Source organism: Paenibacillus sp. AGC31, assembly GCF_057334655.1.
On the sequence record NZ_JBHFJH010000030.1, the window covers coordinates 173,014 to 230,684 of the forward strand.

Annotated in this window: 42 protein-coding genes and 1 pseudogene (1 of these 43 running past the window's edge); 30 read left to right on the forward strand and 13 right to left on the reverse strand. The window is 43.6% G+C overall.

What is annotated here, in order from left to right; genetic code table 11:
• Nucleotides 1-322 precede the first annotated feature (322 nt).
• Complete coding sequence (locus tag ACE04G_RS18005) at nucleotides 323-538, forward strand: PTS sugar transporter subunit IIB (protein WP_486094570.1); 216 nt, start codon at nucleotides 323-325, stop codon at nucleotides 536-538.
• On the forward strand, nucleotides 436-1,884 hold the full coding sequence (locus tag ACE04G_RS18010) for a 6-phospho-beta-glucosidase (RefSeq protein ID WP_449004678.1): 1,449 nt from the start codon (nucleotides 436-438) through the stop codon (nucleotides 1,882-1,884). The genes ACE04G_RS18005 and ACE04G_RS18010 overlap by 103 nt, the downstream gene beginning before the upstream one ends.
• Nucleotides 1,885-2,072: 188 nt before the next feature.
• Here the strand turns inward: ACE04G_RS18010 and ACE04G_RS18015 are convergent, their stop codons facing one another.
• The gene (locus tag ACE04G_RS18015) at nucleotides 2,073-2,831 is read right to left on the reverse strand and encodes an MBL fold metallo-hydrolase (RefSeq protein WP_449004677.1); all 759 of its coding nucleotides are present in this window, start codon (nucleotides 2,829-2,831) and stop codon (nucleotides 2,073-2,075) included.
• Between the two features lie 333 nt (nucleotides 2,832-3,164).
• On the opposite strand from ACE04G_RS18015, the gene ACE04G_RS18020 reads away from it, so the two are divergent.
• Nucleotides 3,165-4,172 (forward strand): LLM class flavin-dependent oxidoreductase, encoded by a 1,008-nt coding sequence (locus ACE04G_RS18020; protein ID WP_449004676.1) that lies wholly within the window; start codon nucleotides 3,165-3,167, stop codon nucleotides 4,170-4,172.
• 122 nt (nucleotides 4,173-4,294) lie between these two features.
• On the opposite strand, the gene ACE04G_RS18025 is transcribed toward ACE04G_RS18020, so the two are convergent.
• Complete coding sequence (locus ACE04G_RS18025; RefSeq protein WP_339176838.1) at nucleotides 4,295-4,714, reverse strand: Lrp/AsnC family transcriptional regulator; 420 nt, start codon at nucleotides 4,712-4,714, stop codon at nucleotides 4,295-4,297.
• A 141-nt stretch (nucleotides 4,715-4,855) separates the two neighbouring features.
• Between ACE04G_RS18025 and ACE04G_RS18030 the strand changes: the two genes are divergently transcribed.
• Complete coding sequence (locus ACE04G_RS18030; RefSeq protein WP_449004675.1) at nucleotides 4,856-6,049, forward strand: MFS transporter; 1,194 nt, start codon at nucleotides 4,856-4,858, stop codon at nucleotides 6,047-6,049.
• A gap of 198 nt (nucleotides 6,050-6,247) precedes the next feature.
• Here the strand turns inward: ACE04G_RS18030 and ACE04G_RS18035 are convergent, their stop codons facing one another.
• Nucleotides 6,248-6,757 carry a substrate-binding domain-containing protein gene (locus ACE04G_RS18035; RefSeq protein WP_449004674.1) on the reverse strand — a complete coding sequence of 170 codons (510 nt, stop codon included), beginning with the start codon at nucleotides 6,755-6,757 and terminating at the stop codon, nucleotides 6,248-6,250.
• Nucleotides 6,758-6,775: 18 nt separating this feature from the next.
• Between ACE04G_RS18035 and ACE04G_RS18040 the strand changes: the two are divergent.
• Nucleotides 6,776-6,988 (forward strand): annotated as a pseudogene (locus ACE04G_RS18040) (MFS transporter); the annotation flags it as partial.
• Nucleotides 6,989-7,162: 174 nt separating this feature from the next.
• Here the strand turns inward: ACE04G_RS18040 and ACE04G_RS18045 are convergent.
• Nucleotides 7,163-8,047 carry an SDR family oxidoreductase gene (locus tag ACE04G_RS18045; RefSeq protein WP_449004673.1) on the reverse strand — a complete coding sequence of 295 codons (885 nt, stop codon included), beginning with the start codon at nucleotides 8,045-8,047 and terminating at the stop codon, nucleotides 7,163-7,165.
• Between the two features lie 144 nt (nucleotides 8,048-8,191).
• Here ACE04G_RS18045 and ACE04G_RS18050 point away from each other — a divergent pair, with 144 nt between their 5' ends.
• Nucleotides 8,192-8,515 carry a winged helix-turn-helix transcriptional regulator gene (locus ACE04G_RS18050; protein WP_339176858.1) on the forward strand — a complete coding sequence of 108 codons (324 nt, stop codon included), beginning with the start codon at nucleotides 8,192-8,194 and terminating at the stop codon, nucleotides 8,513-8,515.
• Between the two features lie 1,106 nt (nucleotides 8,516-9,621).
• Here ACE04G_RS18050 and ACE04G_RS18055 read toward each other — a convergent pair.
• Nucleotides 9,622-10,473 carry an aldo/keto reductase gene (locus ACE04G_RS18055; protein ID WP_145321661.1) on the reverse strand — a complete coding sequence of 284 codons (852 nt, stop codon included), beginning with the start codon at nucleotides 10,471-10,473 and terminating at the stop codon, nucleotides 9,622-9,624.
• A 173-nt stretch (nucleotides 10,474-10,646) separates the two neighbouring features.
• On the opposite strand from ACE04G_RS18055, the gene ACE04G_RS18060 reads away from it, so the two are divergent.
• The 4 genes from ACE04G_RS18060 (at nucleotide 10,647) to ACE04G_RS18075 (ending at nucleotide 15,191) form a co-directional block, all read left to right on the forward strand.
• Nucleotides 10,647-11,096, forward strand: coding sequence for a MerR family transcriptional regulator (locus ACE04G_RS18060; RefSeq protein ID WP_449004672.1), 450 nt, complete (start codon nucleotides 10,647-10,649; stop codon nucleotides 11,094-11,096).
• Between the two features lie 131 nt (nucleotides 11,097-11,227).
• Nucleotides 11,228-11,740, forward strand: coding sequence for an AAA family ATPase (locus ACE04G_RS18065; RefSeq protein ID WP_449004671.1), 513 nt, complete (start codon nucleotides 11,228-11,230; stop codon nucleotides 11,738-11,740).
• A 1,097-nt stretch (nucleotides 11,741-12,837) separates the two neighbouring features.
• Nucleotides 12,838-14,259 (forward strand): stalk domain-containing protein, encoded by a 1,422-nt coding sequence (locus ACE04G_RS18070; protein WP_449004670.1) that lies wholly within the window; start codon nucleotides 12,838-12,840, stop codon nucleotides 14,257-14,259.
• Nucleotides 14,260-14,405: 146 nt separating this feature from the next.
• Entirely contained in the window at nucleotides 14,406-15,191 is a 786-nt protein-coding gene (locus ACE04G_RS18075) for a copper amine oxidase N-terminal domain-containing protein (protein WP_449004669.1), read from the forward strand.
• A 142-nt stretch (nucleotides 15,192-15,333) separates the two neighbouring features.
• Here the strand turns inward: ACE04G_RS18075 and ACE04G_RS18080 are convergent, their stop codons facing one another.
• Complete coding sequence (locus tag ACE04G_RS18080) at nucleotides 15,334-16,290, reverse strand: IS30 family transposase (protein WP_076210700.1); 957 nt, start codon at nucleotides 16,288-16,290, stop codon at nucleotides 15,334-15,336.
• A 156-nt stretch (nucleotides 16,291-16,446) separates the two neighbouring features.
• Between ACE04G_RS18080 and ACE04G_RS18085 the strand changes: the two genes are divergently transcribed.
• The 6 genes from ACE04G_RS18085 to ACE04G_RS18110 all read left to right on the forward strand — a co-directional run bounded on the left by ACE04G_RS18085 (nucleotide 16,447) and on the right by ACE04G_RS18110 (nucleotide 25,297).
• Nucleotides 16,447-17,112, forward strand: coding sequence for a hypothetical protein (locus ACE04G_RS18085; RefSeq protein ID WP_486094563.1), 666 nt, complete (start codon nucleotides 16,447-16,449; stop codon nucleotides 17,110-17,112).
• A gap of 1,125 nt (nucleotides 17,113-18,237) precedes the next feature.
• Nucleotides 18,238-19,164, forward strand: a complete 927-nt coding sequence (locus ACE04G_RS18090; RefSeq protein ID WP_449004667.1) for an AraC family transcriptional regulator — start codon at nucleotides 18,238-18,240, stop codon at nucleotides 19,162-19,164.
• Nucleotides 19,165-19,257: 93 nt separating this feature from the next.
• Entirely contained in the window at nucleotides 19,258-21,165 is a 1,908-nt protein-coding gene (locus ACE04G_RS18095; RefSeq protein WP_449004666.1) for a class I mannose-6-phosphate isomerase, read from the forward strand.
• Nucleotides 21,158-22,153: an ROK family protein gene (locus ACE04G_RS18100; protein ID WP_449004665.1), complete on the forward strand. Its 996-nt coding sequence runs from the start codon at nucleotides 21,158-21,160 to the stop codon at nucleotides 22,151-22,153. Before ACE04G_RS18095 ends, ACE04G_RS18100 begins: the two co-directional genes overlap by 8 nt.
• A 2-nt stretch (nucleotides 22,154-22,155) precedes the next feature.
• Nucleotides 22,156-24,672, forward strand: a complete 2,517-nt coding sequence (locus ACE04G_RS18105) for a glycoside hydrolase family 38 N-terminal domain-containing protein (RefSeq protein WP_486094564.1) — start codon at nucleotides 22,156-22,158, stop codon at nucleotides 24,670-24,672.
• Between the two features lie 241 nt (nucleotides 24,673-24,913).
• Nucleotides 24,914-25,297 (forward strand): nuclear transport factor 2 family protein, encoded by a 384-nt coding sequence (locus ACE04G_RS18110; RefSeq protein WP_449004663.1) that lies wholly within the window; start codon nucleotides 24,914-24,916, stop codon nucleotides 25,295-25,297.
• Nucleotides 25,298-25,689: 392 nt separating this feature from the next.
• Here ACE04G_RS18110 and ACE04G_RS18115 read toward each other — a convergent pair whose 3' ends face one another.
• Both ACE04G_RS18115 and ACE04G_RS18120 read right to left on the reverse strand, forming a co-directional pair.
• Nucleotides 25,690-26,955 carry an IS110 family RNA-guided transposase gene (locus ACE04G_RS18115; RefSeq protein ID WP_449004662.1) on the reverse strand — a complete coding sequence of 422 codons (1,266 nt, stop codon included), beginning with the start codon at nucleotides 26,953-26,955 and terminating at the stop codon, nucleotides 25,690-25,692.
• Nucleotides 26,956-28,804: 1,849 nt separating this feature from the next.
• Nucleotides 28,805-29,869: a GntR family transcriptional regulator gene (locus ACE04G_RS18120; protein ID WP_339176867.1), complete on the reverse strand. Its 1,065-nt coding sequence runs from the start codon at nucleotides 29,867-29,869 to the stop codon at nucleotides 28,805-28,807.
• Nucleotides 29,870-30,131: 262 nt separating this feature from the next.
• Here ACE04G_RS18120 and ACE04G_RS18125 point away from each other — a divergent pair, with 262 nt between their 5' ends.
• The 5 genes from ACE04G_RS18125 (at nucleotide 30,132) to ACE04G_RS18145 (ending at nucleotide 36,914) form a co-directional block, all read left to right on the forward strand.
• The gene (locus tag ACE04G_RS18125) at nucleotides 30,132-31,469 is read left to right on the forward strand and encodes an ABC transporter substrate-binding protein (RefSeq protein ID WP_237175749.1); all 1,338 of its coding nucleotides are present in this window, start codon (nucleotides 30,132-30,134) and stop codon (nucleotides 31,467-31,469) included.
• An 84-nt stretch (nucleotides 31,470-31,553) separates the two neighbouring features.
• Nucleotides 31,554-32,450, forward strand: a complete 897-nt coding sequence (locus ACE04G_RS18130; RefSeq protein ID WP_221821455.1) for a carbohydrate ABC transporter permease — start codon at nucleotides 31,554-31,556, stop codon at nucleotides 32,448-32,450.
• Between the two features lie 31 nt (nucleotides 32,451-32,481).
• The gene (locus ACE04G_RS18135; protein ID WP_449004736.1) at nucleotides 32,482-33,300 is read left to right on the forward strand and encodes a carbohydrate ABC transporter permease; all 819 of its coding nucleotides are present in this window, start codon (nucleotides 32,482-32,484) and stop codon (nucleotides 33,298-33,300) included.
• Nucleotides 33,301-33,328: 28 nt separating this feature from the next.
• Nucleotides 33,329-34,312, forward strand: coding sequence for a glycoside hydrolase family 43 protein (locus ACE04G_RS18140; RefSeq protein WP_237175072.1), 984 nt, complete (start codon nucleotides 33,329-33,331; stop codon nucleotides 34,310-34,312).
• 616 nt (nucleotides 34,313-34,928) lie between these two features.
• A complete protein-coding gene (locus ACE04G_RS18145) occupies nucleotides 34,929-36,914 on the forward strand; it encodes a glycoside hydrolase family 127 protein (protein WP_449004660.1) in 1,986 nt (661 codons plus the stop codon).
• 137 nt (nucleotides 36,915-37,051) lie between these two features.
• Here the strand turns inward: ACE04G_RS18145 and ACE04G_RS18150 are convergent, their stop codons facing one another.
• Nucleotides 37,052-37,945, reverse strand: coding sequence for a helix-turn-helix transcriptional regulator (locus tag ACE04G_RS18150; RefSeq protein ID WP_486094565.1), 894 nt, complete (start codon nucleotides 37,943-37,945; stop codon nucleotides 37,052-37,054).
• A gap of 415 nt (nucleotides 37,946-38,360) precedes the next feature.
• Between ACE04G_RS18150 and ACE04G_RS18155 the strand changes: the two genes are divergently transcribed.
• Nucleotides 38,361-45,677: a DUF5695 domain-containing protein gene (locus tag ACE04G_RS18155; RefSeq protein ID WP_449004658.1), complete on the forward strand. Its 7,317-nt coding sequence runs from the start codon at nucleotides 38,361-38,363 to the stop codon at nucleotides 45,675-45,677.
• A 150-nt stretch (nucleotides 45,678-45,827) separates the two neighbouring features.
• On the opposite strand, the gene ACE04G_RS18160 is transcribed toward ACE04G_RS18155, so the two are convergent.
• Nucleotides 45,828-47,036, reverse strand: a complete 1,209-nt coding sequence (locus ACE04G_RS18160) for a sugar efflux transporter (protein WP_449004657.1) — start codon at nucleotides 47,034-47,036, stop codon at nucleotides 45,828-45,830.
• Nucleotides 47,037-47,838: 802 nt separating this feature from the next.
• On the opposite strand from ACE04G_RS18160, the gene ACE04G_RS18165 reads away from it, so the two are divergent.
• The 7 genes from ACE04G_RS18165 to ACE04G_RS18195 all read left to right on the forward strand — a co-directional run bounded on the left by ACE04G_RS18165 (nucleotide 47,839) and on the right by ACE04G_RS18195 (nucleotide 54,916).
• A complete protein-coding gene (locus ACE04G_RS18165) occupies nucleotides 47,839-48,150 on the forward strand; it encodes an RNA polymerase sigma factor (RefSeq protein WP_486094566.1) in 312 nt (103 codons plus the stop codon).
• Nucleotides 48,151-49,210: 1,060 nt separating this feature from the next.
• Entirely contained in the window at nucleotides 49,211-50,245 is a 1,035-nt protein-coding gene (locus ACE04G_RS18170) for a glycoside hydrolase family 43 protein (RefSeq protein WP_449004935.1), read from the forward strand.
• Nucleotides 50,246-50,494: 249 nt separating this feature from the next.
• Nucleotides 50,495-51,331 (forward strand): alpha/beta fold hydrolase, encoded by an 837-nt coding sequence (locus ACE04G_RS18175; protein WP_449004934.1) that lies wholly within the window; start codon nucleotides 50,495-50,497, stop codon nucleotides 51,329-51,331.
• Nucleotides 51,332-52,353: 1,022 nt separating this feature from the next.
• Nucleotides 52,354-53,031, forward strand: coding sequence for a hypothetical protein (locus ACE04G_RS18180; RefSeq protein ID WP_449004933.1), 678 nt, complete (start codon nucleotides 52,354-52,356; stop codon nucleotides 53,029-53,031).
• A gap of 100 nt (nucleotides 53,032-53,131) precedes the next feature.
• Nucleotides 53,132-53,272, forward strand: coding sequence for a hypothetical protein (locus ACE04G_RS18185; protein WP_449004932.1), 141 nt, complete (start codon nucleotides 53,132-53,134; stop codon nucleotides 53,270-53,272).
• Between the two features lie 211 nt (nucleotides 53,273-53,483).
• Complete coding sequence (locus ACE04G_RS18190) at nucleotides 53,484-54,242, forward strand: formylglycine-generating enzyme family protein (protein ID WP_449004931.1); 759 nt, start codon at nucleotides 53,484-53,486, stop codon at nucleotides 54,240-54,242.
• Nucleotides 54,243-54,379: 137 nt separating this feature from the next.
• Nucleotides 54,380-54,916 (forward strand): AAA family ATPase, encoded by a 537-nt coding sequence (locus tag ACE04G_RS18195; protein WP_449004930.1) that lies wholly within the window; start codon nucleotides 54,380-54,382, stop codon nucleotides 54,914-54,916.
• Nucleotides 54,917-55,219: 303 nt separating this feature from the next.
• Here ACE04G_RS18195 and ACE04G_RS18200 read toward each other — a convergent pair whose 3' ends face one another.
• On the reverse strand, nucleotides 55,220-55,672 hold the full coding sequence (locus ACE04G_RS18200; RefSeq protein WP_307412028.1) for a hypothetical protein: 453 nt from the start codon (nucleotides 55,670-55,672) through the stop codon (nucleotides 55,220-55,222).
• Between the two features lie 582 nt (nucleotides 55,673-56,254).
• Here ACE04G_RS18200 and ACE04G_RS18205 point away from each other — a divergent pair.
• On the forward strand, nucleotides 56,255-56,488 hold the full coding sequence (locus tag ACE04G_RS18205; protein ID WP_449004941.1) for a Type 1 glutamine amidotransferase-like domain-containing protein: 234 nt from the start codon (nucleotides 56,255-56,257) through the stop codon (nucleotides 56,486-56,488).
• A 216-nt stretch (nucleotides 56,489-56,704) separates the two neighbouring features.
• Here ACE04G_RS18205 and ACE04G_RS18210 read toward each other — a convergent pair whose 3' ends face one another.
• Both ACE04G_RS18210 and ACE04G_RS18215 read right to left on the reverse strand, forming a co-directional pair.
• Nucleotides 56,705-57,316, reverse strand: coding sequence for a GNAT family N-acetyltransferase (locus tag ACE04G_RS18210; protein ID WP_307536069.1), 612 nt, complete (start codon nucleotides 57,314-57,316; stop codon nucleotides 56,705-56,707).
• On the reverse strand, nucleotides 57,313-57,671 hold the 3' portion of the coding sequence (locus ACE04G_RS18215) for a TetR/AcrR family transcriptional regulator (RefSeq protein WP_336758296.1). The gene runs 253 nt beyond the window's last position; 359 of the gene's 612 nt are visible here — the last part of the coding sequence; its start codon lies beyond the right edge, outside the window; it ends in the stop codon at nucleotides 57,313-57,315. The genes ACE04G_RS18210 and ACE04G_RS18215 overlap by 4 nt, the downstream gene beginning before the upstream one ends.

Consider the following 57,671-nt stretch of genomic DNA (forward strand, 5'->3'; position numbering starts at 1 on the left):
GAATATTTGGACTAAATTTTCTTTCATATATGAAATGTAAGGATGCTCAGTTGAATACCTCTTTATAAGTCAAGTTCTAGTAAAAAAAACTTGCATTTTTTAAAAAAAGTGTTTTATTATTGTCCGCAAAGAGAGCTTGTACATTAACTGGGTTGTGACTGTTCAATCAGGCAATACCATTTCTGGCCAGAAAAGACGTACTATTTGCTAACTTTTCACAAAATTCGAAGCCTGTTGACCAATTTAAAATTACTAAAATAGCCTTGCAGAATTGAGCATCCTTGTGTAAGTAAACAGAACGCTGAACTTCAGCATGGAAATGATGTTTAGAGTCTATCCACTGGGCAGCCATGTTGACAGTGTTGAAAACGTTAACAGCATGGTTCATTGTATAACACGATTGCGCTTTCAATTTAAAGAAGGAGGTAATTGGATATGTTTAATAAAATCACTACATTTCCGGAGGGTTTTCTGTGGGGTGGTGCTACGGCTGCCAATCAAATTGAAGGGGCTTACTTGGCCGATGGTAAGGGACTAACGACCATCGATCTGATGCCGAAGGGACCTAAGCGTAATGAGGTCTCCATGGGTAATTTAAATTCATTTTTACCAGAGGAAGGCGAAATGTATCCTTCACACGAAGCTATCGATTTTTATCATCGTTATAAAGAGGATATCGCTCTTTTTGCAGAAATGGGCTTCAAATCATATCGGATGTCGATTTCCTGGGCTCGCATCTTTCCAAACGGTGACGATGTAACTCCTAATGAAGCTGGATTGCAATTCTATGATGACGTATTTGATGAACTTCTGAAGTATAATATTGAGCCTGTCGTAACCATTTGTCATTTTGATTTACCTGTGAACTTGGTGAAAACGTATGGAGGCTGGAAAAATCGAATCATAATTGATCTATTTGAAAAATACTCCAGAACATTGTTTGGACGCTATAAGACTAAAGTGAAATACTGGATGACATTTAACGAGATTAATATGTTGTTGCATCTGCCTTATACAGGAGCTGGTATTATTTTTGAAGAAGGAGAGAACAAACAACAAGTTATGTATCAAGCAGCGCATCATGAACTGGTTGCAAGTGCTCTGGCAGTTAAGGCTTGTCATGAAATTATGCCTAACGCCATGATCGGTTGTATGTTGGCAGCTGGAAATGTGTATCCGTATAGTAGTAATCCAGAAGATTACTGGGAAGTGATGGAAATGGAACGAGAGTCCTACCTCTTGATTGATGTACAATCTAAAGGGGAGTATCCGGGATATGCAAAACGCTTTTTCATCGAGAATGGAATTCAACTTCAGTTTGAGCCTGGAGATTTGGAAATTTTGAAGAAATATACAGTGGATTACATTGGTTTTAGCTATTATTCGAGTCGTTGTACCAGTGCTGATCCTGAAATATTAAAGAATTACACAGATGGGAATGTATTTGGTTCTGTAATCAATCCTTATTTAGAAACCTCAGAATGGGGGTGGACAATCGATCCGAAGGGTATGAGGATTACTTGTAACCAGTTGCATGAAAGATACAATAAACCATTATTTATCGTAGAGAACGGACTTGGTGCGCAAGATACTCTTTTGGACAATGATACCGTTGAAGATGATTACCGTATTAAATATTTAGATCTTCACTTTGCAGAGATTGCTGAAGCAATAAAAGACGGGGTTGATATTATAGGATATACAAGTTGGGGACCGATCGATCTTGTCAGTAACGGTACCGGCGAGATGAAAAAACGCTATGGATTCATTTATGTCGACAAAAACAATGACGGCTCTGGCACGCTCCGAAGAATCAGAAAGAAAAGTTTTCATTGGTACAAAGAGATTATCGATACTAATGGAGCAAAGTATTTTCATGAATAATTGATGGATCGATATTGGCATTTGCTTTCTATAACCATTAAAACCAATTAATCATTTCCCTCTAACTTTGAAATGTATAATCAAATTGTATAAGAAAATCACCAATATACTCCGCTTCAAAAGCTGGGGTTTATTGGTGATGTCATGAGTTTAAGTGTTTCGCAACTCATCCATGGCTACGGAACCTTTTAAAAAGCGTACGAGTCTCCGTCTTCGGGTACAAACAGGTTATCTGATATACCTCTTTCATCCACAAACTTTTTCAATTCTTCTCTGGATAGTCCCCAGTGGTTTACAGCTTCCATGTGCACAGAAATAACCTTAGCGTTAGGGGCGGCTTTGCAGACCTCATAAATATCATCTTTCCCCATAACAAGTGAGCCCATTTCAATGAATTGATTGTCTCCGCCATTAACAACAATGACATCCGGTTTGTACGTAGTTAGTACTCTATGAATAGCTTCATACCATACTGTATCGCCAGCTACGTACAAAGTTTTCTCACTGGAATGCTTAAAAACAACTCCGCAAACTAATCCAGCCATTTTCAAGATTTCTCCTCTTCCGTGTTCGCCTGGAGTCTTTATCATCCGGATCCCATTGAATTCAGTGTCTTCTTGAAGTACCTCAACATTAGTGAAACCATCTTTTTGCACAAGATCAGCATCTTCTTGATTTTGAACGAACATTTTAATGTCTTTAGGTATGACTTTCTTGGCTACATCATCATAGTGGTCCAAATGAAGGTGAGTAAGAATAACAGCGTCTAGATTATTTAACAGGCTTTCTGTAGGTACCGGAAGATCGACCAATGGATTGCGGTCTTCTCTTATAGAATTAGGAAATGGAGGATATGCTCCTTTTTCAGCTAAAAATGGATCAACTAAAAATTTGTATCCTGCATATTCAATCACAATTGTTGCATTTCGAATTTGTTGTATCTTCATTGTTTTGTAGCTCCCTTTTCTAGATATTTCTTTTATAGTCTACACACTTAATTCAGACGAATACATAAATTAATTCAAGTGTTTTTGATGTTTTAGTTTATTTATGAAAGCATGTTTGACCGTTAGGTATTCTTCTACGGTGACTATGCAAAATCTATTTTTATATAAAACTTTCATCTTTAAAGCAAAAGCGCGAAATTACTTTATTTTCTCTATGTAACAATGGATGAAGAAAGTATACATTTATTTGGTATGCAATCGAGAGGTCTACATTCAACATAAAAGTTTATTATTCCTCACAATTATGCATAAATAGTACTTTGAGGTGAAATCATGAAAAAGTTTGATATATCTGTCTTGTCCGTTGCTCCATTAAGACAAGGCGAAACAATGAAAGAAGGAATAGAATCCGCAGTATCTTTAGCTAAGGCTGCAGATCGAATGGGTTATAAACGTATTTGGTTTGCAGAACACCATAATCACGATGCATATGCAAGTGCAGCTGTCGTCTCAATTGTACAGCACATATTATCAAACACAGAGGAAATTCGTGTGGGTTCAGGTGGGGTTATGTTACCTAATCACTCACCTCTAGTTGTAGCTGAGCAGTTCGGAACACTTGAAACGTTGTATCCGGGTCGAGTAGATTTAGCATTAGGACGTGCACCTGGCACGGATCAAAAAACTGCTGAAGTGATTCGACGTTCCAACCACAATGGTGTATTTTTCTTCGAACGAGAAGTAAAAGAAGTCTTGCAATATGTAGGAAACGAGAGCGTTCAAGGGGAGATACGTGCTTATCCAGGTATTGGAACCAATGTGCCAATTTTTGTATTAGGTTCATCCATAGGTTCAGCTAAAATCGCGGCAAATCTTGGTTTACCTTATGTATTTGGGGCACAGTTTTCACCTCACGATATGAGGGAAGCACTGGATATTTTTCGTGAGAACTTCAAACCATCTGCCGATCTGCAGGAACCATATGTGATGGCTTGTATCTGTGTGATCGCAGCGGATTCGGTGGAGGAGGCTAAACTAATTTCAGCGAGCCATCTGCAAGTATATATTGATATCTATACAAATAATTTAAGTCAGCTTGTTCCGCCAACTGAAAAATTCCTTCAATCTTTATCCCAAGCTGAATTGGACATTATATATCATCGACTAGGGTATACCATTCTGGGCGATGCGGACACTCTTCGGCGAGATTTAATTAAATTTCAGCAGACATATCAAGTAGATGAACTCTTTGTGATATCAAATATATACGAATCTGAGAAGGAAATTCATTCTTATGAGATTTTAAAAAGCGTTGTTGATGAATTATCCGATCAGAAGTGACTTAAAGAAAGTTAGTTCCGTCTTCTATGAAATGAAAATAATTCCAGGAAAGAAGCGGGTCTTAATGAGTCTCGCTTTTTTCTGGAATTATGACACAAACTTAATATTTAATCATCAAAGCTTCAAATATCCATTTTATTAATAACAGTGGAGAGTTTGTAATTGGCATGTTTATTTAAATCAACTAGAAAATCATTTAAGTATTCATTGGACGGAAACCTGCACTCCAACATATAACATCCCTCACCACTAATCCTATAGTTATTTATTATATAGTTCATTTGTGTCTTTATAAAAGAGAGATAAAATTGATGGTTTGTTTCTTTTGTGAATATTGTAATAAATGCATGTATATAGCAGTTCAATTTAGCTTGATTAACTTTAATGGTATATCCCTCAATGACTCCATTGTCTTCTAATTTTGCTACCCTGGACGCAGTAGCTTGTCCAGTCATATGAATTTTAGTGCCAAGTTCTTTCATCGTAACTCGACTGTTATTGGATAATTCATCTAATATTCGACGATCAGTATTATCTAACATTTGAATTCCTTCCTTTAATGAATTGAGGATCAGATATCTTTAATTTCATTCTATCCCCTATGCAACAAGTATAGTCTGATTCATTACAATACACCACGCACAAATATGTAAGATACTTATAAATAATCAAGGAGAATCATCATGAGCCAGTTAAATACAAGACTGTGGACAAGAGAGTTCATTTCTCTTTCAGCTATAAATTTCTTTATAACTTTAATTTTCTTTTTATTAAATTCGACAATTACGTTGTATGCGATTAATGAGTTTAATGCAACATCCAGCCAAGCAGGGATTATTGCAGGTGTTTTCATTATCGGATCATTAATAGGTCGGTTATTAACAGGGCGACTGGTAAAATCAAAAAAAATATTGATAACTGGACTGCTTATGTTTATTTTAACAACATTACTTTACCTCATTCATTACAATATTTCTTTTCTCATTTTAAGTCGATTGATAAATGGATTCACGGTAGGGATGGCACAGACTGTTGTAGGCACAGTTGTCGTTATGACTCTTCCAGCATCTCGAAAGGGTGAAGGGATTAGTTATTTTGCAATTAGTACGGCATTAGCGACTGGTTTAGGTCCATTTATCGGTATGTATATGAGTCAGAATGCAAGCTTCGATATGATTTATTATTTATGTTTCTTGTTGGGACTTATTAATTTTGTGATTGCAATTTTCATAAAAATCCCTTTGCCTAATAACACTGAAGCGAAAAAAGAAAAGGGTATAAAACTTTCTGACTTTATAGAACTGAAAGTGTTACCCATAGCAATCATTGCATTTCTGATGAGTTTTTGTTTTTCTGGTATAATCTCGTATTTAAATGTCTATGCTTTGGAATTGAACTTAGTAGATTCGGCAAGTTTTTTCTTTATGGTGTATACCGTTTTTGTCCTGATATCGAGACCATTTACTGGACGGGTCGTGGACAAAAAAGGAGCAAACGTAATCATGTATCCCGCTTTTGTCCTTTTCGGGGCAGGTTTACTCCTTTTAGGATCGGTTACCAGTGGCGTTACTTTGTTGGTGGCAGCAGGACTGGTCGCTCTAGGTTTTGGTAACATTTCTTCTATATCTCAAGCGGTATCTATTAGTTTAGCCGAACCCCACCGAGTTGGTTTAGCAACTGCCACTTTCTTTATATTCATAGATTTAGGGAACGGATTTGGACCATCTGTTATCGGTATGATCATTCCATATACAGGATATGATGGTTTGTACGTATTTCTTGGCCTTCTTGTTTTGACAACTCTTGTTTTTTATTATTTCTTATATGGTAGAAGAGAAAGTGCACATCGAAAACAACTTTCTACAACAGAACGATAACAGGTAGATATGCAATAAGAGGATTTAATTTGGCCGTTTCCCATGCTGTATTAAGGGACGGTCGTTTAGTCTCTTTGGAAACGCTTCTGACAATTGAGAATATACCGAGCGCAGAACATCATTCCCAAAATATCCAATATTTCGATATCCTTGTCGACCAGAGTCGACCTAGTGCTGATAGCTCTTTCTTGAAATCACCTACGTTGTATGTCTTTCAATTAAAGTATATTCCAGAGGAATCAAGGTTTTGTCAGCTGAATGAAGCATGTTCTGTAGAATTAAAAATGCATTCTCTGCCTGCTGATCCACAGGATAGTGAATCGTTGTCAGATCCATTAATTTTGCCAGCTCGGTGTTATCAAATCCGATGATCCCAACGTCCCCTGGAATCGAAAATTTAGACCTCCTTAGTTCAGTAATAAATCCGGCTGCAACCTCATCATTAGCACAAAAAACAGCATCGGGTCTGTTTGTTTGTGCAATCCACCATCTTGCAAGTTCTTCTCCGTCTCGCACATAAATCTTATCCTGAAAATTCGGGAAGTCCACCGTCAATTTATATTTGGCAATAAAGTCAGCGTGTGCTCTCATACGCTCTTTTGTGTTAAGTCCGTTAGATATGGGATATACACTAAGGATCTTTCTGTATCCTTTGAGGTATAAGTGTTCGAGTCCAATCCCATATGCTTCGTATTGATCCATAAACACAGAGGGGATATTACCTTCTTATTTAAAACTGCTGGTAAACAGCAAGGTTTTGTAGCAGGTATGAACTCTACTTACACGAGCTTGGGGAATTTTTTTGGCCCAGCATTGGGTGGTATTCTATTTGACATTAATATTCACTACCCTTACCTTTTTGCAGGAATAGTTCTGATCATTGGTTTAGGACTTACAGTATTATGGAAAGGAAAATCTAATCAAGCCTCACTACGATAAGAAGTGTTTTTAAGGGGAGAAACGCCAAGTGGAAGAGACGTGAAATATAGCCTTGAGACAACATAAAGTAGGGTGGCTGATAAAATAATCTCTCAGGGAATGTACTGCAGCACATTCCCTGAGAGATTAAAGTGTTATTGAAACGAATTCTGAGCGATGTTACTGAAAGTATTCTTAAGAACCAAAAATTGTTTTTATATGCGGTTGTTGCAACCAATCCTTCAGCGAGGTCAATTGGATATCAGGGACAACCACACGATCTTTCACGTCATAATAGTTCAGGTAATCAATATTAGCTCCGATCCAACGATAGAAGCCTCCAATACCAGCTGCTTGGTCCGCCCCCATTACTGGTGTGAGCGCTGCTTCAAAATCATCATAGTTCAAGAAATTGAATTTTATATCTTGTCCCAACGCTTGTGTAAAACGCTCACCGAGTTCTGCACCAGTAAGTGCTTCCGAACCTGGAGCTAACAGCACTTGACCTGCCAGCTCAGGATGGGTTAACGCATAATAATGATATTGCGCTGCGTCTTCGGAGCTGATCCAAGGGATCGGTTTATCTGCTGGCACAGGGTAAAAGAGCATCCCATTATTGATCAGACCCGGAATCAAGAAGTTCTCCATATAGAGTGTGGGTTTTACCAAAATAGTTGGAATACCGCTTTGTTGTACGTACTCGATCAATTCTCGTTTAACATCCAACGTTTTGGTGTCGGTTGGTTGTTCTGGTAAAAAGCCATTCGAATTCACAACGATCAGTTTCACGTGCGCTTGTCGAGCTGCTTCAACGGCATTCGTAATTTGTTGCTTCATTAATGCTGTGTCATACTCGATTGGCATATTCAAGAAGACTTTATTAACACCATTATTAACTTCATTCAGCGATTCAGGTACAGACAGATCTCCAACAAATGCCTCTATACCTTGTTCTTTTAAAGTCGCTACGTTTTTGTCATGACGTGTAATGGTGCGAACAGCTACCCCTTGGGAAGTTAACAATCTTGCTACGGCTCCACCTTGTACCCCTGACGCTCCATAGACTAATATCGTTTCCATATATACAACAGCTCCTTATAGTTACATTCATTTGTTCAGTATTGAACTAAATGTTATATTTATAATAACTAACTCACAAACTTTATGTAAGTACGCACATTCGGGATATCAGGTATCTCCCGTGATACTTTTGGAGGTAAACTTATGGAGATCGAACCACTGGAAAATTGCAGTCCTTGTCCGGTTGAATTTGCAGTCAATACAATCGGTGGCAAGTGGAAAATTCTAATTTTGTACCATTTATTGAATAAAGATATTATACGGTTTAACGAACTACAAAAATCACTCTCCACGGTGACGCATCGTACACTTACGCGTCAATTGCGTGAGCTTGAAGAAGATGGGCTAGTGAGCCGCGTTGCTTATGCTGAAATGCCTCCTCGTGTCGAATACTCACTAACAGATAAAGGACATAGTCTCACCCCGATTCTATTGCAATTGCAAAACTGGGGTCTACAACATATGTAAGCACCTTGAACACAAGAAAACACCGTTAAAGTCGCTGTAATAGCCAATTTTCCTATTATAAGGAGTCGGTATTATTCATGCTCATATCTGAATTAAACTGATATTTAAAAGATGCCCCCAATGATTGAATACATCATTGGGGGCATCTTTTATTTAAATCATGTATAAAGATAGCTTTTTTACCTCTCGAATAGTTCAGCTGAGGCATTCAGCAATTATAAATCTTAGGATAAGCTTATTTAAAATACTTTGAGAAAGAAGACTTCCTCGTAGATGAAACGATTAGTAGCAGACCAGCCATTCATAGTTAAAGTGTAAACTAGGGATAATAATGCTTTAAGAAAAAAAAGATCTAATAAGGGGACAAAACTGATGAAGGGTCGATTTAAATTTACAGTCTTTATTTTAATAATGCTGGTAATTGTAAGTGGTTGTCAAAATACTTCAAAACAACAAGTTCGACCATGCTAATTTAAGAGGAATTCTTAAAGAAGCTAGTATCCTATGCGTATCTTAACACTCAATCCATTGAAGAGATAAGACAGAATACGATTTTGATGGGAAAAATCACAGGCAATGAGCAGCTTTTTATATTCCAGAATTTTAACTAATGGCCAGAAAAAAAGGTTTCCAAATGTCGAGGGACAAAAACATATTACCGATTAGGCATTAAAACTGAACGGTTCTTTTCCTCGTTAATTCATTAAGCTAACGGGCAGGTTAGTTTAAGGACAAAAGGGAACAGCATACCTCATATAGAATAACCTTATCTCTTAAAGGGAGGAGTATCAAATAACTTTCCACCACAGTTACGATTTAGGATTTGTCGTCATGAATGTAGTAAAAAAATAAACCCAAAGTTGTTAAACTAACGGGAAACGATAGCTCATACAACAAACAAAGCAGCTGACCAACCGGCTGCTTTTATTCAACTAACGGGCAGGATACTTCGGGAGATCTTGGTGCTTCTGAGATTTCGTTACACTACTAGCTGCAGTTTTGCTATTTTTAGAATTTGCAATTCAAGTAAAAAAAGGACAGGGGTGACCTGTCCTTTCTTAATAGATGAGTGTAAAATCCTGATGAGTTTACGGTTCGATCAAGGTTTACAGATCTACTTTCAAGGTGCCCAGCATCTTGGCGAATTTCGGATCGTGGTAGGATAAGAAAAGACTTTCCCGTGTATCGAGGGTGGCAATCTGTTGCATATCGTCTGCGCTCAACTCAAAATCGAAAATGTCGAAGTTTTCGACGATCCGCTCTTTTCTCACCGATTTTGGAATAACAACGACTTCACGCTGAACAAGCCAGCGCAGCACGACCTGAGCGACGGACTGGTTGTGTTTTTCTGCTATCGAGGCCAGCACTTCGTTACCGAACATGTTGCCCTTTCCTTCAGCGAACGGCGCCCACGACTGGTGCTGCACTCCCTGCTCTTTCATAAAAGCGGTACTCTCGATCTGCTGGTAGAACGGATGCGTTTCAACCTGGTTGACTGCAGGTACGATTTCGTTATGCACGATGAGGTCCATCAGACGGTCGGGCAGGAAGTTGCTGACACCGATCGCCTTGATCTTGCCTTCACGGTATAGGTCTTCCATCGCACGCCAAGCGCCATAGTAATCGCCGAATGGCTGGTGTATAAGGTATAGATCGAGATATTCGAGCTGTAACTTCTTCAAGGATTTGGCAAACGCCAGCTTGGCACTCTCGTATCCTGCATCTTGAACCCAGAGCTTGGTCGTGATGAACAGCTCCTCACGCGGTACGCCACTGCGCTTGATCGCTCGTCCGACCGCTTCCTCGTTCAGATAACCGGCGGCGGTGTCGATCAGGCGGTAACCGGCCATCAGCGCTTCATATACCGCGTTCTCGCATTCTTCAGCATCGGGAACCTGGTAGACTCCGAAGCCGATAATCGGCATTTTCACTCCGTTGTTCAATGTTACGTTTTGCATTTTAACTCCTCCTAGTATTTAAATGTATGATAGCAAACGGCGCGTATCCCGGGAATCGGGCACTGCAGCGGTAATTCCACTTACGGCTGAATTGCATTACAATAAGCTTAGAACCTTCGTGCTACACGAAGTCAAGTCGTCTTCACAACTTTATTTTCCAAGGAGGAATTGACATGTATACGGTCAAAAAAGCCGCCCAGATAACGGGACTCACCCAGCACGCCGTGCGTTTTTACACGGATAAAGGCCTGGTGCCTAGCGTACAGCGCAATCAAAATAACATTCGGATGTTCAACGACGAATCAATCAACTGGCTGCATGGCGTGAAATGCCTCAAGCAATCCGGGATGCCGATTGAATTCATTAAAAAGTATATCGATCTCTGTCTCGAAGGGGATTCGACCATTCCGCAACGCTTCGCACTTATGATGGAGCATAAAGAAGCGGCGCTCGTTCAGCTTGAAGAAGCCAAACAGCACGTTGCCCATTTAGAACAAAAAACCGACCTATATCAGGCCATTCTGGAGCACCGCACTCCAGACACGACCAATCCCGGTAACTGGGACAAAATTCAGCATATGCATGCTGACGTATTTTACTCGCCCTCTGTTCGGAAGGCGTGAGACATATTTTGAGCACATCAACCGTTTTGGGGAAAATCTTCGGTTTAAAACTCTTGATTGGCTTGCAATGAACTAGATTCACATCAATCTAGATTGAACTAACGGGAGACTATAGTTTAGAGGGGCTTGGTATGAAAAACATTTTTCTGATTGGCGGTACAATGGGCGAAGGAAAAACAACAACTTGCCAAATTATGAAGGATAAATTGAGCAACAGCGTATTTCTTGATGGGGACTGGTGCTGGGACATGCGTCCATTTCAAGTGACCGAGGAAACCAAAGAGATGGTTATGCAAAATATATGCTTCCTTTTGAATAATTTTATCAAGTGTACCGTTTATGAAAATATTGTCTTTTGCTGGGTAATGCATCAGCAAGCTATTGTTGATGAGATTATTACACGTCTTGATACACAAGGTTGCAAAGTGCATCTCATATCCTTGGTATGCAGTATAGAGGCATTGAAAGAACGGCTGACTAAAGATGTAGATGTCGGAAATCGTACGGAAGATATATTATTAAGAAGCCTAGAGCGCATTCCTCTATACGAACAACTGAATACAACTAAAGTGGATGTCTCGAACATCACCGCCGAGCAAGCAGCAGACTTTATTATTCAGCGGTTCTCAATACCAACTAATTGAATGTGTAGTCTGGTTTCGCATGGAACAAATCTATAAGATAAGAATGCTGAATTGCACTGAACCGGTCTGGAGAACAGGTTGAGAAGTTAGAGTTACCGTTTGAATGTACAATTAAACAAGGTAAGTAGCATAGAAAACGTACTGATTCAATATAAAGAAGAAGCATAGTTTGATGGTATTACAATTGTAAATTATTACTCAGGGTATTCCACTAACGGGAAACGTTAGTTGAGTAATAGCAAGGAGCAGTTTGCCGTTGGTAGCTGCTCCTTTTTTAATTAAGATAACTGGCGGTTAATGGAGCAGTTAGATAGAATAGTTGGTATTAAAAGCTTTGGAAAATGGTTTTAGATCGGAGATGAGGTTGATCTGTGACACTATTTTATTATATTGTGCAAGCCATGAGCTTCCTTATGTTACGAATGTGAACCCTGCCGCTAAGGATCAACTCAATATGCAAATACTACTGGAAAAATACCCAAAGGGCGATAAACTTATGGAGGTCTACAATACGGAAGAGGATGTGTCGAGGGGCATGAACATGGTCCCTTTGAAGTCGCTATTTTAGCGGCTTTTTTATTTTATCGGTACAAGTTCTTGTCCCAAGCCAAGGACAAGAACTTGTACCGATTGCCGGAATGGACAAGAACATAGTCCGATTACCGATGAATATTTAAGTGTGGGCAATGGGTCTCTTTTGAGTGACACACCCCATTTGAAATGAATAAAACAAGCTAGTCAAAAATAGGGTAAATACAATCTGATTTGACGAGAGAGCTGCAAGGAAGGGGACTAATCCATAATATGAGACAAATTTAAACACCTTCAAGAAAATAAAAACATGTTGTAAGAAATGGAAACAATAGCGATTTTTTATTCTGCTTCCGTCAAGGTAGAAGCATTTAGATTTTAGACATTCTCGTTGGTTTCGCTCCATCTAACATTATGTGGTTGAACTGTACCTCGGAAGCTGACTGAACAAGAAGAATGTAATTTCAAAGAACTTTTGGCATAATGGAAAAATTTGGACAGCAACATTTAATCGGTTATAAGCGTAATTACCATTAGACACCAGTAGAAGAGGGGATAGGAACAAAATGAATAAGGTTTTATCAGGGCTATTATTAGTTTTGGTGATTTTGGTCAGCTTACCAGGAAAGGCTTATATGGAGCAGGCTCCCCTGGAAGTAAGTTTTCAGGACGAGCAGTTGGAGCAAGCCATAAAGCAGATTTTAAAAAAAGATGAAAGTGCGGCCATTATGCAAAAAGATATGGAATCATTAACCTTGGTTGATCTTTCAAATCGAGGAATTAAAAGCATTGAAGGCTTGCAATATGCTTCAAATTTGACACATCTGGACCTGTCCAGAAATGAGATTAAAGATATTACGCCACTTAAGCCATTGACTAAGATTCGCGAACTTGATATTAAGAGCAATCAGATCGCTTCAATTCAGGGTTTGTCTGCCATGGCGGATATGGAAATGTTGATCGTAAACCGGAACAAAATTTCGTCAATTGATGTAATCAAGCAGCTTGGGCGACTGCATACATTGGAAGCGAACGATAATCAAATCTCGAACATTACCGCATTATCGTCGGCCACAGAATTAACATGGCTAGAAATGAACGAGAACCTGATTGCAAATATTCAGCCCTTGAGCGGATTAACCAAGCTAAAGAATTTAAAGCTAGCGAGCAACCAAATTTCGGACCTGAGTCCACTAAAGCCGCTATCCAAAAGTTTAATGAGCCTTGATATCGGAAGCAATCAAATCTCGGATCTCAGTGAGCTTGAAGGGATGACACTCATGACATCTCTTTCCGCGGAAAACAATCAAATCAAGAAACTAGATCCACTGAAAAAAATGTCTAACCTGTCATCTTTGAATCTAAACTCTAATTTAGTTTACAATCTTGAGCCTTTGAAGTCCCTAAGCGAACTCCATTATTTATATCTAGCGGATAACCGTGTATGGAATTTGGATCCCATTCGAAATCATACGTTCGATACTCATTATGACACAGGAGCGCTAAGATACGCATTGCAATTAAGCGGTAACTATTTGGATTTAAGAAATACGACCAAAACGTATCAACTTCTCAATAAGCTCGATGGAGAAGGATCCCTCTATTCCCAACTGAAAGCCCAGCGATTAGTAATAGGGAGTAAAACTGCTTACGTTGGAGAGAGTTCCTTTAAGTTAAGCGAAGCTCCGCTTATTGCATCGAGCCGTACTTATGTCCCCATTCGATTTGTATCCGAGCGATTGGGTGCGAAGGTAGGCTGGAACCAAAGCAAACAAGAGGTAACGATCAGCAAAGACAACACGACGATCCGTTGGAAAGTGAATGAGAAGAAAGCAAACGTGAATGGAAAAACCGTATTATTTGATGCAGCTTTACTGTTGAAGAAGAATAGTTCGTTTGTACCCGTACGCTTAGTGTCCGAGTTGCTAGGAACCCCCATAGAATACATGGCGAACCCCAAAACTGTAATCATATTTGAGCAAAAATAGCTTCATTACGTACTGCTTGATCCCTCCGGCATCATTTGCTGGAGGGTTTTGTGTTATAGACTTTAGTGTGAAGCGATCCGATTTACACCATTATCCATTTAGATTAAGCTAGGGCTGCATTATTAGAACCGTGGGAGGAGTCATCTATGAAAAAAACAATACTCGCAATAATACTTTCTTTAGTATGTACCTTACTAATCGGTAATCCAGCGATAAGCTTCGCCGATAATTTTTCGAATACGGTTGACAATGGGAAAATTGAAGATGGACGAATGCTGATTCCATTGCGTGCTGTTTCAGAGAGATTCAATTCAGAAGTAACTTGGAACCAGGCAAAAAAAAGCATTACGATTATTCGTGGCAAACGAGAGCTGTCGCTGCGTGTTAATTCTCGCACAGCTTTATTAAATAACGCCGCTTTCATCCTTGATGTGCCAGCAAAAATCGATAATGGAACAACTTATGTCCCCGCACGTGTTTTTGCTGAAACCTTTGGCGGAACAGCGCTGTGGTCCGAACAAGAACGAAAAGCAACCATTACGATCGGTCTGCAACAGGTCTTTATCCATACAGAGCCGCTCAAGCCATGGAGAATGAATCAAGACAGAATAAACATACTTAATGAAAAGATAAATGAAGCCACCGATCTCTCAGGTTATTCGCAAATTCGAACACATTTCAGACCTTATTTTACGGACTCATTTATAAATAAGATCATACACAGTAATGGCATTAAAAATAATGCTCTACTAACAACAAAGGCTGATATTATCTACAGCAGTACCACGGCGGCTAGAATGCACCAATCATCTTACTTTGAAAGCGGTCCTATCAATCTCGAGCTCGTTGATCGTTTTGTATTCTATAAATTCGTTGATAACCTATGGAAGGTAGACGATGTAAATGTAGGCAGACAAATTATTGAGCCATAATACGGACGAGGGCAAGAGTTTGTAAGAGAATTTAGATATCTTTGGATGATAACTTCATAGGGAGTTTTAGAACAGCCGATCCACATCGATCGGCTGTTATTATTCAGCTAACGGGCAGGATAGTTTAATGAATGACAGATTGTCAAACCAAGTGCGACAGTTCCTCTGTGAAAGATTCGTGAGCGGTTCTCCAGCCCAAGCATTTTCGGGGTCTGTGGTTAATCAGATCCAGTGAGTGGCCGAGATCTTCATCCTCTACTTGAGCGAAGTCGGTGCCCTTGGGATGAAACTCCCGCAGTAGTCCATTCCCATTTTCGTTGGAACCGCGTTGCCAGGAAGAATACGGGTCAGCAAAATAGACGTGAAAGCCATGTGTGTCTTCCAGGTTTGCATAGCAAGCAAATTCCTTGCCTCTGTCAGCCGTGGCTGTAAGGAAGGTGCCTTTAGGGTACTGGGAGATGGCTACACCAAGCGCAATTTCCATGGACAAAGCGGTACGATCCGGCATGAGAATGGCGGTATACAGCCGGGTTTTGCGTTCAATGAGCGTGGCTACGCATCCTTTACTTTTCCCACGACCTGATACGACGGTATCCAGTTCCCAGTGCCCAAACGTTTCTCGGGAACGAACCTCATTGGGGCGATCCGAAATGGATCTGCCGATAGCGAATTTACCGCGAGTTTCTGTGGGTTTCTGACGCTTCCCTTTGTGTCGAAGGACCTGTAACACGCCTCGAACTAGACGTCCGGCATAGAGCCAACGATAGATGGTTTTAAAGGAGACCGACGGCAGACCTTGGATGCGGAAACGTTCTGTGATCTGTTCCGGAGACCACGTTGCCTGCAGTTTTTCCTCCAAGGAAATAGCTAAGACTTCGGACCATTTACCAGGTGAGACAGAAGCCTTACGACGCTCCTCATACGCGCTCTGAGCCTGTTCTGCCTGATAGGCTTGCGATGAAGTAGCACGATTCAATTCACGACAAATCGTCGAAGGATGTCTTCCTAATTCTTTTGCGATGCCTCTTGAACTTTGACCTTGCCGATGGAGGATTTCTAGCTTGCTGCGCTCGATTATGCTAAGATGTCTGTAGCTCATGGTGGATTCTCCTTGTGTGAATGGTTGTTGTGGTGACTTCATTCTACACGAATCCGGCCATGGGCCATTTTTTATTTATTTCCAGCGGGTGTCGCACTTCATATTACAATCTGTCGAATGAAATTAAAAATAAATACTGAAATGGATGAGAAAACGTTGAAGAAAATCCCATTAACAATACTATTGTTCAGCTTAGTGTTAGTCGTTTTGGGTTGCTCTAGTGATAAACAAATCGCCTCAAGTCTTTCTGATGAAAGAATAGCAGAATTTCGCAAACAATACCCACTTTCTCAAGGAAATCCTAGTCTAGCACAAACCGTAGACGTTCCTTTCGATCAAATTCTCGAATTGTCAGATTCAGTAATTATTGCTGAAGTTATTAAGCAAAATCCTAATTTTAAATCTACCTTAACTGCTGAACCAGGGACTCCAGAAGGTGATGCTGCGGAGAAAGACAAAGCCCGAGGTATAGAGCCTTATAAGCCAACATTTGTTTCGTATGAAGTCAAAGTGGAGGAAGTGATCGTGGGAGCAGATGTGGAGGATACCACGAACTTATTTTATAATGCTGATTTCATTGGAATCGAACCAGATTTGAAACCCGGCATGAAGATCGTTGCTTCTGTGAAAAAGGGAACCGCACCTGAACAGCAAGGAAGTTATTCTTTTACGAGGTATGCCACCTATTATGTTGTTGATGAGAATTATGTTTTATCTGCTTATCAAGGGGAAAGTGAAGAGATGAAGAGTTTTACGAAACAAACAGATGGAAAAACACTTAATAATCTGGCAGAGCAGGTTAAGGAACTTTGGACGAATTAGGGAACAGATATCTCGATCTTACTGAGTCTTTGATGTATTAAGTAACGTCTTTCCAAATAGATCGACGAACAAGAACATAGTCCGATTGTCGATGAGATGCATTTTTAATAATAAGTGATGTATTTAAAACCTCAATAGGCAACATTATAAAGGACTTTTTCCAGAGATAGGCGGATATAAAGAACAAAATTCTTTTCGATAAGTTATCAGGAGAATTGGCCGAAATCAAAAAAGAACTGGGATTAAACTAACGGGAAACGACAATTCAATATAACCAAGAAAGCAGCTGACTATTGAGTCCATCTGCTTTTTATTCCGTGCGTCCAAATAATAGTAAATAATAAAAAAATAAGGGTCTTCTCTGATCCAAATAAAGAGCGCCGCAACGCGGCTCTTATGTTTATTGATATCTATGTCCGCCTAATTGGTAGCCCAAACAGGATCTTCTCCTGTGGAGTAAAACACCACATTTCCATCGTCCTGAAAAACCAATGTATCGCCACTTAGGTCTGCTGGTACATTAACTTGGTAGCGGGAGTTAGTCCATTGTTAACTACTCGTTTTTGTAGACCATAGCGACTTCCCTTGTTTATAAAGCACTAGATTGCCATCTGTCTGCATGATCAGGTTAAATCTTCTGTCGTTAGATGTAAGTGATTGGCCTTGTGTGCTATTAAGCATAATGAAGTCCATAGAGTACTTGTGCTGATCGAGACCATTTTTGAGGCTGAAAAGACCAAGAGTGATTCATAGAACTATTTAAAATGCTAATGATTACAATCTCAAGTGGGTTTAGACAGAGGGCCTCATAGTTCTCATTTTGTTTTCAGTTTCCGAAAGCATAGCATTGAAGTGATTTGAATAATACTTAAAGGAAACAGTCGTTTACCACAGTGATGGCTCCAGCTTTCCACTGAAGCTTTAATTGAATGAGATCAAGTGGTACGAAATTCAAGCATCGTTTCTGGGAATCCCGGAATGGTGCCGTATTACGCTGTAGTGGTTCTCCGGCACCGAATTTTATCTTTTTCTTAGTGGAGAAAATATACAAAAAGGCAGACTGACTTCTGGTTTGCCTTTTTGCTGTGCAAACGTATAATGAGAGCTTGAAGGGGGAAGAGGGCTATGACTATCGAATCGAGTTTTCGCCGGGCCAATCACATATGCAACCGTTATATTACGAAAGTGGAACAGGCGGGGCTTTCAGTGTCCATTTTATATTGGGGATTCATGCCCGACCATTTCGACAATGCCCTTCACCGTCATTCCTTCTTCGAGGCCTGTTATGTGGTAGACGGGGAAGGAAGCTACTTTGAACAAAATCGGCAGTATGCTTTAAATAAAGGTACAGCGTTTCTATCTCTTCCAGGCGAATGGCATCAAATCCGCAGCCAGACAGGTCTGACGCTTTGTTACGTTGCTTTTGAGCTGGATGAAGCCCCCACAGATGCTTATTATGCCGAATCCTTCCGACGTCTTGCCGAGCTTGGACAGAACGTAGTCCCGCAAGCAGACATTACGCCGACCGGCCATTTATGGCAGGCTCTTATTGCTTCTTTTGACTTGCCGGGGGCAACGCTTTCTCTTGCTGTGAAGCAAATCTCGGCTTCTCTGCTGTTATCCATAGCGGATTTGCACGCTCCTGCACGAGCAGATTCGGCCGACACAGCGGAACAACCAGCGGAAACCAATACATTATTCCGCCAGGCTAAACGGTATATAGATGATAATATGAACAATGAGCTTACGCTTGTGACGGTGTCAAAGCATCTTCACATTTCGTCCCGCCACCTAACCCGGCTGTTTCAGGAAAACCTGGGGCAATCCTTCGTTCACTATATCCAGGAACGGCGTGTGCAACATGCCGCCTGGATCCTGTTAAATGAACAGACTCCAATCAAAGATATTGCCATCCAGTGCGGGTTCCAGTCCGTGCACTATTTTACCCGGATTTTCACACGCGAGCTTGGCGTTTCCCCGGCCAAATTCCGCCGCATTCAGTTTGCCGAAGGCCGTTCCGGCCAATTGCACTACCCTCCTAAGATGTCCTGATTGTACAAAAACAGAGCTTGATCGTTCAAAGACAGCCCCTCCAACTCCCTATACAATAATGACATAAATCGATAGAGAGCTGGAGGTGCAGGCATGCCACGAATAACCCCCTTGACCTTTAACGCCGACCCCGTCAATTTCATCCGTCTTCGGCCAGATCACGAGACCAAGTCCGGGATCTGGAATGGGTATGAAGAATGGCTTGAGCAAATTTGGTCCGACGGTGCCCGGAGCGGTTTGCGTCCCGTTTATATGATCATTGACGGTACACACGGTGCCCCGTTCAGCGAATGTATGGAAAGGCTCCGGTCGCGCTGCCGCCGGGAGAACAGGGTTTTAATTGAAATAGACAGCACTGATTATTTGAAGCCTTCAGCAGATCTGCTGAAGCAGTTTCACCCTTATCTGACCGATAATCGTGCTTTTGGCGTTGTGGCATCGGACGTAACCGTTGAGGATTATTTCAGGCCAAACGCACAGGCGGCTTGGCTCAGCGATATGGAGTATCAGCTGCAGCTTTATGGTTACGCCGATAATGCAGAGCCCCACCTGCCAAATAGAGATCAGTCGGCCCCCATCGTTGTGACCTTCGGGCCCGGTGCCGGCTTCCTATCAACAGCAGCGGAGTCGGCTAACGTTTCTCTTTTTTGCGACTTATCCAGAGAGACTCAACAGAACCTGCACCGGCAGGGGATGGGTTCCCTGGGATTGGGGCCATGCGAGGATATGATCGAAACCTACAAACAGGCCTTGTTTTTGGAATGGCCCGTCTGGGAGACATATCGGAAACGCCGCTTATACAATTTTGACTACTATATGGATATGAACAATCGGGAACAGCCAGTTTTGGTCACCGTCTCCATGCTTCAACGACTTTTGGCTTCTGCAGCCAGACAGCCTTTTCGAGTAAAGCCGTTTTTTGCGCCGGGAATTTGGGGCGGACAATATTTGAAAGAGTTATGCGGCCTGCCCCGGGAATGGGATAACTGCGCTTGGGGTTTTGAACCTGTCGCGCCGGAAAATACCCTTTTAATTGGATATCGGGATTTTATATTGGAGCTTCCCTTTCCGCTTCTGCTATCCGCTCATCCGGTAGCAATTTTGGGAGAGCGCAATGTTCGACTGTTTGGCGACTATTTTCCAATCCGGTTTGATTATCTCGATACGATAGACGGGGATCATCTGTCTTTGCAGGTTCACCCAGAGCAGACTTACATCGAGCAGACCTTCAATGAAACGATGACGCAGCAGGAATCCTATTACATTATGGAGCAAAAGGAAGGCCCCCAACCTTTTGTGGCGCTGGGCTTCACCGAAGGAACAACCGGGGAGGAACTTATTCAGGCGGTTGAATCCGCACATGCCTCAGGAGAACCGCTGAAGGTCGATGAATATGTGAACATCTTGGATGCGAATAAGGGTGATCTGTTCCTGATCCCGCCGGGAGCTGTTCATTTTTTGAGTAAAAATAATCTGGTACTGGAGATCTCTTCGACAACCTGGTGGTTTACCTTCAAAATTTATGACCATTTGCGGCTCGATCGAGACGGGCGGCCGCGGCCGGTTAACAGCGATCATGCCAGACCGAACATACTGGAGCAATTTGACACCCATTATGTTCATAAACATTTGGTAGCCGTCCCAAAGGAATGCCGAATCCAGGGAGCCAGCAGCGAAGAGCTGCTGGGTGAGCGGGAGGATCTGCTTTTTCAGGTGAAAAGATTGAAGCTGGACGGAGAGTGGATCGACGATACGGGTGGAGAGTTTCTCATGTTTAACCTCGTAGAAGGCAACCGTGTGCGGCTTACTCCGCTTGATAACGAGGCAGCGGCCGTGGAGTGGGGGTACGCAGAAGCGTATATCGTTCCCGCTTCAGTCGGCGGTTTTCACCTTGAGTCTCTGGGCGACCTGCCGTGCACCCTGATTCGGGCACGGGTTTCACCAGGTTGGAACATCCCCCTGCTTCCTCATCACTGGAATCCGGTGAACGCGGATGAATAACGACGTCACCATCGCTATTGATGCTGGGGGAACTTTTTTGAAGGCTGGCGTTCTAAGAGGGGGGCATCTATTGCCCGAGCTCTATGTCACAAGGCCGTCGCACTCCGATGGCAGCCCCTACGAAATCACCGCTAATCTGGCAGCCGTGATTCAGGAACTTGCCGCTGCCTACGTCGCCTACATGGAGCGGGGTGATTCCGATAAAGAGACCGCGGAAGCGGCCAGCTTTCTCAACTTTCATATCGGCTTTGCTATCCCCGGTCCCTTTGAATACGAAACAGGCATTTCCCATATCCGGGGATTGAATAAATACGAGCAACTCTACGATCTGAATTTAAAAACGCTGCTGCGGCATAAATTAATGAAGCTTGCGACGGAAAGCACCTCTCCCGCATGGATTTCCCGGCTGGCTGCCGCAGATATTCGGTTTGGCAATGATGCTGCCTTGTTCGCCCTGGGAATCAGCAGGCTTTTTCCTCAAGAGAGGTTGCTGTGCCTTACGCTAGGAACGGGCCTCGGCTCGGCTTTTATTGAGAGCAGGTCAATTGTCAGTGGAAAATGGGGCATTCCCGACTCAGGCATGTTATATGCTGAGCGATTCAAGGGAGAAACCGCCGATGATCTGTTTGGAGCTCGAGGGATTCTGGCCTTGGCGGACCGCCTTGGTGCCAGAAGGGACGGAGAAGACGTGTACCGTCTGGCCATGGAGGCCAGACAGGGAGTCTCCTCCGCCATCCGTGTATGGCAGCTTTACGGACAGCTGCTCGGGGAAATGCTGCGTCCGTACGTGGCAGCGTTTCACCCCGCACGTCTGATCCTGGGCGGACAAATTGCCGGCACCCATGAATTGTTTGGTCGCGCACTTTCAGAAGCACTGTTGCCCGAGAAGGTTCCTTTGCATTATGAGAAACAAATGCAGGAGCATGTGTTTCATGGGATTTCCCAACTTGTAAGCGGTACCTATTCCACGAATGAAGGAGAAAAATAAATATGACGCTCGAACGACAAATCAAACAGGCAGTTCTCCCTACGCTTGATCGGAAATGGAAAATATACGTCATTCACCATTCCCATACCGACCTTGGTTATACTGATCGACAGGAAAAGATTGAGCAATATCATGTCGATTTTATCCGTCAGGCGCTGCATATTGTTAATGAGGCCCATAATGGAATAAAACCCGAATGGAAAGGATTCCGCTGGACCTGTGAGACATTCTGGGCTGTGGAACAATTTTTGAAGCAAGCCGGGGATGAGGAGAAAGCTGCATTTGCCGACGCCGTGCGGCGCGGTGATATTGAGTTATCCGGTACTTATCTGAATATGACCGAACTGCCCGACATGCCGTTGTTGAACAAAATACACGGCAAGGCACAGCGTTATGCCGACTCTATCGGTTACCAAATAGACAGCGCGATGACGGCGGATATCAACGGCTACAGTTGGGGATATGCCGACAGCCTGCTGGATAATGGGATCCGGCATTTATTCAGCTGTATACATACCCATCACGGTATGTATGCGCTGGGACGCAAGCAGTCTCCCTTCTGGTGGGAGGCCCCAAGCGGGGAACGCCTGCTGGTCTGGAATGGAGATCACTACATGCTTGGCAACGAACTTGGCTTATGCCCCGGTGCGCTTGGCAAATACATGATTCGTGATGAATTTGGCCACAGACGGATGGAGCCGGCACACATTCACGATCCAATCGCCAATACTCGCATCCACCGCTACTTGGCTCAGCTTGAGGCGGAGCGGTATCCGTATGATTTCGTACCGGTGATGCTGTCCGGGCTGCCTACGGATAACGGATCTCCCAACAGCGCAATCATAGAATGGATCGAGGCGTGGAATCGACGAAGCGGGGAGGTGGTCTCCGTGGAGATGATCACCTTGAGCGGTTTTTTTGCCCGGCTGAAGGAGGAAGGGACAGACGGACTGCCTGTTTATAAAGGAGATTGGCCCGACTGGTGGACGGACGGCGTTAGCTCCACGCCGATGCATACCCAGATTTATCGGGACGCGCAGCGTACGCTCCGTAAGGTGGAAAAGCTCGATCCTGAACAAAAAAGCGTCAGTCTCCAGGACATTGAGGCTGTGGAGCAGTCGCTTGCCCTCTATGCCGAGCACACCTGGGGTTATCATTCCTCTGTGTATGAACCTTGGCACAAAAATGTGCAGCTGCTTGAGGTTCGCAAGGCGGCACACGCCGCAGAGGCAAGCAGGCTTGCTTACCGAGCGCTGGATCAGGCGCTGCTGGCCGATAATGCTGCCACCTTGTACCCAGGGCGGCCTTACCGCTTCAAAGTCACGAACCTGTCGGAGCGGGAGGTAACCGAGTTGGTTCAGTTGAATCTCGAAGGATGGGAGCCGGATGAACTGTTGAACGGAGTAGAGGTGATCCGGGAGGACACGGGAGAAGTACTGATCCAGCAGTCAACTCACCCGCAGACGAGTATAGTGGAACTTAAGCTTCAAAGTATGGAGAATTGCATACTGATTCTGCGCCCGCTTCTGGTAGCGCAGCAGGATCAATCTTGCTTAACGTCAACCTCCAACTCCAAGCTGATCGGTGCCGATCAGGTGTACGATATGGAGGATATGTATTCGTTGACGCAGAGTAGCCTGCAAGCGCCAATCACCGTTTTTCAAAACGGGCTGGAGTCGCCTTTTATACACTTGACATGGTCGGAAGATCGAGGTGTTTTCTCGTGGATCGATAAGGAGACTGGCCGTGAACTGCTCAAGCCGGATGATTCGTATGGTGCTTTCACACCCATCTATGAGGTGACGAATCCGGCGAATCCGGCGGATGCTTCCCAGGTGTGGAGCATCCGTTCAAGAATGGGGCGCAACCGTAAAGGCCTGAACGTGGATCGTTCGGTTGGTCAGCTCGTCTCTGTCCGCGCAGTGGATAATGGACCGCTATTCGCTACGGTTGAGCTAGGCTATCAGCTAAAGGGCATCGCCTATTTCTCATTGTTCCTGCGGGTCTATGCTCGGCAAAACCGGTTGGATATTTCGGTACGTTTGCATAAAGAGAGCGTTTGGAATCCAGAAAACGTATATCTGGCTTTACCTTTCACCTCGGGAGGCACGGGGCCGGTTACCCTGTTTGCTGACAAGCCGGGAGGGTTGGTTCGCCCGTGGAAAGATCAGATTCCGGGAACCTGCCTGGATTATTCCTCTGTGCAGTCGGGCATTGCCTGGCAGGATAACGACCGCAGCCTACTGCTTGCTGTCCCGGACACGCCGCTTGTGCAATGGGGGACGCTGGATTACGGACTCCGAAAGGTACACACCCAGCAAGCGCCCGATGCTCAACCGGAAGCCTATTCCTGGCTGATGACGAATTACTGGGAAACGAATTTTAAAGCCACCTTGGGCGGCTTCTATGAATTCCAATATTCTATATCGGCCGGTGGCAGACTTTTGGCAGAAGATATGGCCGTAGCTCTGCAAGCGCTGAACGAACCGTTTGCAGTTGCCCGGGTCATCGAAAAATAAAATAAACCGATAGGCAAAAGCCCGGACTCATATTGAAGTGCACCCTTTAGAACAGACATTGAATAAACCCATGGTTTAACCAATGAAATTCTTGGGGTGCCTTTTTGTACTGCTATAAAGCGTTCCTGCCCAGCATACTAAAGGGCAGGTTAGTTGCAATATATGGTAATATTACATTGAGAATAAGTTGCCTAGGTAAACAAGGGTACCATCTTTTTTTGTAAAGGAGAGGAGTATGGTTATGGTTGGTAAAGAAATAAGGGACATAATTGAAAATTATCTTGAAGCATACAATTCATTTGAAATTGAAAGAATGGTCGGACTTTTACATAATGACATAATATTCAGGAATATTTCCAATGGAGAAACTACAACGGATACCAGAGGAATAACAGCATTTAGGGAGTTGGCAGAACAGTCGTCAACGATGTTCTCCAGCCGTCTCCAGACTATTACCAATTACTGTGTTATAAATGAAAAAGTAGAGGTAGGAATCGATTATGAAGGTATTCTTGCCGTGGATTTTCCTAATGGATTAAAGAGTGGGGATAAGCTGCAATTAAAAGGAAAGACAACATTTGAGATTAAGGAAGGAAAAATTTCTTTGATTGAAGATTACAGTTGAATACACCACACGTTTTTTAAGCTCCCTCGAAATGATTCAGTTTCCTCACTCAGACTCATGAATTCGCAGGATTTCACCCTGTGGTGAGTGTGAGAGATGAAGTTATGGAGGAACTTTTGGTTGGGGTTCATAGAAAAGGGCATGCGCAAACAAAGGTGAGGCATCCATCACCCATATTGTTCCATATATTGCACGTCTCCACTTCGCCCTAGCGATTTTCGCTCCCATGTCTCAACGGGTCAAAGCCCTATCATTCCTTCGTCACATCTAACTAAGGGGTGGAGGTCGGTCTTTCTAACGGAACGGGTCCGAGCCCTTTTGCGTAACGACTCCCGATACTCCGTGCTTCTTATCATCCTGCGAATGCATGAGCTGGTGAGGATCGACTGGTTTTATGCTGCTAGTGGAAAAACTTTGGTCGAATCGTAAGTTTCGCTGCTTTTAGCCAGAGCGACAAGCATACGCGCTACTTTACCGCACAATTTCATAATGGATTTCATCTTCTTTAGTTTCTTTTCCTCAACATTGTAGTGGTGTAAAGCCCGAACTTCCGGGTTGGTCATCACCATGCTCATCGTCATGAGATACAGAAAATGACGTAAGCGAGGTCGGCCCCGTTTGCTCAGCACCATCTTTCCTCGCCATTTCCCGGAACTAGCCTCAGCTAGATTCAAGCCGGCGTGACGTAATAGCGCATTACCATGTGAATAACCGCTTAGATCTCCAGCCTCACCGAGTATACCCGCTAGATTTGTTACGTGGATGCCTTGTATTTCAAGCAGGGTTTTTGCGTAAGGAATAGGTTCGAGAATAGTATGGAGCTCATGCTCAATCTGCTCAAGTTGTCGCTGAGCCAAGTCATATTCTTCAAGCAGCTGACCAAGATGAAGCTTGTAAGAACGGAGTGCTTGAGTCGTGCCCACACTGGATTTTGCAAGTGAAATAAGCAGCTCAGCGCGCTTCACTCCAGCATGGCGCTTCACATATTGCTTCCAACCAGCAAGAACTTGATCCGTAGTTAATTGACCAATCTCACTCGGTAACGGGAAGAGTCTGAGTGTGGCGATTGTACTGGTGCAGGTAAGGATCTTAAAAACCTGCCGCAACTCAGGAAAGACAATGTCTACCCAGCGATGAATCTGGTTGACGGTACTGTTGAGGCGCTTGGTAACTGTTCCTCGGTTAGCCATTAGAATACGTAGTTCTTCGTAAGTCTCGGAATGAAAACGAACAGGGGAGTAGTACCCATTTTTAATCATGTCCGCAATAACAAGCGCATCTTTGTGATCGCTTTTAGAGGGAGTATTATCTCGGTTTTCCTTGTTCTTTTTGACAAGATGAGGATTAACTAGAACAGCTTCTAAACCTTGATCGGAGAGCCAGCGTGCTAGGCTGAACCAGTAGTGACCGGTGGGTTCCATGCCAACCAAGATTTTGTTCAGTTGGTGGGTTTTAAGTAAGTCCTCAATCCAACGTTTGAAAAGCTCAAAGCCTTCACGATGATTCCCAAATTGGAGCGGATTCCCTAGAGCAATCCCACGAAAGCTGACGGCCCTGGCTACATGGGTCTCTTGAGCGATATCTACGCCGACCACTAAATGATGAACGGTAATGTTTTCAATGAGTTGATTTTGTTTGTCTTGTGCTTTAAACTTCATGATAGAGCGACCTCCAGATGGGCTTTTTGAGGCAATGACCTCGTGCGTAACCCCATCTTAACGAGGCGCTCTTTTTTATTCAAACTCCAAATATTCGTATTACAGGAATTCTAACGGGAAACGTTAGTTCAATATAACCAAGGAAGCAGCTGACCAACGTGATCGGCTGCTTTTGTTCAACTAACGGGTAGGTTGGTTCAACTGTAAATTATGAATGAAAAGGAGAAAGTAAACGGTAATCGGTACAAGTCCTGTCCTTTAACGGTACAAGTTCTTGCCCCCAAAACTGTTACTGCGTGAATTTCTCAATGTACCTCCCAAGATAAGAGATATGGCAATTAAAGATTTTTTTTCAGTTATGAAAAGTCATCTTACTTACATAAAGCTTGGAAATATATTTTAAGCAGTATACATGTCGAAGGACAAAAACATAGTCCAGTTGAAGTCGCTATTTTAGCGGCTTTTTTACTTTATCGGTACAAGTTCTTGTCCCGAGCAAAGGATTGTCGTAATAGACAAAAACATGTTCCCATTTCCGATTAGATAAATATCTAAGTGAGGCAGCGAGTCTTTTTTGAGCGATTAACAGACTACAGGAAGGATTATGATCAAGAGACCAGCTTCAACGCTAGGAGGTATTTCCACTGCAACTGTAATCTCATTTGAAATAGATAAAAAGCACTTTAGCAAAGACAAAGGGAAGAAGTTGAATGTGATTTTGGATCAAGGTAAGGGGAGATCAGAGTTGAAACGAATGCCGTTTGAATGCCCCACAGAGCACTAAGACGAACGTATTTCTAAAATTGAAGAACAAATTTGTGAGATGTTAAAACTTCGGAAGCAGCTTTCAAACAATAATTCTGGTTTCCCGCCATTTGAATATATCTCTAAATGGGCTGAACTTTTTGAACGTAACTTTTAGTATCGATTGGGATATGAATTTGTCAGAGGTATCCTCCATCTCTAAGCCTTACAACCATTTTGAATTACAAATTGGAGAACAATATGATTGCCGCATGATTCATGGTGGCAGCCACTCAGGTCATGCTTCATACAATTATGTAGTATCTCCGCCATTACCAGATAAAACTCTAGGACTTGAATTAACGTTATAGAATATAGTAAGCCATTAAGTGACAAGGAGACGGGGGCTAAGATTGTTTTTAGGCTGGAATAGTTTCAACAAGCGACACTTTGCTGATAGGGTTATCCGTTAAAGCGGGAGCGGCTGCTTGATAATCTCCGTGGCCAGCGTGTAACTTTGATGACATCATCTCAATTAGCACCATTGAGTATTACCGTTTTCAAAATAAAGAGCAGTTTTCTTATAAATGCACTTGCCCTAATCAACATGAACCTGCTAAACAAGATATAAAATCGATGATATCGTATACCCCACCAAAAGTTGCGATGCTAGTCAGAGTGCTCCAAGTGAGAAGCATTTCATGCTCCAAAAAACAGTCGAGGCATATTTGAGAAGATTGAATTTTTGATGCCGTTAATCTGAAGAGATCGACGTTTTTTTTGTTTTACTGTTGTCGGAGGGACAAGAACATGTTCCTAATGAAGTCGCTATTATAGCGGCTTTTTTTGTTTTTAGGAACCAAGTCTTGTCCCAAGCTGAGGACAAAAACATTGTGTCATTTCGGATTAGGTAATTATCTAAATAGTATTATGATGGAATCCTGTAGCGAGATAAAAGTTAAATGAATTGAATATTTTGCTTGAGTAAGTTTTTTTGTATCATGAACTAACTTTTCTAGGCAGACAATCATGAACAACATCGTCGGTAAAACCAAACAATATGCCCAGTTTATCTATCTATCGCCTGGCTACAACCTTTGTCGTGTCAAGGGAAGATGAGTTGCACGGGGATGACGGCGTTCTTAGGAGAATAAATATCTTCCATCTGTTCACATAACAGCTTGACGGCTGTTCGTGCCATTTCCTGTTCATCCTGCTGCACATAAGCTACGCCTGAAAGATGTGGATTATCGAAAGATAGTAAATCGATATTTGAGTGTTCGTTCAGAAGACTGATCGCGGCGGATGTAAGGCGTGCTGTTTCTTCAGTCAAGGAGAAGGCTGCCGAAATTCCACTGTGGTTCTGCAAGAAGTTGCTTACATAGTCCAATGCTTGCTCGCTGCGTAGAATGTCGAGAGGAATGTGACACCACAAGCGCTTGTCAATCGAGATGCCTTGATCTGTGTACGCCTGCTCGAAGCCGAGCGTGCGGTCCTCGACGGCTGTATTGGCATTTTCAGGTGAGATGAGCGCAATCTGCTGATGACTCTTGGATAGCAAATGGGACACAGCTTTATACGCACCGCCGTAATTGTCGGATGTAATGGTGTACGTCTCAATGTTGCGCAGATAGCGGTCGATGAACACACACGGGAATTTATCGAGCGACAGACGCAGTAATGATTCGTTGTACTTCTCATCTTCTGTTGGAAAAACGATCAGCCCCTTCACACCGAGCTCCGTTAGTGTACGAATGACGTTTGATTCGATAGAGGAGGACTCGCGCGTGATGCTTAGTACCATGCTGAGGCCGGCTTCTTGTAGGTAGTGTTCCGTGTAGTCAACGAGCTTCTGAATGACACGGGTTCTCATCGTCGGAATGATGAAGCCGATGAGCGGCATGGAGGACGCGCTGCATGGGGATGGCGAGAAATTGATGCTAGAAACAACAAGACTAGAAGAGACGAATGAGCCTTTGCCTTGTACGCGTATAATTAATCCCTCGTCAGCTAGTAGGGTTAGGGCGTTCCTGACGGTAATTTTACTTACTCTGAATTCGTCCATTAGTTCTTGCTCAGAAGGAATGCGATCCGTTGGCCGAAGCTGCCCTGATTTAATTTTCTGTATAATGTTTTCTCGAATTTGTTTGTAGAGCGCCAGCTTTTTCAAAGAGTAGCATCTCCCCATAAACTTTATGATTTTATAATCAATTGGTTATATAAAGCTTATTTCATATATATTATAATACGGCATGTAAAGCGCTTACAATATGGAATCTAAGAAATTGTTGCGAAGGGGTCTTTTCTTTGAAAGGTTAGAATTATGTTAAGGATGGTGGTGCCAAGGTGTATTGAAACCGCTTAAATTAACAGAACTAACTAGTCAGCCAACTTTTCAAATGCATAACAAAAAAAGAGAGGATGACGAACAAATGAAAAAACGCAGTGCTTTAATCTCCATCGTTACACTCCTTATTATGTCACTTGTTTTTACTGCATGTGGTAATCCTTCCGGTTCAAAAACGGAAACGCAGCAATTAGGCGCTAATGCCGGTGAGAATGCAACAGAATTATCATTTTGGACATTCGTAGATTTGCACGGCAAGCATTTGGATAAAATGCTGGGGTTATGGAACCAACAGAACCCAGACAAACAGATTAAGTTGAATGTAACGGTTATGCCTTACGATGATATGCACAACAAGCTCTTATTGGCAGTTACAAGCGGAAAAGGTGCTCCTGATATCGCGGATATTGAGCTTGGTAAATTTCCTAAATTCTTGGAAGGTGACAACGTTCCACTGGAATCTTTGAATGATGTATTTGCACCATACAAAGACGTTGTTGTTCCTTCACGTGTCGAGATTTATTCCAAAGCCGAACAGGTTTATGGATTCGATTATCACGTAGGTGCGACGCTTGCTTTCTACAATACTGAAATTCTCGAGCAAGCAGGTGTTGACTACAAGACAATCAAAACGTGGGAAGATTACAAACAAGCAGGTATCAAGGTTTATGAAAAGACTGGCAAGTACTTAGGTACTGCTGATACATCAGCTACATGGCAAGCATCGCTGCTACTAGCTCAGCAAAACGCTGATTTTACAGATGAAAATGGTAATCCAAAAGTTAACTCGCCTGAAATGATTAAAGCGTATGAAATGTTAGTCGATCTGCAGAAGAACAATGTTATTCACACGATCCCTGGCGGACAACCCGACACAGAAGAAGCAAAAGGCGAATACAACAAAGGCAACTACGCAAGTGCATTGATGCCTGAATGGTACATGTCCCGCTTTGTAAACGAAATGAAAGACCTTAAAGGTAAGTATGCAATAGCTCCATTGCCTGTATTTGAAGAAGGTAATCCTCGTTCCGTTGGCTTAGGCGGTACTGGCACAGTTGTTACTAAGAATGGTAAAGACGTTCAGTTGGCAAAAGAATTTGTAGCCTTTGCTAAGCTTTCGAAAGAAGCTACTACTGAAATCTGGAATACACTTGGATTTGACCCAATTAACATGGAAGTATGGAAAGATGATGCAGTTACGAAAAACCCTGATAATGAATACGTCCAATACTTTAAAACAAATGCATTTGATACTTTGAATGAAATCAAGGACGAAATTAGAGCGATTAAGTCCGTTAAAGCCTCACCAACCATCGGCAATATATTCAATACGGTAACTTTGAATGCTATCTTTGAAGATGGCCAAGACGTGAAGGAAGCTTTGGATGAAGCACAAGCAGCAATTGAACAAGAATTGAAATAAATATAATAAGTAAATGATTTGATTAGACCTGTCGGCAGGTATAGTAGTCGGCAGGTTTAACCTTAGTCAAGGGAGATTGAGAATATGATAAAGAAATTTGTATACTCTCAAAAAGTTGCGCCTTATGTTTTTGTATTGCCATTTATACTTATATTTTTGATATTCTGGTTTTTTCCACTTGTAAATTCATTCGTAATGAGCTTTCAAGATAGAATGTTAGGACAGGATCCTAAATGGATTGGTGAAGCGAATTATTCGAAATTACTTACTGATAAAGTGTTTTTGACATCTATTAAAAATAGCGTTGTGTACATGTTAGGAACCTTAGTGCTGTTAATTCCTTTTCCTATGTTATTCGCCGTTATGATAAACAGTAAGTTAATGAAGGGAAGAGAGTTTTTTAAATCTTCGTTCTTTCTCCCTGCATTGACTTCTGTCGCAGTTGCGGGTACCATTTTCCGCCTTACATTCGGTGAAATGGAAGGTTCATTAATGAATAGTTTCCTGGGTCTATTTGGTATAGAGCCTATTAAATTTTTGAAAGACGGAAATTGGAGTATGGCAGCACTATTAATCCTCGCATGTTGGAGATGGACAGGTGTTAATATGCTTTACTATCTATCCGGTTTGAAAAGCATTGACAATGAATATTATGAGGCTGCTTCAATTGACGGGGCATCTGCTTGGCAGAAGTTTAGAACGATCACAATGCCATTATTGAAGCCGACCACGGTATATGTTACGACAATTAGTGTTTATGCAGGTTTAGCCATGTTTACCGAGAGCCTGATGATGTTTAACGGTAACAATTCACCCAAAAATATTGGCTTAACCATTGTTGGATACCTGTATAGACAAGGGATTGAGCAGAATAAGCTGGGTTACGCAGCTGCAGTTGGTATCATTCTGTTAGTCATTGCTATGGTTATCAATTTAACGCAGTTGAAATTTAGTGGAATGTTCAAAAAGGAGGAGGATTAAAGTGGGCAGAAGTCAGACGAGGAGTGATTTCATCTCTAGAATAGTAATTATTTGTTTATTCATTATACTATTCGTTATAATTATGATCCCATTCTACGCAGTGGCCCTATCTTCCTTTAAACCAGGTGAATCATTAGTTAGATATGGTCTTAACCTAAATTTGGATTTTGAAATCATGAGTTTTGATAATTTCATCTATCTGTTTACTGGACAACATGATTATTTTGTGTGGTTTTGGAACAGTATGATTTTAACAATCGTTCAAGTGGTTTTAACGCTTTTTGTAAGCGCATTTGTTGGATATGGTTTTGCAGCATATCATTTTAAAGGTAAGAACTTCCTCTTTATATGTGTTTTGCTCATTATGATGGTGCCTTTCGAAATACTGCTGGTTCCCTTGTACAGCCTAATTAATGATTTGGGAATGGTGAATAGCTATTCGGCAATCATTCTGCCCGGTATAGCCAATGCCGCGACAATATTTTTCTTCAGGCAATATCTACGAAGCATACCCAAAGAAATTATTCAATCTGGGCGGGTTGATGGCGCAAACGAGTATGCGATTTATTTTAGACTAATTATTCCGATTATGAAGCCATCCTTTGCAGCAATGGCCATTCTGAATGGTATGAATAGCTGGAATAATCTATTGTGGCCATTCATGGTCCTCGGAGATCAGAGTAAATATACACTTCCAATCGGTTTGAAAACGTTGTTAACTCCTTATGGCAATAACTATGATCTATTGATCGTAGGCTCGTTCTTCTCCATCATTCCAATTTTTATACTGTTCATTGCTTTTCAGAAATATTTCATAGATGGTATGACTGCAGGCGCTGTCAAAGGGTAGTGTATATTATGACGAAACAGGTGATAAGATGGAAATCCAACAACGAGCGTTACATGACATTCAACCATTGATTGAGCAAAGAGCTGATCCTTTTATTTACCGACATTCGGACGGTTATTATTACTTCGTAGCATCCGTTCCGGAGTATGATCGGATTGAAATCCGTAGAGCCCAGAACCTTGAGGGGCTTGTTACATCAACTCCTGTAGTGATCTGGAGAAAGCGCGAGACTGGTATCCTTAGTGCTAATATTTGGGCACCAGAACTGCATTTTATTGATGACAAATGGTACGTGTATTTCGCTGCCGCACACACGACGGAAACGAATGAAGGCTTGTTCGACCATCGGATGTACGTGCTAGAGAATGAAAATGCCAATCCGCTCGAAGGCATTTGGACGGAAAGAGGGCAGGTTCGTACCGAGTGGGAAAGCTTCGCCCTCGATGCCACTACCTTTGAGCATAATGGAAGCCGTTATTACGTATGGGCACAAAAGGATCCGAATATTGAAGGTAACTCTAATCTGTATATATCTAAAATGAGCAATCCGTGGACGTTGACTGGGCCGCAAACGATGATTTCGATGCCGGAATATGACTGGGAAATCATTGGTTATAAAGTGAACGAAGGCGCGGCATTTATTCGCAAAGGTAATCGGGTATTCCTCTCTTACTCGGCTAGCGCCACGGATTTCAATTATTGCATGGGCTTACTTGAAGCCGATGCGGATGCTGATTTGCTCGATGCCAACTCATGGCGCAAGTCTCAAGCAGCGGTTTTCTCCACAGATGAGAGTATCTCAATGTATGGTCCCGGTCATAATTCCTTCACGGTGTCAGAGGACGGCGAAGAGACGCTATTTGTGTTCCACGCAAGAACGTACAAGAACATTATAGGAGATCCGCTGTACGATCCGAATCGCCATACATTTGTGACGGAGCTTTTGTGGACGGCTGACGGCAAACCCGATTTCCGCGGCTCTGTTGCAGCACTTGCACGTTCTGTACAGTGAACGAGTGTCCCAACAAGGTTGGTTGATGGATTTGAGTTCGTATATCCAACTTGCCAAAGAGAGACAGTTAGAACATCGAAGGAACCTTACTGGGTGCCTTCGACTTCGTTCAACAGATAATACGTCGAACCGTAATACAATTAGTGGTAAGTTGCCTTAAAACTTGCCGCTCCAGTTATCCCGGAAAATCATATCAAAAAAACAAAAACAGTCGCTGATCAATAGGATCGGCGGCTTTTTTTATGTTATCGGTACGAGTTTTAGTCCATGCCAAGGACAAGAACTTCTATCGATTGCCGGAATGGACAAGAACATTGTCCGATTACCGTTAAGAAGTACATCTAAAGAATAAAGATGTAATTTAAATCTTAACAGGCAGCATAAATTTTGCACAGTTTTCAAATTTCTTATGGGACAAACAACTCGATAAGATACAAAAACGGGCTTTGAGTCACTTACAGCGAGACGAACTATAAGAGGTAATTTTCTGATTTGTTACAAGGTTAGCATATGTACAAGGTTGTAATTATGTAAATTTCAGTTGGAAATGATGATTTCAGCCTGATGTAATGATTTGTAAAATAAGGTTATCAAAAAAGAACAAGGAGAGGTTCCCATGACAAAGCCAGACGTCACGCACCATCCACAGACATCAGGTTATAGCCATAAAATCAATGATCCATTCTGGTCGCATTATATTGAACTGGTCCGCAACGTAGTTGTTCCTTATCAATGGGAAGCGCTCAATGACCGTATCGAAGGAGCTGAACCAAGCCGGGCCATACGGAATTTCCGCATTGCTGCAGGGGATGAAGAGGGCGATCATTATGGCATGGTTTTTCAGGATAGCGATGTTGCGAAATGGATTGAAGCAGCTTCGTACCTGCTCTCCGCGAAACCCGACCCGGAACTTGAAGTCCTCGTGGATTCTGTTATTGAGACCATAGCTCGGGCACAGCAAGCCGATGGTTATTTGAACACGTACTTCACCCTGCGTGAACCTGGGGCGCGCTGGACGAACCTCGCCGAGTGTCATGAACTTTATTGCGCAGGACATATGATTGAGGCTGGTGTAGCGTACTATCATGCCACGGGTAAGCGCACGCTGCTGGATGTGGTTATTCGCCTGGCGGATCATATAGGCACCGTATTTGGTACAGAGCCGGGACAATTGCCAGGTTATGATGGACATCAGGAGATTGAACTTGCACTCTTCAAATTGTATGAGACGACAAAAGAAGAGAAATATCTGGAACTGAGCCGTTATTTTCTGGATCAGCGGGGAGCGAGTCCGCATTTTTTTGTAGAGGAATGGGAGCAAAGAGGCCGTACCATACATTTTGGCGAGTTGGATATGGTTCACCGACACACGTACTCGCAGTCCCATCTGCCTATTAGGGAGCAGTCGACAGCAGAAGGCCATTCGGTTCGACTGGTTTACATGTGCGCGGCTATGGCAGATGTAGCTGCGAAAACGGAGGATACATCGGTGAAAGAAGCCTGTGAACGGTTGTGGAGCAACATCGTAAGCAAGCGAATGTACATTACGGGAAGCATTGGTTCATCAGCCAAAGAAGAAGCATTTACAGGCGATTATGATCTGCCTGGAGATACCGCCTACGCAGAGACCTGTGCTTCAATTGGCCTGATCTTTTGGGCGAAGCGCATGCTGCAGATGGAGCAGGATAGCCGGTACGCAGACGTTATGGAGCGAGCCCTGTACAACACGGTGATTAGTGGAATGTCTCTGGATGGTCAACGTTTCTTCTATGTGAATCCGCTTGAAGTCGATCCGAAGATGCAACGTGTAAATCCTAATTATGCCCACGTGCGAACACGCCGGCAAGGGTGGTTTGGTTGTGCTTGCTGTCCGCCGAACATTGCGCGATTAATTGCCTCATTGGATCAATATGTATATACCCCGGCTGTGGAACAGGCTACGTTGTATGTACAATTGTACATCGGAGGGGAAGGGGAATTCACACTTGAGGGTAGGAGAGCAGCCCTAACCATGGACTCTGACTATACCTCCACTGGAGATGTGAAGCTGATCGTTCGGCCTGATTCCCCAGAGGGAATGCAGTTTACGATAGCTCTGAGAAAGCCGGACTGGTGCAAGATTCCCGAGCTGTGGATTAATGGGGAGAAAAGCGAACAGGATGGTTTTACTTTTGAATACGGTTACATAAAAGTGACCCGTTCGTGGAAAGCCGGTGATGAGATTAAACTTCACTTCCCTATGGAGTTGCTGCGGATGAAAGGGCATGATCACATCAAAACCACTTTCGGAAAAGTAGCCATCCAGCGGGGACCGTTTATGTACTGTCTCGAAGAAGTCGACAATGGCCGCGGATTGCATCGCATTCAGCTGCCCCGGGATGCCGAGTTTCATATCGGTAGCGGGGAACAGATGCCTCTGGGGGTTCCGGCTCTTACAACCATTGGGCAGAGAATCGTATCCCAAGAAGACTGGGGAATACATCTGTATCGCAGTGATGTTCACTGGGATATACAGCCTGCCGAGCTTCGGTTCATTCCTTACTTCACTTGGGCCAATCGGGATGAAGGAGAAATGAGCGTTTGGATTCGCGAAAGCGAATAAGAAGAAGTCTACTCGTGCTGCTGTAAAAAGGTATGCAAAAGGAAAGCGCCCGATAGACCCACAATACGCGCTGTAGGATAACGCGATCTTTGATGAGCTGACACTTTTTTCACGGCATCAGTTCTGATTGAGTCAGTTTATTTATCTGAGTTGGTAAACTTGCTGCGGAAGTTGGAAGGAGAGATGCCCTCTTTTTTCGAGAAACAGGAAGAGAAGTAGGATACATGATTAAAGCCGATCTCTTCGGCGATGCGAGCAACGGACCAGGCGGTTTGCAGCAGCAGCTTTTTGGCCTGTTCGATTCTGTAATGCAGCAGATATTCCATGGGTGTCATGCCATACACTTTCAGCATGCTGCGTGCGAGATAGTTTGGATGGTAGTTAAGTTCCTTTTGCAGCATCGGATTGGAGATCGGTAGCGGGTAATTGTGGCGGATATAGAGTTCAACTTTCTCGGCAATCCGGATTGCGGCAACGTCTGACAGTGAAGACAGCCCAAGATCCAGATGCTGCATAAATTGCTGGAAGGTCGCCTGTCGTTTCCAATTGCGCAGGGACTGAGGCTCCTGATCAAGCTGAGAGAAATGCTCCAGCAGTTCCATATCTTTGATTGCAATGTGCAAATGTTTGGGAATGAAGATGGAACAGACATCACAGTGGTTCAGATATGCGCTCACCTTATGTGTCTCGATTAGTTCGGCTTGATTGGCGAGACATTCGTCCATGTTGGGAGACTCTCTCCAGCTGCCAAAGGTTTGAAAATGAATCCAGATCATTTCCGTTTCCGCCTTACAGGCTGCGCTGCCGTAATGATGTCCATCCGGCTTAAGGATCAGTGCTTCTCCCTGGTTCAGAAGCCATTCTGTCCCGTTCTCGCTAATGGCGAGCGAACCGCGTGTAACAACAATTAGATCAAAGACACCGATGTCACTGCGGCTAATGTGATATTCACCGGCTTCGTAACAAGCACGTCCGCAATCAATAAAATAGGGAATGGGCGGGGTAATGAAATGAAGGATGGGCGAGTCCAATCCGGCACCTCCGAACAGGTTGAAATATTTAAAATTCATGTTGGCATCGAGAATTTATTTTTTATGATACAGCAAGTAACATAGAAAATAAAGCGCTTACGAAATTCAGTTTTAACCTTCAACGGATTAAGGTTTAGAACCTTATCTTCACTCTCGTGCTGGTTGTGATGATGATTCCAATGGAAATTATTATCCTGCCCCTGTATGGCTACACGATATAGGCTCCACGTAAGTGGAGTAACGGTTATAGGATTCGATTATCTTAACAATCGACTTAGAGATTCTACTTTAGACGAAAGAATGAACGTCATTTTCGATGGATCGGTCAAAGGTATTTCGTAGAAGAAACCATACTTACCGGTTTAAGAGAATTAAACCCCTAATGGATATGATCACATATATACAGGAGGTTATAATGACAATGATTTCGAAGAAGTGGAAGCCGCTCATGATCGCGCTGCTCCTGGCATTTTCAAGTCTGCCGCTGCAGGTTAGTGCTTTGCCTGCGGCCGCGACGGCTGCAGTAAAGACCGGTATCTCCAATGCCAGCCTGTCGGCCAAAGTTGGCGACTTAGGTCAGATTGAGGAGCTTTATATCAACAACAATCCTACCAATAAACAGGGGAAGCCAATCAATTTCGTCCTGCCTAACACTACATCGCCGCAGAATGGTACTCAGCACCAATGGATGGGAGAAATGATCTTCTCTTACCGTACGGGTGCCAATGGACAATTCCCTGATAACAGGGACGGCTTTGTAGAAGTTGATACCAATAAAACATTGGCTGCCGGGGGATCTACACAATATTCGACCATTAATCCGGATAACCCCTATATGAACAAGACCGCATCAGCAGACGGCAAGAAGGTAGAAGTCAACTTTATTGGACAGAACCTAGACTCTACGGGCCAGCGGGTAATGAAGGGCTTCGATGTGAAATCCGTTTTTGATATGGAGACCAATGACGGTTCACTGCTTTGGGAAATTACGGTGAAGAACAAGAGCAATCAGTATATCGAATTCGGAGATATCGGCTTGCCAATGCCTTGGAATAACAAATATCAGACCTTATCCGATACCTATGATGACCGTGTGACAGTGCATAATTTCGCAGGTGCTGACAGTGGATATTCTTATGCCATCCGCACCAGTGGTGAGGGAAACTTTATGCTCTTCACTCCGGTGCCGGAAAGCGGCGCTCGAATCGAGTATGTGGATTATTGGATGCATGAAGCAGGAGAGCGACGTGCTGCAGACACCTTTAAGAACTGGACAGGAGACAGTGGCGGCTGGTATCCGGGGCTGAACGTGCTTTATATTCACTCCAAAGAAATCCAAAAAACGGGACGCGGGTACTTTACTGATGCTTCCAGCCTCGTCCTAGGACCGGATGAGTCCAAGACGTATAAGTTCAAATTCTCCGCAGTCCGTGGAGGCGACAATACGCCGCAGGAAAGCGCCCAAAGCCCAAATAATAGTTCGACCTCGATGGAAGACCGTGAAGCCAATCTCCGGTCCATCCTATATAAATCAGGTATGATTGATGCCGTAGCGGTGCCGGGCTTCCAGACAGCGATCGATATGCCTGTCAAGATAGACCTGCACTATGACGACAGTATCGTTGATGTACAATCCATCGATATTCAAAATGTGGCAGAGAATGATCCGTTTGACGAAGCGCATATTCCGGATATCAAGCCTGGGAAGAGCAGAAAGGAAATGGTTGACAACTCGCGGGCCGAACGTGGACTGCCTGACGGGAACCCCGGCTACAACGAGTCGGTTGAGTTTGTGGAGACCAAGATCGTAAATGGTGAACAGCATCATATCTATTCACTTCAGTTTGATTCGATCGGCAACAACAGTGTGCGTATCGAATACAAGATGAAGGACGGCAACGAATGGGTGGATAAATTCACTCAATTTGAATTCAATGTTCTAGCCGAGCTGGATGCAATCTCGGATGCCCATTCCGAATTCATGGTCCAGCAAACACAGGATAAGAATCCGGAAAGTCCAACTTACGGTAACTATTTCGACTGGTATCTTTCAAGCGGCATCGATCTAAATACAAGCCATTGGGGAGATGACTGGAGTCATGACAATATCAACTTCATGACGATGAAGAACTATCTGGCTCCCAATCCCGATGAAATTCGCTCTATCGAGACATTCCTGATCGACTTCATGTGGGAACGATACATGAAGAATACTCAGGATAGCTACATCGTTGCGAACTGGCTGAAAGATTCTGGAGCGTATACCGACAAAGATAAGCCTTATACACGTACCTTCTCCGAAATCATGGAAGCTACCGGATTTTTCAACATGTACCGGATTCAGAAGGCTTATCCTAATTTGATCGAGTACCGGGAATCGCCTCAGTTTTATCTGGAGAAAGCTTATAACATTTACTATAAGCGCGTTTCCACCGGGGCCATCGGATTCTATGGCGAGCAGCAAATCCCGGATATGATTGAAGCACTGAAGGAAGAGGGGATGCAGAACGAGTCAACCAATCTGCAGAAGAAGTTCGCCCTCGACAAGGGACGGAATATGACCAGAGCCACTTATCCTTACGGATCAGAATTTGAATATGACAATACTGGCGAAGAAGGGGCTTATGCAGCAGCTAAGGCTCTGCGCACGTACTATCCAGCAGACGCGCTTACAGGTGCAGCTGAGAAAAGTATGGAAATGGCCGATTGGAAAACACGTGCTATGCGCGGGATTCAGCCTACCTGGTTCCATTATTCCGTGCCCGTTTTCCGCGGCGGTGAAGGCTGGTGGAATTTCCAATATACTGCGTCTTTAGCAGGTTACATTATGGATGACTGGCTAAGGTATGAGAATGATGGCAGATCGGTGGAGCAGAAGGCAATTGCACAGCAGCGCAATTATGCCGCTAAGATTTCGAATTTCAATGCCGTCAATATGGGACAGATTTCGGCTAATTCAGTTGGCGGTACCTCTTGGAGATATTCGATGTATAAAGGAGGCACAGGTACGAAGGACGTATACGATGGCGGCTCACGCGTCATGAGTAACGGCTGGAATGATTTTTCGGGCGAATCAGAAGAAGGCCTCTATGGTTCCCTTCTCAGTATCAGCTCCGATATTGTTACAGATCCGATATTCGGGCTGTTCGGTTATGGAGCGCTGGTAACTGACGAAGGAGATAGCTACAATATTACGCCGAAAGACGGTTTCGGCAAACGGATTAATCTGATCGATGAGAAAATCTATTTGGAGCTGGAAAGCGATAAAGTAGAAAGCGGGCAAATTCAAAAAGATGGTAAGGGTTTTACTCTCCAGCTCCTGAATCCATCAGGGAAAGAGCATACTTCACGGATTTTGTTCGATGGAGTGGGGATCGAGAATGGCTACTATACCATGAAGCTGAATGGTGCAGCTGCCGGACAGTTCTATGTTCAGAACAATGAAGGCGTTGCCATGTTTCAGATGGGTAGCGTGCAGCGTGCTGAATTGATCATTGAAAAGTCAGCCGGCGGTGAAAATGAAGCTCCGCAAATTACTGTAGAGCTGGCGACACAACATCCACAGGCGTTGATTCCATTTATGCTGAATGGGATTGTAACCGATGATGGCGCGCCGGAAGGAACTCTGTCTTACCAATGGGAAGTGGTCAGTGCCCCAGAAGGCGCCAAGCTAACCTTTACTCATCCGAAAGCAAGCATTACACAGGCTACGGGTACCAAAGCAGGCTCATATACGGTTAAGCTTAGCGCAAGTGATGGACAACTGACTGGCTCCAGCCAGGTCATCTTCGAACTGGCTTCACCGCCGGATAAACAGCCTCCAGCAATTGGCCACGTAACTGCGGTTCAGGATGTTGCAAATAACAGTATCGTGGTATTGTCCGGGGAGGCCATTCCTGACCCTGTGCATAGCGAGGCAGAAGAACCCCAGTTGAAGTACACTTGGGCCGTCAAGCAAAAGCCTCAAGGTTCAGCGGACATTTCATTTGTGGATGGTGACAAAACAGCAGCCTATGCGCGTGTAAGCATGGCAGGCACCTACGTGTTTACCTTCAGTGCGACAGACGGAGACAAGAAGGCCAGCAAGGATATAACGATAGAGATTAAGGAAGATACCGTTGACGTTTACCGGGCACTCAGCGTTGTCACCAAGAAGGATATTGAACCAGAACTTCCTAGACAAATCTATATTCTGTCAGAGGAAGGGTATTTAGAGCAGGAAATCACTTGGGATGCTATAGATCCAAGCGGCTATGCTAGTGTAGGCCAATTTGAAGCCAGAGGAAAGGTCAATGGCAGTGCCTTGGAGGTTTGGGCTACCGTACATGTCGTGAATACTGAGCTTCAAAATGCGGCGCTGACAGCCAAGGCTTCCGCTAGCTTCTCTGGTGGCGACGGATATCCGGAAGCGATGAATAACGGCATTGAACCTAAAAGCTCGGCAGATTTCTCGCCGAACCGTGGTGCCCCCAACAGTGCATGGCATAACTGGGGTAGAGAAGGAGATCCAGCATGGGTGACGTATGAATGGGATCAGCCATTCCTGGCCTCATCCATGGATGTATATGTATTTCAAGACAACGGCGGGAACTTTCGTCCAAAGGATATGCAACTTATGCTTCGCGGCGAAGATGGGAAATGGTACACCCCGCGGGACATAAAGGGATTGGGAAATGAACTTAATAAATACAATACGACTACCTTTGAGCCCGCATATATTACAGGTGTTCGTATGGACATGAAGCCTTCCGTTAATGGCAGCGGTATTCTGGAATGGAAGGTATACGGCTATACCGGAGCGGTAGATAAGTCAGAACTGATCAAGGTCTATAACTATGTAAATACATTAAATTCTTCGAACCTTGCAGATCCTGGCCTTGCGCCAATAGAAGCGGCGAAGACAGATGCATCTGCTGTGATCAAGAATATGAATGCCACAGACGAAGAAGTTAGCCTGGCGCTTGAGAAGCTTTTGATGGATTTGCGTCTGCTCAGTCCGAGAGGCGGCAATATGGCCTTCCTCGCAAATGCTTCTTCCAGCTATACCTCTCCTTGGGAGAGTTTGGCTGCAGTAAACGACGGAAAGAAAGATGGCAATAACATTTTGCATTGGGGAACCTGGGGCCATGAGGGCGCAGAGGAGTGGGTGCAATATGAATGGCCGCAGGGTGCCACCATCCGGAGTTCGAATCTGGTGCTGTGGTCAGATGGCGGCGGAATCAAGCCGCCTACCCAAATTGTATATTCCTACATCCCGGCGGATAGCGCAACTGATGAATGGGTAACAGCGGGAACGGTTACGGAGGGAATCAAAGTGGTTGAACATACTCCAGCGGAATCCTCCAATCCGTACACGTTTGACCCGGTGCTGAATGTAAAGGCAGTGCGAGTAACCCTGACCAAGCAATCACAGGCAGGCGATAACGGTGTTGGCCTTTGGGAATGGGAAGTTCTCCAGGCCGGATCCACTCAAGATCGCGAGGCTCCAGTAACACCAGCCGGGGTGGCACCGTCCGTTCTCCATGGAGATGACGGCAAACTGGTTGGTGTGACAACAGAAATGGAGTATAAGAAGGAAGGTGAAGAAGAATATACAGCAATTGCAGGAATTGAGGTCACAGGTCTCACCGCCGGTAAATATTATGTCCGGTATATGAAGACCGGTTCGCTGAGCGCCAGCCTGGATAAGGAAGTCGTTATTCCGGAAGTGCAGACACAGGAGCAGGTTGCACCCGATGAGAGTGGGTGGGTAATCTCACACGCCAATTCGGATACCGGCATAAAAGGCATAATTGAGGGTTTGAATGATACGATGGAATACCGGAAGCTTGGCGAAGAGGACTACACGCCTGTTACAGGTTCAAGTATCAACGATCTGGAGCCTGGCAGCTATCAGATCCGGTATGCAGCCACAGACATCCTTAAGGCAAGTCCGCCGGTAACCGTGGACATTCGCAATGAAGCCAAGGCAGATAGAGAGGCACCAACAGCGGAAGGACTCGTCATTACACCGCCTACAGCGGCAAGCGGGAATGATGGCAGAATTGAAAATGTGACTGTCGATATGGAGTACCGAAAGGCGGATCAAGGTGGTTACATGCCGGTTAGTGGATCCCGCATTGAAGGCCTCGAGGCCGGCAGCTATGAGCTCCGGTACGCCGGGACGGATATGAGCAATCCAAGTCCTGCTATCCTGATCGTTGTGCCTGACGGAACCAAGCAGGAGCAAAGTCCGCCGTCCAGTGCAGAGGTCAAGGCTGTAAATGTCAGTGCAGCTGGGGCCAAGGATGGTAAGATCACTGGTGTAAGTCCTGTAATGGAATATCTGCTAGTAGGAGTGGACGCTGGCACCTGGAATGCGATCACAGGCACAGAGGTTACAGGTCTTGGCAACGGAATTTACGAGGTAAGATATAAAGAGACGGCAACTCATTATGCGAGCCAATCCCTTACTGTCGTTATCAGCAATCCAGTCATCAATCCGAAGCCTACGGAAACACCGCCGTCAACGGATGCACCTGTGTCAGTGACCACACCTTCACCGGTTCCTGAAAACATCAAAGTCGAAGGGAATTGGATTAAGATTGTGGCACCAAAGACGGATACCAAAACCGGTAAAGCTAAAGGAGCACCCATCCGGCAGGAAGACCTTAATAAGGCTCTGGAGTATGTAAAGGCGAATAGCAATAATATTAAAACAATTATGGTGGAAATTCCGAAAGCAGAGGGAGCCCATTCCTATGCGGTTGAGCTTCCTGCAGCTGCACTAACCGCAGCGCATGCCAACATCAAGATCGAGATTAACACGGAATTTGGAACCATTGCAGTACCTTCTAATTTGCTGAAGTATGTATCAGGTGCCAAAAATGTGGAACTGTCACTGAGCCGGCTAGATACTGTAAAGCTTCATTCAGATGTAAAATCAGTGATAGCCAGCAGACCTGTTATTGCATTCGCTGTGCAATTAGATGGAGAAGAAATGGCAACCTTGAATGCACCGGTTGAAATCAGACTGCCTTATACTCCTGATGTTGAAGAATTGGCCAATTCAAAATATCTTACAGTTTCGTACGTGGCTGCAAATAGTACATTTGTTCAGCTACTGAATGGCAAATACGACAGTGCTCTACAAGCCATGGTTTTTCCAGCGGCAAATACAGGTCAATATGCAGTTGTTTATACGAAGAAGTTCTTCAATGATGTCATCAAGGATTCGTGGTACGCACCAGCGGTTGAAACAATGGCGTCCAAAGGATTCATCGACGGGACATCAGCAACAAGCTTTAGTCCCGAGCAAAAGGTCACAAGAGGTGAGTATCTAGCTTGGTTGGTAAAGACACTGGATCTCAAAGCAGAGTTAAACACCACCTTCAGTGATATGAAGCGAACAGACCTCTATTATGAGGAAATCGGAATCGCCAAAGCACTCAGGATCGCCATGGGTTCAAACGGCAGCTTCTATCCGGAAATGGAAATTGCTAGACAAGATTTGGCTGTACTGACCATGCGGGCTTTGCGGGCAGTTGGGAAAACCGAGCAGACCCGTACAGCTGAGGATCTCAAGAGATTTACAGATGCGGAAAATGTAGCAAAGTACGCAATTGATGACATGGCTGCAATGGTTAGAATGGGGTTCATAAACGGGCGAAGCAATGTCACCCTGAGTCCTGGCGGAACGACAACCAGAGCAGAAGCTGTTCAGGTTCTGTATAAGATTTTCTTGCAGCTATAATTAAAGAAACCGACCTTGATTCTGTTTTATGAAGGACCAAGGTCGGTTTCCTTTTTAGGGAGTGCTTCAAGCATGATGCCGTGCCCAATGTTAATTACCCCATACCTGGAAAAACTTAAAAATCTAAATTATCCCGTTGAATTGGCGTAGTTAAGTCGAAATTTGCGGTTCATCTACAGGCTGTCGTCCACTTACCACAAGCATAATTACAGCAACAATGATAAGTATAAAGCAGAAGATAAATGAGTATCGGTAACCCACAATGCTGGCTACTCCACCACCAACAAGACTACCAATCAGCCTGCCGATAGTGGATGAATTCGAATAGAGTGTGGAAGCATATCCCGGCATACTAGGCAGCAGGTCCTGAATGTAGCTAATTCCAATCGCAGAAATGACCGCGACAAAAACAGCGAGCAAAATTTGTGCTGCAAGCATTTGCCACATCTCGTTCGAGATAAGGATAACGAAATAATAAGCTCCTCCAAAAATAGCCCCGCAAAACACCAAGATTCGGTTACTATACTTTGCACTAAGTAGACCGAGTACAATCATAAAGGGAATTTCCAGCGCAGCACATATACTGCTGACTAAACCGACATGACTTGTCGTTCCCCCAAGATTGTTTGTAATAAAGAGAGCCGTGTTTATGGTGCTCATCCAATGAGCCGTATACATGAGTATCATAATGAGAAAAGGAATTAGAATATCCCGGTTTTGAGCCAGTCGGAAACTTTTTATATTCGCTTCAGCATTACTGCTCTTCATTTCTGTGTTTGATTTGAGAAACAGGAAAACAAGCAGAGCTACGAGCAGGAAAGCTCCGATCGTCCCCAAAAAAATCCCCTTAAATCCAATAGCAGTGAGTAATAAAGTGCCGATTAAAGGACCTGTAATAAAGCCGAGAGAGAAAGCAGAACGCAAGGTAGAATTAGCAAACGCACGCTCCGTAAAATGACTCTTTATCACTGCTTCTCTGGAAATAGCGAACAACTGGGGCATCCCTAGTGCACCAAGGGCAGTAAACACAGTCATGTAAATGAACAACATCGGAAACTCTTGAATGAACAAGTATCCACTAAAGGCCAGGACATTAGAGAGAGTAGAGAAAAGATAAACGTTCTTCCGATTCAAGCCGAGGTCAGAACGTCTCCCGATTAGCGTACTGATCCATATTCCTGCAATTAGTGTAACAGCTAGATAAAGACCAAACATTCCAATGGATACGCCAAGCTGTTCCGTGAAATAAATAGATAAAAAGGGGGTACTGAGTGAAATGCCCATTCCCTGTAATGTCATACACATAAAGAGTAAAGCATACGAAGGAATGGAAAACAAGCTGATGAATCGATTGATCATAGTGTAAAATTACTCCTCAGAATTTGTTGTTGTGTAACCACCATGCATGACCTTGCTTTATCTCGTCTAAGTGCATTTTACTGGTGAATTCTTCACATCCACTTTGGGAAGCTAATAAACGCTCACATTCATGGCTGAATAGAATCAATCGTACATCTTTATTATGTACTAAATGACAACACAAACAATATAACATTCGTGCCAAATGCTTGCCTAAACCTACCATAGACTCGTGTGAGTATACAGTAAATTAAAGGCATTTCCCGGAAAAAGGAGGTTCCCTTTTCACTATCAACAGGTTGTTATTAAAGAGATACATAGTCATTTCTAAGACAGTACATGTAGAGCATGATCCAAGGCCTCATTCTGCTGTAAACTATGCTTGAAGCCACCAAAAATCCCTTTTACAAGATAGGGGGATGAGCGTTAAAGTTAACGCAATTAAAGACAGGCGATAGATTTAAAAAGATGAGATGAGCACCAAAGGAAGGGATGCCCATGATAAAAAAAGTTGAGGTTTCAAAACAAATCAGGTGTACTCAAATCAGCTTTAATTTTGTTTTATAAAATACACAGATGCGAACTTCCTAAGTTACCATATTGTTGTTAGAAACTTTTTCTGAAAAATGTCCCTTTAGAACTACCTCGTTTGTTATACATATATAAACTTCATCGCGAATACCTGGGAGGTGTCTTAAAGAAACATGGATGAGGAAACCGAATACAGAATTAAAAGAGTACAAGCGGGCGAAATTCAGGACTACGTTAGCCTGAGGTTTATTTCTCCGCCTGGCTCTACAAATTGGCCTATCATCACTGCATAAACATAATCCGTCGAAAAAAAATGCAACAGAAATGGAATTTCAGATTAATGGCTCAAGATCAATCTACCATTAGTCCTGCAGAAATGCTGGATAGTCAACTCTTTAACGAACCACTAAGCCGGGCGCTTGAGAAACTAAATGTAGTTGAACGGAACCTATTGATTCTGCGCGTTTTTGAAGAAAAATCGTTTGCTGAAATTGCTGGAATTCTGAATAAAAGTCCCGATGCCAGGGATAAGGAAACTAATTACGTTACTTACCATCGAATTGGATGGAGGGACGCTAGGTAAAGAGGATCTGGTCACAATAGCTGAAGAGATGATTACATCTCGTTAGTGTTCTAAACAACAAACTCAAATACAAAGTAAAGAGTGAGTACAGATTATCTAAGCAACATTCGCCGATCTCAGTCGGAGAGCACTTTTGTTCAACATTAATAATCTTTCTTACCCTTGAATCCAATCCATAGTAACGATAGAAGATTTGCTTGGCTCCAACATGGATGCTCCACCTAAATAGGTATCCCCGAAGATTCTTTTTTGATAAACTTGGCAAAAAGTTGACTTATAGACGGGATATCTAACTACAATTCCAGTTTTTTGCCGAGGAAGGAAATTCACCGGAAATGGGCGAAAGCTTTACAGTCGCAAGTCAGTTATCAAGATTCGCAAAAAGGTAAGAAACTGGGGAGAATTCCAGTGTAGACCGATTCGTCGGAGCGATTCTCCATTTCGTCCACAGGTATGTATGGTGACGCTATCCTAAATGTTTACCTAAGAACGGCAGGAAGGAACGACCTATTCGTGGTCAGAAGAGGCACAATGAACGCGTCTAATTTTTCAAGCTAATACGCGCTTTCCTCCTTTTCTGCACACCCTCATATTCGATTACAGCAAAAGGCCACCCGCAATCATTTGCGCCAGCGGCCTTTTTTTCTTGGCCTTGTTGTGCGGCGACACAAAACAAGAAGCAAAACGCGAGCAATAGGTGTATATTTCCAATATAATCAAATAGGCGGGAATTGTACATTTTTTCGGGGAAAGATCTTTATTATGTGTATAGGAAAGAATAAGCGGGGCTTATACAATAACATTAGAGATTGTAAACGCTTGCTTTGAATTCTGAGGATGCAATCAATGAATTACCGTAATCGCTGGATACTTGAGCGCTATTCTGAACCTAGCGCGGGAATGCCTACATGCTGGACGATGAAGCGCCTCCCTTGTTGGCTTGCCTCAGCCAGCTGCTTCACCGGCGTCTACCTGGGGCTGCGCGCCTTGGGCAACGGTACAGAGAACACCAGCCCTAATTATGAAGGATTCTATTATCCAATACCAAAGGAGATGCCTTATGAATCAACAACAACTACCTAAGCCCCACCAGCCACTCGTAACCCACATCTTCACTGCGGACCCGTCCGCCCATGTCTACGAGGGCAAAATCTACATCTATCCTTCCCATGACCTTGATCATGACGAGCCGAGCAACGATAACGGCGACCAGTATAAAATGGAAGACTATCATGTCCTCTCGATGAACAACTTCGATTCCCCTGTGGTCGATCACGGCGAAGCGCTGCATCTGAGAGATATTCCGTGGGCCTCCAAGCAGCTCTGGGCACCGGATGCCGCTTATAAAAACAATACCTATTACCTGTTCTTCCCGGCACGGGACCATGACGGCATCTTCCGTCTGGGTGTGGCAACATCAGAGTCTCCGGCAGGCCCGTTCACGCCGCAGCCGAATTATATGGAAGGCAGCTTCAGTATCGATCCGGCCGTACTGGTGGATGACGACAATCAGTCATACATCTATTTCGGCGGACTCTGGGGCGGACAGCTGGAGAAATGGCAGACCGGCAGCTTCATGCCAGATGCAGAAGGACCGGGTCCTGACCAGCCAGCGCTTGGACCGCAAGTTGCACTGCTTAGTGACGATATGCTGTCCTTCCAGGGCAAGCCTGCCGAGATATCAATTGTCGATGAAGACGGGAATCCGATTCTGGCCGGGGATGAGGAACGGAGATATTTTGAAGGCCCATGGATGCATAAATATAACGACTATTACTACCTGTCCTACTCTACAGGAACCACGCATAAGCTCGTATATGCGATCGGCAAGAACCCGATGGGACCATTCACGTTCAAGGGCGAGATTCTCTCTCCAGTTATCGGCTGGACAACCCACCACTCCATTGTGCAAGTTGAAGATAAGTGGTATCTGTTCTATCACGACAGCTCCCTGTCGGAAGGCGTCAACCACAAGCGCTGCGTTAAATATTCCGAACTGAAATACAACGAAGACGGAACGATCCAGAAGATCAATCCTTATCCGGGTGGCGAGTTAGCTGGCGAGTTAGCGGAAACAGATAGGATTACAAAATAAGGCATAACATGAGGCAGCTCCTGACGGGGCTGCTTTTTTGATAGGAGGATCAGTTGTGTTACTCAAACTTGGAGAAAATCTCTGCTGAACAAAGAATATTTTACTGTGAGACTATGTGTAGAACAGGAGAAAATGATTTACAATGAACGATTCTATTTAATTCTTGGGTACGATTGACAATAGTAGATTGCATATGTAGCATTTGAATAGTAACAATTAAACGATCATAACTAAACGGAGGGATTTTCCATGGCTAAAGTAAACGTAGGCGAAGAGAATGCACAACCAATTGAACTGTATTACGAAGATCATGGCGAGGGGAAACCCATCATCCTTATTCATGGCTGGCCTTTGAGTGGAAGATCCTGGGAGAAACAAGTACCTATCCTGATTGACGCGGGCTACCGTGTTATCACGTATGATCGTCGTGGTTTTGGTCAGTCTTCCCAACCTTGGGATGGTTATGACTACGATACTTTTGCATCTGATTTACATAAATTGATTTTGCACCTCGATCTGCGCGATGCTACACTGGTTGGGTTCTCCATGGGAGGCGGCGAAGTAGCTCGCTATATCGGAACATATGGAACGGAACGGGTTTCCAAAGCTGTATTTGCAGGCGCTGTTCCTCCTTACCTGTATAAGTCCGAGGACAATCCACAGGGAGGATTGGACGATGCAACGATTGCTGAATTCCAAAATGGGGTTAAGGGTGACCGTCTAGCCTTCTTGGATGGATTTACAAATAACTTTTTCGCTGCAGGAGATCGTACAGACCTTGTGAGCGAGCCGTTCCGTCTATATAACCGGGATATTGCTGCTCTGGCATCCCCTAAGGGTACCCTGGATTGCATTGCTGCCTTTGCTCTTACCGATTTCCGTCAGGACCTGGAGAAATTCAATATTCCGACCCTGGTTATTCATGGCGATTCCGATGCCATTGTGCCGCTTGAAGTCAGTGGACAACGTACACATGAATCTATCCCTGGCAGCCGGCTTGTTGTTGTAGAAGGTGGACCACATGGCTTTAATGCGACACATCCTGAAGCATTTAATGCAGCGTTGATCGAATTTCTGAAGAGCTAAGCTTTGATTAAAACTGGTTAGAAAAACATACGAAATAAAAAAAGAGCAGGACACCCTTTTGGAGTAGGGGTGTCCTGCTCTTTCAACGATTACAGAAATTCGACTGTATCATGTTGTTCCCGGACAATCCTGGTTGTATCAACCTTGTTGTGCAAGGAAGCGACCGCTTCTTCACTCCATGACGAACTAAAAACCAAACTCAATGAGTTATTATCAACGACTTTCCATACTGAAACACTGTCTGAAATTAATAGTACTTTGTATACGCCAACTAACCTGTATATTCTAATGAAGAGAGCTTCGTTCGAAGATAGAAGAAGACCACCTTAACCCTAAGTTTGATAATTAATCTTAATCTAAGGCCAGGACATATGCATATATAAAAATCGAAGAGGTGAACAAATTAAAATATTTCCATTATATATTGCATGTACTTCAACAGCTGAGCTTAATACCGTTACTGAGTATGTAAATATGTCGAGGGGCAAGAACATGGTCCCTTCGAAGTCGCTATTTTAGCGACTTTTTTATTTTATCGGTACAAGTTCTTGTCCCAAGCCAAGGACAAGAACTTGTACCGATTGCCGGAATGGACAAGAACATAGTCCAATTACCGATTAGGCATAAACCTAAACGGTTCTTTTCCTCGTTAATTCATTAAGCTAACGGGCAGGTTAGCTTAATAGGAACGTCCTGTGTGTGAGCTGCACCTTTGGGCACTATGTATGAAGCTGCGCGGATCTCGTCCGGATCGGAGAGAGCAGTGGCGTGCCGGTCGCCTGGGCTTCAGCTGTTCTGTGAAAATAAAGTTATAGACTGGCAGTCGGCATTAGCCAATAGGCAGGATAACGGAACCATTAGATGGACTTATTGTTCTCATATGATACAATATATTCCAGAAATATCTGTGGGTTAATGAAAAGCGCTGATGAATTAATAAGAGACCAGCATAAAAAAGTGGTAGTTTTATGGATATGCAATAGTCGCCGAATGGAACTTGGTACTAAAAGGAGGCAGGACACATGCTAGAAGAACAGGAAAAATTCGCGGGCGAAGGATATAACAGGTCGTACGCAATTGCTACGGGTATGCCGATTTTGAATCTTAGGGGTAGCATACTGCGTGAAGGTAACGGCCAACTACCGTTTCCGTGGGTGACAACGGGCATCAGGATTGATAAAGAGCAGATGTTGGAAACCGTTATGAAGCAAAAGACACTCGAGTATTTGTTTAATATGCAATTCAGTAAGGAGGAGATGACCGACCGTAATTTGGTTGTAGGCTGTTATGAATACAGGAATCCGAATGACAAGGAACAAATATTGCTATATGCGCTGGTTTCGTTGAAGGAATTTCTCGCGAGATACGGCGATGAACGGGCATCGGAGATTCTGATGCGAGTTGGCTGCACATACGAGAAGATTATGGAGGAATGCGATGAAGCCATTGAAGAACACTTTGCAGTGTTGCGCCGGTCACTTCATTTAAAGAATTTGAGGGACAAATATGATGTCGTTTACGAGTGGAGTGAAGAGGAAGGGGTAAAGACGTACATAATCAGATACACCAAATCGAGTTATACGAAGATTAAAGCTAACTCATTCGAAGAGTTGACCAAACTCTATGATGAGCAACGGAAGAAGGATGCAAAGAAGACGTTCGCGATTCTGGAACCGTTAGAAGCATTTATGCAAGCCTAAGAAAACCGCCCCTTTACGGGGCGGTTATTCAACATTTCATCGAAAGAAGATTCGAGGAATATCCAGGGATAGAGAGGATTCTCGATAGTCGCATCGGAAATTGCTGACCCGTACGCCAGATATGGTCGAATGGGGACTGATGGAAGACGTTGATCCAGCCGATTATTTCGGCAAAACCATGGAGGCAGAACGATTTAAGGCGATTGGAAGCCTAGCGATTCAGGGAGAAATTCTGAACTGAATTTAGTCATGGAAAACATTAGCATAATAAACAGCTGATCCATATGATTGGTTGCTTTATTCAACTAACGGGCAGGATACTTTCAAGATTAGACGCGGTGAACCACACTAAAAGTATCGACGAGTTTATCGTCGTTAGCAACTATTAAGCAGGATAATACAGTTTCTGGGTCGAATTTGATTGGCGGTAAGTTAGAATGGGGGGGATAGATATGGAAAAGTACGGAAGTGACAAGGTACGTTTTCTAAAAGAAATAATGGATTTGATGGTACCCATAGAAGGCGGATCAATTGAACTACGCGATTTTCTTAATACAAATAAATGGCTTAGTACTGATTACACTTTATCTAACCCAGGAAGTAGTAAAAAGACTATAACGTGGACTGAAGCTATAGAGCCATTCCATGTAATGAAGTATCCAGTAACACAGCAGTTATATCATTTTGTCATGCATGAAGAAGAAATAGAGCCGATTGTGAGTAAGCTGCCAATTACGGAAGTTTCGTGGATGGATGCTATTGCTTTCTGTAATGAGTTATCGAGAAAGCTTGGCAGGATGGAATGTTACACAGTTACAAACGAAAGTGAGAACACAATATATAACAAAATAGCGAATGGATTTCGATTACTGTCAGACGCTGAATGGCAGTATGCGTGCAAAGCAGGATCAACGGGATATCGGTATTCAAGAATTGATCAAATTGCATGGTATCAAGGAAATTCCAATGGATCTGTTCATAAAGTAGGACAGTTGCTTCCTAATCCATGGGGACTTTATGACTTGATCGGTAACGTCTGGGAATGGTGCTGGGATCTATATGATGCTGAACGATATGGGAACTATAGAGTTTTCAGGGGAGGCAGTTGGGCTGAAGTGGAGAACAATTGTGGTTCTACGTGTAGAAGGAAAAGCATGCCCATTTTCAAAATAGATGATCTTGGTTTTAGAATTGCACTTACAAATCCTTGAGAAAACGACACATCGAGTTTGCTCAAGTCGTTGAGCATACGGTAAGTGTTCAACTATCGTGAAACTATAGCTTACTGATGACCCGAAGGTAGCCGACATGTTTATATAATAACTTAAAGGAGGGTGGTTTTAGGTTAGTGGAAAATCCAAACATCATACTCATTACAGGAATAATGGCTAGTGGAAAATCTACCGTAGCACAATTACTGTCCGAACAATTTGATAAATCGGTGCATTTACGAGGTGATATTTTTCGCAGAATGATTGTAAATAACCGCAAAGAGGTTCGTCCAGATTCAGAAAGTGACGAGTTTGATCAGTTGAGGTTACGATACCAGCTCGCCGCCCAATCAGCGGAGATGTATTATAAGGCGGGATATACAGTCGTTGTTCAAGATGTTGTCATCGGACCATTACTTACTGATTTCATCTCGTTTATTAAGAGCCGGCCATTTTACTTAGTCGTGCTTTGTCCAAACTCTACAGTGGTTGCAACGAGAGAGGCTATGCGGGCAAAGAAGGGTTATGGGATTTGGAGCGTAGATGAGTTGGATCGCGTATTGCGAAATGAAACTCCACGCTCGGGTCTTTGGTTGGATTCATCTGATTTGTCCCCTAAAGAGACGGTTAAAGAAATAATCATGCGACTACAAAACGAGGCGTTGATAACATAAACGATGACGCTAACGGGAAACGATAGCTCAATAATACAAAGAAAGCAGCCGATCAATGTGATTGGCTGCTTTTGTTCAACTAACGGGCAGGTTAGTGATATCAATGGACCTCAATTAATTAGTTGAGAAGGAATCCCATGCCTAAATTGATGCAAATGAAACACTGGGCCGAACAACACGGCATCAGAACTGTGGATTTCCTCTTCACACCTTTATTAATATATACATTAATCATTACATAAAATTAAGTGGGGGGCTGTGAAGTAGATGAACAAGTATAGCATTTAAGTTCTTCTAAATTGATTAAGATGTGCCTGCTTGAGCCGAACCGTTAAAGGATACAGGGCCTAGAATAGTTACAGGAGTTTCTGCAGCACTTGCAACATACATGGTATAGCGAATCTGGCCTGTTACAACATTAGATACTGGTGGGAAGTCGCCAGCGGTAAAACTAAAGAGTCTAGTGCCTGGGCCAGAGGTTAAATCAATTGTTGAATTGAAGATTAGTAATCCTGAACCGAATATACCAGTGCCTCCTCTTTCAACATAGATATTGACTAAGTTTGTTGCAGATCTAAAAACCCCAACTGTTCCCCAAAGTAAAATACGCACATCACTTTCGTTTGGGGTTCCTATTGCAGCGACAGTTTGCAGACCGATATCACCCAGTAACGTAGGGGTTGTTACTAAGGTTGTAGTACCCGAACTAAAGGTATTATTAAGGGACATGCGTGAATCTAAAAATTGAATAGGCATACTTTACACCTCTCTTTCTTCTATTCTTACTTTATGCCAACAAATATTAATTGCTTGGACGCAGATTCATAGAGGCAGGTTAATCCACTCTATTAAACTAACTGGAAACGATAGAAGTTCAATAAAAACCAAGAAAGCAGCAGACCAACGTTAAAGTAACCCCTTAAAGTTAGACAAATATTATTATGCAACTTGTTCGGCATGAGCTATGTATTGTATCGGGCTCATGCCTAAAACCAAAGGAGCTAGCGGATCAACATGATTGGTTGCCTTTATTCAACTAGGGGGAAACGTTTGTCTAATAAAAGGAGTAGTTTGCGATGTGAAATTACTCTTTTTTTATTACCTGATTATTTACAGGCAGTCCAGAGTTTTAAGAAAATATTATTCACCTTAAAGTCATAAGATGGGTTGAGGTGAATAAAGTGTCCAAGAAAAAAAACGAGGTCGTCTACTTCGATCTATGCCGGTAAGAGGAAGTGATTTTAAATTACGAAGTGTGATTTTGTAGAGATTTCTATTCCATTTATGGAACTGGAGCGTCTCAAAGAATTAAAATGTTTGAGTTTTTAAAAGCGGAGTATTTGTCCGCATTACGATGGGAAAATAGAAAGAAGAACTGCATATCACAAACTTATTGAATCAAAAAAAATTCAATCAGGGATTGCTACAGATGATGGAGTTGCTATTCATTACAAAGAACAAGGAATTAGTAAAATAGTTAGCTCAAAACCTAACGCTAAGGCGTGTAGTGTTTCCTTCGAAAAGAAGGTTATAGAGACAGAACTTCAAACAGAATTTTTAGGTTCTTATTGAACTAACGGGAAACAATAGCTCAATAATACAAAGAAGCAGCTGATCAATGGGATCGGCTGCTTCTTTGTTCAACTAATGGGCAGAATAGTTCAATCGGTTCTCGGGTATTTTATAGTTTGGATAATTTTAAGAACCTAGTAAATATAACTTTTATCTGAAAGATACGCAGATCTTATAAATGTTGTCGGCGCAAGTTGTTCAAGCTTGTTGTGGCGTTTAGGCCTTCTCGAAACACAACGAGACCATGTGATTGATACCTGATATACGGGCCTGCCTGGGAGATAGGGACTTGCGTTTGTACTCCGTGAACCCCAGCTTCTCATACAATCGAATGGCCGGGACATTGGTATCGGCAACCTCTTCTATGAGATAGTTACGGTACGGCAAATGAACCAGCATATGTTTAATAACTGCCGAAGCCGCTCCTTGGCCGCGGAAGGATAAGGCAGTACCGATAAACTCGACCGATCCCGTTTCGGCCGGCGGGTCGACAAACGGCTTTTGGAACTCCCTCTTCAGAATGAGTGCCGCCATCGAACCCTTGAACCAACCCAGATGCCTACGGAGCGGTGCGCTCTGAAGTTCTAGGGAGAAGCTCTGACAGTCCGTGCATGCGCCGAAGGCCGCCACCCGATCGCCAGCGAGAGCCACATAAAATTGATCTAGCACGAACATATGGGCGAACGCCTTTGCGGTGACATCTCGGTCTTTAGAAAAATACGTGAGCCACTGCGAGAAGCCGTCGGCGAAAATCTCCGCCATCTGGTTTCTTACCTGTACACCCGCGTGGTCTGCGCGGACAACCTCAAATGCGCCCGAGTACTTCATAACGTTTCACCTTCCTTTTCGAATACTAAGGTCAAGAGCGATCTCGACGGCATCGTGAATTTTTCCTCCAGCATCACCTTCATCATCGCCAGCCCCTGAATGGAGGAAAAGAAATATTGTGCCATCTCAAAAGCGTTCCCTTCACGGAGCTGGCCCTGCCGCTGTCCTTGAACGATGAGCGTGGCAGTCGCTTGCAGTAGATCGGTATTAATCTGCTTGAGAGCCGCTTTCCGACCGTCCGTCTCCGTGGAGAAGAAGGATTGCAACATCAGCAATAAGAGGTGTCCCAAGTCATCGCCAGAAGACAGATCGAGATACACCTCGTTCGCGAACCGTGCCAGTTCCTCAGCAGGCT

Bases quoted from the DNA above. Each gene is read 5' to 3' on its own strand.
- ACE04G_RS18005 (WP_486094570.1), top strand. From the start codon at position 323: ATGTTTAGAGTCTATCCACTGGGCAGCCATGTTGACAGTGTTGAAAAC.
- ACE04G_RS18010 (WP_449004678.1), top strand. From the start codon at position 436: ATGTTTAATAAAATCACTACATTTCCGGAGGGTTTTCTGTGGGGTGGT.
- ACE04G_RS18015 (WP_449004677.1), bottom strand. From the start codon at position 2,831: ATGAAGATACAACAAATTCGAAATGCAACAATTGTGATTGAATATGCA.
- ACE04G_RS18020 (WP_449004676.1), top strand. From the start codon at position 3,165: ATGAAAAAGTTTGATATATCTGTCTTGTCCGTTGCTCCATTAAGACAA.
- ACE04G_RS18025 (WP_339176838.1), bottom strand. From the start codon at position 4,714: ATGTTAGATAATACTGATCGTCGAATATTAGATGAATTATCCAATAAC.
- ACE04G_RS18030 (WP_449004675.1), top strand. From the start codon at position 4,856: ATGAGCCAGTTAAATACAAGACTGTGGACAAGAGAGTTCATTTCTCTT.
- ACE04G_RS18045 (WP_449004673.1), bottom strand. From the start codon at position 8,047: ATGGAAACGATATTAGTCTATGGAGCGTCAGGGGTACAAGGTGGAGCC.
- ACE04G_RS18050 (WP_339176858.1), top strand. From the start codon at position 8,192: ATGGAGATCGAACCACTGGAAAATTGCAGTCCTTGTCCGGTTGAATTT.
- ACE04G_RS18055 (WP_145321661.1), bottom strand. From the start codon at position 10,473: ATGCAAAACGTAACATTGAACAACGGAGTGAAAATGCCGATTATCGGC.
- ACE04G_RS18060 (WP_449004672.1), top strand. From the start codon at position 10,647: ATGTATACGGTCAAAAAAGCCGCCCAGATAACGGGACTCACCCAGCAC.
- ACE04G_RS18065 (WP_449004671.1), top strand. From the start codon at position 11,228: ATGAAAAACATTTTTCTGATTGGCGGTACAATGGGCGAAGGAAAAACA.
- ACE04G_RS18070 (WP_449004670.1), top strand. From the start codon at position 12,838: ATGAATAAGGTTTTATCAGGGCTATTATTAGTTTTGGTGATTTTGGTC.
- ACE04G_RS18075 (WP_449004669.1), top strand. From the start codon at position 14,406: ATGAAAAAAACAATACTCGCAATAATACTTTCTTTAGTATGTACCTTA.
- ACE04G_RS18080 (WP_076210700.1), bottom strand. From the start codon at position 16,290: ATGAGCTACAGACATCTTAGCATAATCGAGCGCAGCAAGCTAGAAATC.
- ACE04G_RS18090 (WP_449004667.1), top strand. From the start codon at position 18,238: ATGACTATCGAATCGAGTTTTCGCCGGGCCAATCACATATGCAACCGT.
- ACE04G_RS18095 (WP_449004666.1), top strand. From the start codon at position 19,258: ATGCCACGAATAACCCCCTTGACCTTTAACGCCGACCCCGTCAATTTC.
- ACE04G_RS18100 (WP_449004665.1), top strand. From the start codon at position 21,158: ATGAATAACGACGTCACCATCGCTATTGATGCTGGGGGAACTTTTTTG.
- ACE04G_RS18105 (WP_486094564.1), top strand. From the start codon at position 22,156: ATGACGCTCGAACGACAAATCAAACAGGCAGTTCTCCCTACGCTTGAT.
- ACE04G_RS18110 (WP_449004663.1), top strand. From the start codon at position 24,914: ATGGTTGGTAAAGAAATAAGGGACATAATTGAAAATTATCTTGAAGCA.
- ACE04G_RS18115 (WP_449004662.1), bottom strand. From the start codon at position 26,955: ATGAAGTTTAAAGCACAAGACAAACAAAATCAACTCATTGAAAACATT.
- ACE04G_RS18125 (WP_237175749.1), top strand. From the start codon at position 30,132: ATGAAAAAACGCAGTGCTTTAATCTCCATCGTTACACTCCTTATTATG.
- ACE04G_RS18130 (WP_221821455.1), top strand. From the start codon at position 31,554: ATGATAAAGAAATTTGTATACTCTCAAAAAGTTGCGCCTTATGTTTTT.
- ACE04G_RS18140 (WP_237175072.1), top strand. From the start codon at position 33,329: ATGGAAATCCAACAACGAGCGTTACATGACATTCAACCATTGATTGAG.
- ACE04G_RS18145 (WP_449004660.1), top strand. From the start codon at position 34,929: ATGACAAAGCCAGACGTCACGCACCATCCACAGACATCAGGTTATAGC.
- ACE04G_RS18155 (WP_449004658.1), top strand. From the start codon at position 38,361: ATGACAATGATTTCGAAGAAGTGGAAGCCGCTCATGATCGCGCTGCTC.
- ACE04G_RS18160 (WP_449004657.1), bottom strand. From the start codon at position 47,036: ATGATCAATCGATTCATCAGCTTGTTTTCCATTCCTTCGTATGCTTTA.
- ACE04G_RS18170 (WP_449004935.1), top strand. From the start codon at position 49,211: ATGAATCAACAACAACTACCTAAGCCCCACCAGCCACTCGTAACCCAC.
- ACE04G_RS18175 (WP_449004934.1), top strand. From the start codon at position 50,495: ATGGCTAAAGTAAACGTAGGCGAAGAGAATGCACAACCAATTGAACTG.
- ACE04G_RS18180 (WP_449004933.1), top strand. From the start codon at position 52,354: ATGCTAGAAGAACAGGAAAAATTCGCGGGCGAAGGATATAACAGGTCG.
- ACE04G_RS18190 (WP_449004931.1), top strand. From the start codon at position 53,484: ATGGAAAAGTACGGAAGTGACAAGGTACGTTTTCTAAAAGAAATAATG.
- ACE04G_RS18200 (WP_307412028.1), bottom strand. From the start codon at position 55,672: ATGCCTATTCAATTTTTAGATTCACGCATGTCCCTTAATAATACCTTT.
- ACE04G_RS18210 (WP_307536069.1), bottom strand. From the start codon at position 57,316: ATGAAGTACTCGGGCGCATTTGAGGTTGTCCGCGCAGACCACGCGGGT.